At 60.7% G+C, this 51,105-nt stretch carries 52 protein-coding genes and 3 pseudogenes; 36 read left to right on the forward strand and 19 right to left on the reverse strand.

Annotation, left to right across the window (positions count from 1 at the left end):
* On the reverse strand, nt 1-757 hold a 757-nt coding region (locus ACMKFF_RS05350), incomplete at its 3' end, for a YceD family protein (RefSeq protein ID WP_419496285.1).
* A 42-nt stretch (nt 758-799) separates the two neighbouring features.
* Here ACMKFF_RS05350 and ACMKFF_RS05355 point away from each other — a divergent pair.
* Nucleotides 800-1,780 carry an RluA family pseudouridine synthase gene (locus ACMKFF_RS05355; RefSeq protein ID WP_419496286.1) on the forward strand — a complete coding sequence of 327 codons (981 nt, stop codon included), beginning with the start codon at nt 800-802 and terminating at the stop codon, nt 1,778-1,780.
* A gap of 82 nt (nt 1,781-1,862) precedes the next feature.
* On the opposite strand, the gene nifJ is transcribed toward ACMKFF_RS05355, so the two are convergent.
* Nucleotides 1,863-5,411 (reverse strand): pyruvate:ferredoxin (flavodoxin) oxidoreductase, encoded by a 3,549-nt coding sequence (nifJ, locus tag ACMKFF_RS05360; RefSeq protein WP_367927039.1) that lies wholly within the window; start codon nt 5,409-5,411, stop codon nt 1,863-1,865.
* Between the two features lie 364 nt (nt 5,412-5,775).
* Here nifJ and ACMKFF_RS05365 point away from each other — a divergent pair, with 364 nt between their 5' ends.
* The 9 genes from ACMKFF_RS05365 to ACMKFF_RS05405 all read left to right on the forward strand — a co-directional run bounded on the left by ACMKFF_RS05365 (nt 5,776) and on the right by ACMKFF_RS05405 (nt 16,864).
* On the forward strand, nt 5,776-7,293 hold the full coding sequence (locus ACMKFF_RS05365) for a YifB family Mg chelatase-like AAA ATPase (RefSeq protein ID WP_419496287.1): 1,518 nt from the start codon (nt 5,776-5,778) through the stop codon (nt 7,291-7,293).
* Between the two features lie 18 nt (nt 7,294-7,311).
* The gene (gene thiI / locus ACMKFF_RS05370) at nt 7,312-8,490 is read left to right on the forward strand and encodes a tRNA uracil 4-sulfurtransferase ThiI (protein WP_418464413.1); all 1,179 of its coding nucleotides are present in this window, start codon (nt 7,312-7,314) and stop codon (nt 8,488-8,490) included.
* Nucleotides 8,483-8,950 (forward strand): CinA family protein, encoded by a 468-nt coding sequence (locus tag ACMKFF_RS05375; protein WP_349135135.1) that lies wholly within the window; start codon nt 8,483-8,485, stop codon nt 8,948-8,950. The genes thiI and ACMKFF_RS05375 overlap by 8 nt, the downstream gene beginning before the upstream one ends.
* Entirely contained in the window at nt 8,947-10,104 is a 1,158-nt protein-coding gene (locus ACMKFF_RS05380; RefSeq protein WP_419496288.1) for a DUF362 domain-containing protein, read from the forward strand. The genes ACMKFF_RS05375 and ACMKFF_RS05380 overlap by 4 nt, the downstream gene beginning before the upstream one ends.
* Before the next feature lie 589 nt (nt 10,105-10,693).
* A complete protein-coding gene (locus ACMKFF_RS05385) occupies nt 10,694-12,064 on the forward strand; it encodes a leucyl aminopeptidase family protein (RefSeq protein WP_419496289.1) in 1,371 nt (456 codons plus the stop codon).
* Nucleotides 12,061-12,831, forward strand: a complete 771-nt coding sequence (locus ACMKFF_RS05390; RefSeq protein ID WP_419496290.1) for a copper homeostasis protein CutC — start codon at nt 12,061-12,063, stop codon at nt 12,829-12,831. The genes ACMKFF_RS05385 and ACMKFF_RS05390 overlap by 4 nt, the downstream gene beginning before the upstream one ends.
* Nucleotides 12,828-15,266, forward strand: coding sequence for a transglutaminase domain-containing protein (locus ACMKFF_RS05395; RefSeq protein WP_419496291.1), 2,439 nt, complete (start codon nt 12,828-12,830; stop codon nt 15,264-15,266). The genes ACMKFF_RS05390 and ACMKFF_RS05395 overlap by 4 nt, the downstream gene beginning before the upstream one ends.
* Entirely contained in the window at nt 15,263-15,823 is a 561-nt protein-coding gene (locus tag ACMKFF_RS05400) for a M48 family metallopeptidase (RefSeq protein WP_417326120.1), read from the forward strand. Before ACMKFF_RS05395 ends, ACMKFF_RS05400 begins: the two co-directional genes overlap by 4 nt.
* 96 nt (nt 15,824-15,919) lie before the next feature.
* Complete coding sequence (locus ACMKFF_RS05405) at nt 15,920-16,864, forward strand: ketopantoate reductase family protein (RefSeq protein ID WP_349135127.1); 945 nt, start codon at nt 15,920-15,922, stop codon at nt 16,862-16,864.
* Between the two features lie 55 nt (nt 16,865-16,919).
* Here the strand turns inward: ACMKFF_RS05405 and ACMKFF_RS05410 are convergent, their stop codons facing one another.
* Nucleotides 16,920-17,807: a LysR family transcriptional regulator gene (locus ACMKFF_RS05410; RefSeq protein ID WP_419496292.1), complete on the reverse strand. Its 888-nt coding sequence runs from the start codon at nt 17,805-17,807 to the stop codon at nt 16,920-16,922.
* Nucleotides 17,808-17,917: 110 nt separating this feature from the next.
* Between ACMKFF_RS05410 and ACMKFF_RS05415 the strand changes: the two genes are divergently transcribed.
* Complete coding sequence (locus tag ACMKFF_RS05415) at nt 17,918-19,330, forward strand: MATE family efflux transporter (protein WP_419496293.1); 1,413 nt, start codon at nt 17,918-17,920, stop codon at nt 19,328-19,330.
* A gap of 424 nt (nt 19,331-19,754) precedes the next feature.
* Here ACMKFF_RS05415 and ACMKFF_RS05420 read toward each other — a convergent pair whose 3' ends face one another.
* Complete coding sequence (locus ACMKFF_RS05420; protein WP_349135124.1) at nt 19,755-19,997, reverse strand: helix-turn-helix domain-containing protein; 243 nt, start codon at nt 19,995-19,997, stop codon at nt 19,755-19,757.
* Between the two features lie 186 nt (nt 19,998-20,183).
* Here ACMKFF_RS05420 and ACMKFF_RS05425 point away from each other — a divergent pair, with 186 nt between their 5' ends.
* The 6 genes from ACMKFF_RS05425 (at nt 20,184) to ACMKFF_RS05450 (ending at nt 26,695) form a co-directional block, all read left to right on the forward strand.
* Nucleotides 20,184-20,855, forward strand: coding sequence for a response regulator transcription factor (locus ACMKFF_RS05425; protein ID WP_419496294.1), 672 nt, complete (start codon nt 20,184-20,186; stop codon nt 20,853-20,855).
* A gap of 3 nt (nt 20,856-20,858) precedes the next feature.
* Nucleotides 20,859-21,845, forward strand: coding sequence for a sensor histidine kinase (locus tag ACMKFF_RS05430; protein WP_349135122.1), 987 nt, complete (start codon nt 20,859-20,861; stop codon nt 21,843-21,845).
* Nucleotides 21,842-22,189, forward strand: coding sequence for a hypothetical protein (locus tag ACMKFF_RS05435; RefSeq protein WP_419496295.1), 348 nt, complete (start codon nt 21,842-21,844; stop codon nt 22,187-22,189). Before ACMKFF_RS05430 ends, ACMKFF_RS05435 begins: the two co-directional genes overlap by 4 nt.
* 46 nt (nt 22,190-22,235) lie before the next feature.
* Complete coding sequence (locus ACMKFF_RS05440) at nt 22,236-23,255, forward strand: hypothetical protein (protein ID WP_419496296.1); 1,020 nt, start codon at nt 22,236-22,238, stop codon at nt 23,253-23,255.
* 81 nt (nt 23,256-23,336) lie between these two features.
* A complete protein-coding gene (locus tag ACMKFF_RS05445) occupies nt 23,337-24,020 on the forward strand; it encodes an ABC transporter ATP-binding protein (protein ID WP_419496297.1) in 684 nt (227 codons plus the stop codon).
* Nucleotides 24,017-26,695 (forward strand): ABC transporter permease, encoded by a 2,679-nt coding sequence (locus ACMKFF_RS05450; protein ID WP_419496298.1) that lies wholly within the window; start codon nt 24,017-24,019, stop codon nt 26,693-26,695. The genes ACMKFF_RS05445 and ACMKFF_RS05450 overlap by 4 nt, the downstream gene beginning before the upstream one ends.
* Nucleotides 26,696-26,752: 57 nt before the next feature.
* Here the strand turns inward: ACMKFF_RS05450 and ACMKFF_RS05455 are convergent, their stop codons facing one another.
* From ACMKFF_RS05455 to murI, 6 genes are all read right to left on the reverse strand, one after another.
* The gene (locus ACMKFF_RS05455) at nt 26,753-27,901 is read right to left on the reverse strand and encodes a radical SAM/SPASM domain-containing protein (protein WP_419496299.1); all 1,149 of its coding nucleotides are present in this window, start codon (nt 27,899-27,901) and stop codon (nt 26,753-26,755) included.
* Nucleotides 27,888-28,742 carry a hypothetical protein gene (locus ACMKFF_RS05460; RefSeq protein WP_349135116.1) on the reverse strand — a complete coding sequence of 285 codons (855 nt, stop codon included), beginning with the start codon at nt 28,740-28,742 and terminating at the stop codon, nt 27,888-27,890. The genes ACMKFF_RS05455 and ACMKFF_RS05460 overlap by 14 nt, the downstream gene beginning before the upstream one ends.
* 7 nt (nt 28,743-28,749) lie before the next feature.
* On the reverse strand, nt 28,750-28,992 hold the full coding sequence (locus tag ACMKFF_RS05465; RefSeq protein WP_419496300.1) for a hypothetical protein: 243 nt from the start codon (nt 28,990-28,992) through the stop codon (nt 28,750-28,752).
* Nucleotides 28,993-29,199: 207 nt separating this feature from the next.
* Nucleotides 29,200-29,655: a transcriptional regulator NrdR gene (gene nrdR / locus ACMKFF_RS05470; protein ID WP_349135113.1), complete on the reverse strand. Its 456-nt coding sequence runs from the start codon at nt 29,653-29,655 to the stop codon at nt 29,200-29,202.
* A gap of 73 nt (nt 29,656-29,728) precedes the next feature.
* Nucleotides 29,729-29,992 (reverse strand): DUF6514 family protein, encoded by a 264-nt coding sequence (locus ACMKFF_RS05475; protein WP_419496301.1) that lies wholly within the window; start codon nt 29,990-29,992, stop codon nt 29,729-29,731.
* A gap of 168 nt (nt 29,993-30,160) precedes the next feature.
* Complete coding sequence (murI, locus tag ACMKFF_RS05480) at nt 30,161-30,952, reverse strand: glutamate racemase (RefSeq protein WP_349135111.1); 792 nt, start codon at nt 30,950-30,952, stop codon at nt 30,161-30,163.
* Nucleotides 30,953-31,129: 177 nt separating this feature from the next.
* Between murI and ACMKFF_RS05485 the strand changes: the two genes are divergently transcribed.
* The 8 genes from ACMKFF_RS05485 to ACMKFF_RS05520 all read left to right on the forward strand — a co-directional run bounded on the left by ACMKFF_RS05485 (nt 31,130) and on the right by ACMKFF_RS05520 (nt 35,243).
* The gene (locus ACMKFF_RS05485; protein ID WP_419496302.1) at nt 31,130-31,762 is read left to right on the forward strand and encodes a TetR/AcrR family transcriptional regulator; all 633 of its coding nucleotides are present in this window, start codon (nt 31,130-31,132) and stop codon (nt 31,760-31,762) included.
* Between the two features lie 58 nt (nt 31,763-31,820).
* Nucleotides 31,821-32,480, forward strand: a complete 660-nt coding sequence (locus ACMKFF_RS05490) for a TetR/AcrR family transcriptional regulator (protein ID WP_419496303.1) — start codon at nt 31,821-31,823, stop codon at nt 32,478-32,480.
* On the forward strand, nt 32,464-32,655 hold the full coding sequence (locus ACMKFF_RS05495; protein WP_419496304.1) for a cysteine-rich KTR domain-containing protein: 192 nt from the start codon (nt 32,464-32,466) through the stop codon (nt 32,653-32,655). The genes ACMKFF_RS05490 and ACMKFF_RS05495 overlap by 17 nt, the downstream gene beginning before the upstream one ends.
* Nucleotides 32,656-32,722: 67 nt before the next feature.
* A complete protein-coding gene (locus ACMKFF_RS05500; RefSeq protein ID WP_419496305.1) occupies nt 32,723-33,379 on the forward strand; it encodes a DUF998 domain-containing protein in 657 nt (218 codons plus the stop codon).
* Between the two features lie 5 nt (nt 33,380-33,384).
* Complete coding sequence (locus ACMKFF_RS05505; RefSeq protein WP_419496306.1) at nt 33,385-34,005, forward strand: GNAT family N-acetyltransferase; 621 nt, start codon at nt 33,385-33,387, stop codon at nt 34,003-34,005.
* Between the two features lie 14 nt (nt 34,006-34,019).
* Nucleotides 34,020-34,658: a CatB-related O-acetyltransferase gene (locus tag ACMKFF_RS05510; protein ID WP_419496307.1), complete on the forward strand. Its 639-nt coding sequence runs from the start codon at nt 34,020-34,022 to the stop codon at nt 34,656-34,658.
* A gap of 145 nt (nt 34,659-34,803) precedes the next feature.
* Entirely contained in the window at nt 34,804-35,058 is a 255-nt protein-coding gene (locus ACMKFF_RS05515) for a hypothetical protein (protein ID WP_419496308.1), read from the forward strand.
* Complete coding sequence (locus ACMKFF_RS05520) at nt 35,013-35,243, forward strand: DUF6061 family protein (RefSeq protein ID WP_419496320.1); 231 nt, start codon at nt 35,013-35,015, stop codon at nt 35,241-35,243. Before ACMKFF_RS05515 ends, ACMKFF_RS05520 begins: the two co-directional genes overlap by 46 nt.
* 79 nt (nt 35,244-35,322) lie before the next feature.
* Here the strand turns inward: ACMKFF_RS05520 and msrB are convergent, their stop codons facing one another.
* The 5 genes from msrB to ACMKFF_RS05545 form a co-directional block, all read right to left on the reverse strand.
* A complete protein-coding gene (msrB, locus tag ACMKFF_RS05525; RefSeq protein ID WP_419496309.1) occupies nt 35,323-36,441 on the reverse strand; it encodes a peptide-methionine (R)-S-oxide reductase MsrB in 1,119 nt (372 codons plus the stop codon).
* A 126-nt stretch (nt 36,442-36,567) separates the two neighbouring features.
* Nucleotides 36,568-36,705 carry a hypothetical protein gene (locus ACMKFF_RS05530; protein ID WP_419496310.1) on the reverse strand — a complete coding sequence of 46 codons (138 nt, stop codon included), beginning with the start codon at nt 36,703-36,705 and terminating at the stop codon, nt 36,568-36,570.
* Nucleotides 36,706-36,732: 27 nt separating this feature from the next.
* The gene (locus ACMKFF_RS05535) at nt 36,733-37,710 is read right to left on the reverse strand and encodes a TlpA family protein disulfide reductase (protein ID WP_419496321.1); all 978 of its coding nucleotides are present in this window, start codon (nt 37,708-37,710) and stop codon (nt 36,733-36,735) included.
* A 2-nt stretch (nt 37,711-37,712) separates the two neighbouring features.
* Nucleotides 37,713-38,654, reverse strand: a complete 942-nt coding sequence (locus ACMKFF_RS05540) for a 4Fe-4S binding protein (RefSeq protein WP_418486914.1) — start codon at nt 38,652-38,654, stop codon at nt 37,713-37,715.
* Nucleotides 38,647-38,793 carry a CD1871A family CXXC motif-containing protein gene (locus ACMKFF_RS05545; protein ID WP_349135101.1) on the reverse strand — a complete coding sequence of 49 codons (147 nt, stop codon included), beginning with the start codon at nt 38,791-38,793 and terminating at the stop codon, nt 38,647-38,649. Before ACMKFF_RS05545 ends, ACMKFF_RS05540 begins: the two co-directional genes overlap by 8 nt.
* Nucleotides 38,794-39,104: 311 nt before the next feature.
* On the opposite strand from ACMKFF_RS05545, the gene ACMKFF_RS05550 reads away from it, so the two are divergent.
* Complete coding sequence (locus tag ACMKFF_RS05550) at nt 39,105-39,782, forward strand: response regulator transcription factor (protein ID WP_349135100.1); 678 nt, start codon at nt 39,105-39,107, stop codon at nt 39,780-39,782.
* A complete protein-coding gene (locus ACMKFF_RS05555; protein ID WP_419496311.1) occupies nt 39,779-40,930 on the forward strand; it encodes a sensor histidine kinase in 1,152 nt (383 codons plus the stop codon). The genes ACMKFF_RS05550 and ACMKFF_RS05555 overlap by 4 nt, the downstream gene beginning before the upstream one ends.
* On the opposite strand, the pseudogene ACMKFF_RS05560 reads toward ACMKFF_RS05555, so the two are convergent.
* Nucleotides 40,927-41,204: pseudogene (locus ACMKFF_RS05560) on the reverse strand (hypothetical protein). The gene ACMKFF_RS05555 and the pseudogene ACMKFF_RS05560 overlap by 4 nt on opposite strands.
* A 46-nt stretch (nt 41,205-41,250) precedes the next feature.
* Nucleotides 41,251-41,982 carry an ISL3 family transposase gene (locus ACMKFF_RS05565; protein ID WP_419496312.1) on the reverse strand — a complete coding sequence of 244 codons (732 nt, stop codon included), beginning with the start codon at nt 41,980-41,982 and terminating at the stop codon, nt 41,251-41,253.
* 216 nt (nt 41,983-42,198) lie between these two features.
* Between ACMKFF_RS05565 and ACMKFF_RS05570 the strand changes: the two genes are divergently transcribed.
* The 8 genes and pseudogenes from ACMKFF_RS05570 to ACMKFF_RS05605 all read left to right on the forward strand — a co-directional run.
* Nucleotides 42,199-43,140, forward strand: a complete 942-nt coding sequence (locus ACMKFF_RS05570; protein ID WP_419496313.1) for an ATP-binding cassette domain-containing protein — start codon at nt 42,199-42,201, stop codon at nt 43,138-43,140.
* A 5-nt stretch (nt 43,141-43,145) separates the two neighbouring features.
* Complete coding sequence (locus ACMKFF_RS05575) at nt 43,146-43,820, forward strand: ABC transporter ATP-binding protein (RefSeq protein ID WP_418487802.1); 675 nt, start codon at nt 43,146-43,148, stop codon at nt 43,818-43,820.
* Entirely contained in the window at nt 43,817-45,505 is a 1,689-nt protein-coding gene (locus ACMKFF_RS05580; protein ID WP_419496314.1) for an ABC transporter substrate-binding protein, read from the forward strand. The genes ACMKFF_RS05575 and ACMKFF_RS05580 overlap by 4 nt, the downstream gene beginning before the upstream one ends.
* Before the next feature lie 24 nt (nt 45,506-45,529).
* Nucleotides 45,530-46,510, forward strand: a complete 981-nt coding sequence (locus ACMKFF_RS05585; protein WP_419496315.1) for an ABC transporter permease — start codon at nt 45,530-45,532, stop codon at nt 46,508-46,510.
* Nucleotides 46,507-47,316, forward strand: coding sequence for an ABC transporter permease (locus ACMKFF_RS05590; RefSeq protein WP_419496316.1), 810 nt, complete (start codon nt 46,507-46,509; stop codon nt 47,314-47,316). Before ACMKFF_RS05585 ends, ACMKFF_RS05590 begins: the two co-directional genes overlap by 4 nt.
* Nucleotides 47,317-47,327: 11 nt before the next feature.
* Nucleotides 47,328-47,861 (forward strand): FmdE family protein, encoded by a 534-nt coding sequence (locus tag ACMKFF_RS05595; protein ID WP_419496317.1) that lies wholly within the window; start codon nt 47,328-47,330, stop codon nt 47,859-47,861.
* Nucleotides 47,861-48,622, forward strand: a complete 762-nt coding sequence (locus ACMKFF_RS05600) for a tetratricopeptide repeat protein (RefSeq protein WP_419496318.1) — start codon at nt 47,861-47,863, stop codon at nt 48,620-48,622. Before ACMKFF_RS05595 ends, ACMKFF_RS05600 begins: the two co-directional genes overlap by 1 nt.
* Before the next feature lie 165 nt (nt 48,623-48,787).
* Nucleotides 48,788-48,934 (forward strand): annotated as a pseudogene (locus tag ACMKFF_RS05605) (transcriptional regulator); the annotation flags it as partial.
* A 271-nt stretch (nt 48,935-49,205) separates the two neighbouring features.
* Here ACMKFF_RS05605 and ACMKFF_RS05610 read toward each other — a convergent pair.
* Nucleotides 49,206-49,385: pseudogene (locus tag ACMKFF_RS05610) on the reverse strand (winged helix-turn-helix transcriptional regulator); the annotation flags it as partial.
* 37 nt (nt 49,386-49,422) lie between these two features.
* On the opposite strand from ACMKFF_RS05610, the gene ACMKFF_RS05615 reads away from it, so the two are divergent.
* Entirely contained in the window at nt 49,423-49,689 is a 267-nt protein-coding gene (locus tag ACMKFF_RS05615; protein ID WP_419496322.1) for a pyridoxal-dependent decarboxylase, read from the forward strand.
* Nucleotides 49,690-50,064: 375 nt separating this feature from the next.
* On the opposite strand, the gene ACMKFF_RS05620 is transcribed toward ACMKFF_RS05615, so the two are convergent.
* Nucleotides 50,065-50,991 (reverse strand): DDE-type integrase/transposase/recombinase, encoded by a 927-nt coding sequence (locus tag ACMKFF_RS05620; RefSeq protein ID WP_419496319.1) that lies wholly within the window; start codon nt 50,989-50,991, stop codon nt 50,065-50,067.
* Nucleotides 50,992-51,105: the final 114 nt, after the last annotated feature.

The raw sequence follows: 51,105 nt of genomic DNA on the forward strand, positions 1-51,105 counted from the left end.
GCCCAAGGACAGCCAAACGGGGATCGATCTCAGGGCGGCACGAGCATGCGCCCTCATTCAGATTCTTGCCGCAGCGGGGGCAGATGCCCTTGCAGTCCGGCCTGCAAAGCAGCTTCGAATCCATGTTCAGCACGAACGCAGTCGTCAGGATCTCGTCCAGATCGGCCATATCCCCCTCCTGCAGGAGAAAAGTCCACTCATCTGCCTCATCCTCCCGCTCGAGCGAACGGGTGAGCACAGCATGCACCGGCCAGGAGACGCGGCGTTCAAACGGCGCGGCGCAGCGGTCGCAGACAGCGTGCAGATTTGTGGAGATCACGGCCTCTAAAACGAGGACACCGGCGGTGTTGCGCACCGTCCCCTCGGCGGAGACGGGCTCCTGCACGGGAAAACTCCCGCCGAATTGCAGATCGTGCAGATCCAGCGCGGTATGGAAGGGCAGAACACTGTCCGGCTTTTGCATGATTTTTGATAATCCAAGCAGCATAATGATCCCCTGTTCCATAGTCGTGCAGGAGATATTATAACGGTTTTTCGTGATTTTGTCAAATCCTTTTTCGATTTTTTCATAAAAAACCTTGACAATCCGAACGATCTGCGGCATAGTAAAGGCAGCAGCGCCCCATTGCCGCTTCGGCCTTCGCCGAATCTTTTTCGCCGATCCATCGGTTCGAAAAGTTTGAAGTACACAAAGTACGCCTGCACTTTCCGAATCTCGGCTCGACAAAAAATCTCTCGCCGAATGCTTTCGCTTCATGGTGCGCTGCTGCCCAATTTCAGCGAAGGAGACCACGCTCCCATGAAAGAACTGACCATCGGCCGCAATGACGCCGGGCAGCGGCTCGACCGCTTTCTGGCCAAGGCCGTTCCGCTGCTGCCCGCCTCGCTGGCGCAGAAGTATATCCGCCTCAAGCGTATCAAGTGCAACAACGCCCGCGCGCAGCGCGACACGCGCCTGCAGGAGGGCGATGTGCTGCAGCTTTATATCAACGACGAGTTTTTCGACAAGCCCTCCGAGGCCAACGCCTATCTGACGGTGACGGCACCGAAGCTCAACATCGTCTATGAGGACGAAAACATCCTGCTCGTGGACAAAAAGCCCGGCGTGGCCGTGCATCCGCACGACGGCGCGGAGTATGGGCGCACGCTCATCGACCATATTCAGGCCTATCTCTATGCAAAAGGAGAGTGGCGGCCGCGCGAGGAGCAGGCCTTCACCCCAGCCCTGTGCAACCGCATCGACCGCAACACCGGCGGCATCGTCATCGCGGCCAAAACGGCCGAGGCTCTGCGCATCCTGAACCAGAAAATTCGCGACCGCGAGCTGGACAAGCGCTATCTTGCCGTGGTGGAGGGCACGCCCCGCCCGGAGACTGGCGTGCTGAAGGGCTATCTCTTCAAGGATGCGGTCAAAAACCGCGTTTTCGTCACGGATACGCCGCAGAAGGGCGCAAAGACCTGCGAAACGCGCTATCGAACGCTTACAAAGCGCGGCGGCCTGTCGCTGGTGGAGTGCGAGCTGATCACGGGCCGCACGCACCAGATCCGCGCGCAGTTTGCGCATGCCGGGCATCCGCTTTTGGGCGACGGCAAGTACGGCAAGCTCGATCCGCACGCTGACCGGCGCTATCAGGCGCTGTATTCCTATCGCCTGACGTTCTGCTTCACCACGGACGCAGGCGTACTTGCGCCCCTGAACGGCCGCAGCTTTCAGGTGGCGGACGTCGAATTTGTGAAGACGTATTTCCCGGACTTTCACCTGCCGGGAATTGCAGAATAAGCAAACCGATCAAAATCGCCCCCCATCGGCCAAAGCCGATGGGGGGCGATTTTATAGGTATCAGGTCAGATGCAACAAGGGCTTAGTCCTTGTACATCTCGACCAGCTTGAGCAGGTGCTCATAGCGGGCCTTTGCGGATTCCTCGTTGCGCTCAAACAGCTCGTTTGCACGCTCCGGGAACTCGCGGGTCAGGCGGCTGTAGCGCGCCTCGTTCATCAGGAACTCCTGATAGCCGCCCTTCGGCTGCTTGGAGTCGAGGGTGAACTTGCCGGTCTCCTTGGACGGGTCGAAGCGGAACATGTTCCAGTAGCCGCAGTCGACAGCCTTCTTCATCTCTTCCTGGCAGTGCATCATGCCGCCCTTGATGGAGTGCATTTCGCACGGAGCATAGCCGATGATGAGGGACGGGCCATGATAGGCCTCGGCCTCGGCAATGGCCTTGAGGGTCTGAGCCTGGTTGGCGCCCATTGCGACCTGCGCGACGTAGATGTAGCCATAGGACATGGCGATCTCGGCAAGGCTCTTCTTCTTGGTCTCCTTACCGGCAGCCGCGAACTGAGCGACCTGACCGATGTTGGAAGCCTTGGAGGCCTGTCCGCCGGTGTTGGAGTACACCTCGGTATCGAAGACGAAGATGTTGACATCCTCGTTCTGGGCAAGGACATGGTCTACGCCGCCGAAGCCGATATCGTAGGCCCAGCCATCGCCGCCGAAGATCCAGACGGACTTCTTGCTGAGGTAATCCTTCTGGCTCAGGATCTCAGAGGCCAGCTTGCAGGCGTCGCAGTCGCAGCCGTCGCAGATGCTCTCTTCGAGGGCGGCGATGTAAGCCTTGGCAGCTTCCTTGTTGGCAGCGCCGTCTTCCATGGTGTCGAGCCACTTCTGAGCGGCTTCCTTCAGCTCTGCAGCCGTCCAGTCGATGGCGAGCAGGGCGTGAGTCTTCTCGGCGAGGTTCTCGCGGATGACCTTCTGCGCGGTGTACATGCCGTAGCCATGCTCTGCGTTGTCCTCGAACAGGGAGTTGGACCATGCGGGGCCGTGGCCGTTCTTATCGGTGCAGTACGGGGACGTCGCGCCCGGGCCGCCCCAGATGGAGGAGCAACCGGTGGCGTTGGAGATATACATGCGGTCGCCGAACAGCTGGGTGATGAGGCGTGCATAGGACGTCTCGGCGCAGCCTGCGCAGGAGCCGGAGAACTCGAGCATGGGCTGCTTGAACTGGCTGCCCTTGACGCTCAGATCCTGAAGCTCTTCCTTCGGCGCGACCTTGGCGACCATGTAGTTGAAGACCGGCTGCTGATCGAGCTGGCTCTCCTGAGCGACCATGGTGATGGCCTTCGTCGGGCAGACGCCGACGCAGACGCCGCAGCCCATGCAGTCGAGCGGGGAGACAGCCATGGTGTACTGATACTTGCCCTTGCCCTTGCCGGCCTTGACCGGACGGATCTTCGCAGCGGCGGGAGCGGCAGCGGCCTCTTCCTCGGTCAGTGCGAACGGACGGATCGTGGCATGCGGGCAGACAAATGCGCAGCTGTTGCACTGGATGCACTTGTCGGCGTCCCACTCGGGGACGGTCACGGCGACGCCGCGCTTCTCGTAAGCGGAAGCGCCCAGCTCGAACTGGCCGTCGACATGATCCATGAACGTAGAGACGGGCAGGGAATCGCCGTCCATCTTGTCGATGGGCAGGAGGATGTTCTTGACCATCTTCACGAGCTCCGGCTTGCCCTCGAGCACGGTGGTGTCGGGCTGATCCTCAGCCTCGGCCCATGCGGCGGGGACATCGACCTTGACGTAGGCGGTAGCGCCGGCGTCGATGGCGTTCCAGTTCTTCTCAACAACGTCCATGCCCTTCTTGGCGTAGGAATGCTCGGCGGCGTCCTTCATGTACTTGATAGCGTCGGCCTCGGGCATGACCTTGGCGAGGGAGAAGAAGGCGGACTGCAGGATGGTGTTCGTGCGCTTGCCCATGCCGACCTTGATGGCCAGATCGATGGCGTTGATCGTGTAGAGCTGGATGTTGTTCTTCGCGATGTAGCGCTTCGCCTCGGCGTTCAGGTGGTGCTCCAGCTCGGCCAGATCCCACTGGCAGTTGATGAGGAACACGCCGCCCGGCTTGACGTCGTTGACGATCTTGAAGCCCTTGGTGATGTAGGACGGGTTATGGCAGGCGACGAAGTCGGCCTTGTTGATGTAGTACGGGCTCTTGATGGGCTTGTCGCCGAAGCGAAGGTGCGAGATGGTCACGCCGCCGGTCTTCTTGGAGTCGTACTGGAAGTAGGCCTGCACATACTTGTCGGTATGGTCGCCGATGATCTTGATGGAGTTCTTGTTTGCGCCGACGGTGCCGTCGCCGCCGAGGCCCCAGAACTTGCACTCGATGGTGCCTTCCGCAGCGGTGTTCGGTGCGGCATGCTCCTCGAGGGACAGGTGGGTGACATCGTCGTTGATGCCGATGGTGAAGTGGCGCTTCGGCTCTTCCTTCGCCAGCTCTTCATAGACGGCGAAGACGGATGCGGGAGGCGTATCCTTGGAACCAAGGCCGTAGCGGCCGCCGATGACCGGGATCATCCGGCCGGCGTTGGCCAGAGCGGTCACGACGTCGAGGTAGAGCGGCTCGCCCAGGGCGCCCGGCTCCTTCGTGCGGTCGAGAACGGCGATCTTCTTGCAGGTGGCCGGAATGGCCTCGAGCAGACGGTCGGCGCGGAACGGACGGTACAGGCGGACCTTCACGAGGCCGACCTTCTCACCGTGAGCGTTCATGTAGTCGATGACTTCCTCTGCGACGTCGCAGATGGAGCCCATGGCGATGATGACGCGCTCAGCGTCCGGTGCGCCATAGTAGTTGAACAGCTTGTAGTCGGTGCCGAGCTTGGCATTGACCTTGCCCATGTACTCCTCGACGATCTCAGGCAGAGCGTCGTAGTAGCCGTTGCAGGCCTCGCGGTGCTGGAAGAACGTGTCGCCGTTCTCGTGAGAGCCGCGCATGGCGGGGCGCTCGGGGTTCAGGCAGTGGTTGCGGAAGGCAGCCACTGCGTCCATGTCACACATTTCCTTCAGGTCGTCGTAGTCCCAGATGGCGATCTTCTGGATCTCATGGGACGTGCGGAAGCCGTCGAAGAAGTTGATGAACGGGACGCGGCCCTTGATGGCGGACAGGTGCGCGACAGGGGCGAGGTCCATGACTTCCTGCGGGTTGGTCTCGCAGAGCATGGCGAAGCCGGTCTGACGGCAGGCGTAAACGTCGGAATGATCGCCGAAGATGTTCAGCGCATGGGTCGCGACGGTACGCGCGGAGACATGGAAGACGGCGGGCAGCAGTTCACCGGCGATCTTATACATGTTCGGGATCATCAGCAGAAGACCCTGCGAAGCAGTATAGGTCGTCGTCAGAGCGCCGGCGGCCAGAGAGCCGTGAACGGTGCCGGAAGCGCCTGCCTCGGACTGCATCTCGACGACCTTGACGCGGTTGCCGAAGATGTTCTTACGGCCCTGCGCAGACCACTGGTCGACATAGTCGGCCATCGGGCTGGAGGGGGTGATGGGGTAGATGCCGGCTACTTCCGTAAAGGCGTAGCTGACATGGGCGGCGGCGGTGTTGCCGTCCATCGTCTTGAATTTACGTGCCAAAATAAATACCTCCTGAAAGTATTTCTTTCAAAACATCTCCATTCTAACACTAAAGTCCGGATTTGTAAATCAGAAAAACGAAAAGAACCGCGAAAATCTTGAAACTGTGCCACGTAGCGTGCGGCAAATTTCTGCCCATTGCTGCGGAGACCGGAAAAAGCGGGGAAGCCGCCGCCGCGGCGCTCCCGCATCAAAAGCAGAAAAAAGTTCGTGTTTATTTGCGCGAGTTTTTTGCAAAATTTTACGCAAATCGATATGAATGCAGATTCGGCCGGAATCTGAAGCTGCTTTTGCACGGCGGCGCTTGTATTTTTGCGGTCTGTGTTGTATGATAAAGAATAAAGGAAAAAAGGAGGGGGAACGTATGACTTCACGCGTGGATTCCGTGGGCCTGTCCGGCATCAGCGGATATCCCGTCATGGTCGAGTGCAGCATCTCCAGCGGCCTGCCGGGCTTTGAGCTCGTCGGCCTGCCGGATGCCGCCGTGCGCGAGTCGCGCGAGCGTGTGCGCGCCGCCATCAAAAACAGCGGCTTCCGCTTTCCGGTCAGCCGCATCACGCTGAACCTTGCCCCGGCCGGGACGAAAAAGACCGGCACGCTCTATGACCTGCCGATCCTGCTCGGCATTCTTGCGGCGCAGGAGCTTGTCCGTCTGCCGCGCGAGCCGTCCGCCTTCCTCGGCGAGCTGAGCCTCGAAGGCAAGCTGCGCCCCGTCAACGGCGTGCTGCCCATGGCCATCGCCGCCCGGAAGGCCGGCATCCGCACGCTGTATGTCCCGGCGGAAAATGCGCGCGAGGCCACGCTGGCGGGCGACCTGACCGTCATCCCCGTGAAGGAGGTGCGGCAGCTGGCCGCCCATCTGCGCGGTGAATTCTCCATCGAGCCGGAGCCTGCCTGGCAGCCTGAGGAGACGGAGGAGCGCCTGCCGGACTTCAGCGACGTCATGGGGCAGGAGCATGTCAAGCGCGCGCTGGAGGTCGCAGCCGCAGGTGCGCACAATGTGCTGCTCGTCGGCCCGCCGGGCTCCGGCAAGAGCATGCTGGCCCGCCGCCTGCCGTCCATCCTGCCGGATATGACGCGCGAGGAAGCGTTGGAGGTCACGCAGATCCACTCCGTCATGGGCCTGCTCACGCCGGAGTCCCCGCTGGTGCGCCGCCGCCCCTTCCGCAGCCCGCACCACACGATCTCGGCTCCCGGCCTGACGGGCGGCGGCTCCACGCCGCGCCCGGGTGAGATCTCACTGGCCCACCGCGGCGTGCTGTTCCTCGATGAGCTGCCGGAATTCCGGCGCGAGACGCTCGAGGTCATGCGCCAGCCGCTTGAGGACGGCATGGTAACGATCTCCCGCGCAAACGGCTCAGCAAGTTACCCGAGCCGCTTTCAGCTCGTGTGCGCCATGAATCCGTGCCGCTGCGGCTGGTACGGCGACCCCTCGGGGCGGTGCACCTGCTCGCAGGGCGCGGTGCAGGCCTATCTTTCGCGCATCTCCGGCCCACTGCTCGACCGCATCGACATCATCACGGAGGTGCCGTCGCTCCACTTTGACGAGCTGCGCAGCACGACCGTGCCGGAGTCTTCTGCCGTTGTCAAGCAGCGTGTTGAAACGGCCCGCGCCATCCAGCGCGAGCGCTTCAAGGGCACGTCCTGCCGCTGCAACGCCAATATGCAGACACCGGAGCTGCGCCGCTTCTGCGAGCTGGACGAAACGGGCGCTCTGCTGATGCAGCAGGCGTTCGAGAGCCTCGGCCTCACGGCCCGCAGCTATGACCGCATCCGCCGCGTGGCCCGCACGATCGCGGACCTTGCCGGGAGCGAAAGCATCCTGCCGGAGCACCTGTCCGAGGCTATCCAGTACCGCACGCACCAACTGATCCAGAACTGAGGAATTGAGGAATTTACCATGAATGAAATGTTTTTGCTGAAGCTGGGCGAGATCGTCCTGAAGGGCGGCAACCGCTTCCAGTTTGAGAACCGTCTCAAGACGAATGTTGCCCGGCGTATGCGCCCGTTCGGCGATTTCCGCGTCTCCATCGTCCAGTCCACGGTCTATGTGGAGCCGGAGAACGCCGACTGCGACCTCGACGGCGCGTGGGAGGCCTGCCATGCCATCTTCGGCGTGGTGAGCCTGTGCCGCTGCCGCCCGTGCGCCAAGGATCTCGACGCCATTTTTGATACGGCCATGGCCTACCTCGGCGACGATTTGAGCATGGCGAAGTCGTTCAAGGTCGAGTCGCGCCGCTCGGACAAGCGCTTTCCGCTGACGTCCATCGGCCTGTCGCAGGAGATCGGCGGCCGTCTGGCTGAGGCCTTTCCGGACGTGACGGTCGATGTGCATCACCCGGATTACACGGTCTATGTCGAGGTGCGCGACCGCGCGGCCTATGTGCACGGCCCGGCGGAGCCCGGAGCGGGCGGCCTGCCCACGGGCGTGGGAGGCAGAGCCATGCTGCTGCTGTCCGGCGGCATCGATTCACCGGTCGCGGGCTATATGATCGCCAAGCGCGGCGTGGAGCTGGAGTGCGTGCACTTCTTCTCCTATCCCTACACGAGCGAGCTGGCGAAGGACAAGGTGCTGGAGCTTGCGCGCCTGATGACGCGCTACTGCGGCCGAATGACCGTGAATATTGTCGGCTTTACCGAAATTCAGGAAGCGATCCGTGACAACTGCCCGGAGGAATTCTTTACGCTGGTCATGCGCCGGTTCATGATGAAGATCGCCGAGCGCATCGCGCGCGACCACGGCTGCGGCTGCCTTGTCACCGGCGAGAACCTTGGCCAGGTCGCCTCGCAGACCATGGAGGCCATGGCCGTGACGGGCGCCTGTGTGGACCTGCCCATCTTCCAGCCGCTCATCGGCATGGATAAGGAGGAGATCGTCACGCGCGCCCGCCAGATCGGCACGATGGAGACGTCCATCCTGCCCTATGAGGACTGCTGCACGGTCTTTACGCCGCGCCATCCCAAGACAAAGCCGACGCTGGCCCAGGTGGACGCCGCCTGTGCCCCGCTCGACATGGAGGGCCTGATCGCCCGCGCGTTGGAGAACACCGAGCTGGTGAAGGTACGCTGGCATGGATGAGGCGGTGCAGGTCATTGCCCGGCTCACGGCTGCGGAGAGAACGCTCGTCACGGCGGAAAGCTGCACCGGCGGTCTGCTCGGCAAGCTGCTGACGGATGTACCCGGTGCTTCCGCCGTCTATCTCGGCGGCATTATCTCCTACGCCTACGCCGTGAAGGAGCGCCTGCTCGGCGTTCCGCATGCCCTGCTCGAGGCGCAGGGGGCCGTGTGCGAGCCGGTCGCCCGCCGTATGGCGGAGGGCGCGCGGAGCCTGCTCGGCGCGGACTATGCCCTGTCCGTCACCGGCAATGCCGGGCCGGGCACGGATGAGAAAAATCCCCGCGTCGGGGAGATCTTTGTGGCGTGCGCCGACGCGGCCGGGACGCGGTGCGTGCGGCTGGAATGCGGCGGTACGCGCGGGGAGAACCGGGAGGCGGCCTGCCGCGCAGCCCTGCGGCTGCTGCTGGAGCGCGCGGTATGAGCGGCGTGCCCGATGCGGCCATTGCCGCGTGCCCCGATTATGAGCCGGAGACCTGCCGCACAGCCCTGCAGCAGGTGCTTGCGCCGTTCGGCGGCCTTGCGTGGGTAAAGCCCGGCATGCGCATCGCCGTCAAGGCGAACCTCGTCTCGGCCATGAAGCCGGAGCGGGCCGCAACGACCCATCCGATGCTGCTGCGGGTCCTGACGGAGGAGCTCGTCCGGCGCGGCGCGTCCGTCGTCGTGGGCGACAGCCCCGGCGGTACCTACGCAGCGGGGCATCTGAACGCCGTCTACCGCGCCTGCGGCCTTGCGGCCGTCGAGGAGGCAGGCGGCACGCTCAACCGGAGCTTTGCCCAGCGGGAGGCCGACCTGCCGGACGCGCGCGTGGCAAAGCACATTACCTACACGGCCTACCTGGACGATGCCGACGCTATCATCAGCTTCTGCAAGCTCAAGAGCCACGGCATGCTCGCCCTGTCTGCCGCGACGAAGAATCTTTTCGGCGCGATCCCCGGCACGATCAAGCCGGAGTATCACTATCGCTATCCCGATCCCATGAACTTTGCCGGGATGCTCATCGACCTGAACGAGTATTTCCGCCCGAGGCTCTATCTTGTGGACGCCGTCGTCGCCATGGAGGGAAACGGCCCGACGGCCGGAACGCCGCGCCCGTTCGGCGCGCTGCTGGCCGGAACGAACCCACACCGCATCGACCTGCTGTGCGCCTCACTCATCGGGCTGAAGCCGGAGAATGTGCCGACGCTGCGCGCAGCGGCCGAGCGCGGCCTGACGCCGCTCGACCCGGCGCAGCTCTGCGTTGCGGGGGATGCCGCGGCCTTTGCCTGCCCGGATTTCCGGATCGTCCAGCATGGGACGGGGACGGATTTTGGCGCGCGGGGCGGCGCATTCGGCCGCCTGCTCGGGAAGACGGCGGCGCTTGCGCTGCGGACGCGGCCGGGCCTGAAGCGGGCGCTGTGCGTCGGCTGCGGCGTGTGCCGCGATGTCTGTCCGGCCCATGCCATTACGATCGAAAACGGCCGGGCGCACATCGACCGTGGGCGCTGCATCCACTGCTTCTGCTGTCAGGAATTCTGCCCGAGGGGCGCGATGCAGGTGCACCGCACCGTGATCGCCCGCATTGCCGGACACTTGTAACCGCTGGGGAATCTCTTGAACGAATTCGGAACTTTCTGCTCGGGATCCCCACGCCGCTTCGTTTTTCGGAATGACAAAGCGGAGGGCTTTTTGCACACGGGACCCGGAGCGTTTTCTCCGGGTCAGCCTGTCAAAGAAGTCCCTTCGGGCCTTTTTGCCAAGCTGCTTTCCAAATTGCAAAATCAAATTTTGCAGCATGATTTTGCAATTCTGCCGCTGCGGCGGGTTATTTGACGCGAAAGGACACCCTGACGGTTTCCTTTCACTCTTTTCTTCCCTCCGGACCTATCGGCTGGGCAGGTTTTTTGACAGTCTGACCCGGAGCGTTTTCTCCGGGTCAGCTTGTCAAAGAAGTCCCTTCAGGCCTTTTTGCCAAGCTGCTTTCAGAATTGCAAAATCAAATTATGCAGCATGATTTTGCAATTCTGCCGCTGCGGCGGGTTATTTGACGCGAAAGGACACCCTGACGGTTTCCTTTCACACTTTTCTTCCCTCCGGAACTTTCGGCCGGGCAGGTTTTTTGACAGTCTGACCCGGAGCATTTTCTCCGGGTTTTCTGATATTTTATATTACTAAAGGAGAATGATCCATGATCCAGCGCTATCACAACGAGCCGGTCGGCCTGCGCGTGACGCCGGAGCCCGGCGACTATCTGAAGCTGCACGACCGCATCCTGCCGGACGGCAGCGAGCAGATCACCGTGGGCCGCGGCGGGAGCTGGTCGGTCCTGGCCTGCAAGGAGGTCTATGGCAAGGCGTCCAAGGCCGTGCAGGCCAGCGGTGCAAAGAGCGCCGTGTTCGACCTGAGCGCGGCGGCCGAGCTGGGCCGTGACGGCCTTCTGGCTGCGGCCGAGGGCATCTGCGGCGGCGCTTATCAGATGAAATATACGCTCTCCGATCAGTGGGAGCCGGAATTTGCCTGCTATGCCTCCGGCGAGGGCTGGCAGGAGCAGGACCTGCAGCTCGGCTGGACGCTGGCGGAGTCCATCCTCCGCACGCGCAGTCTTGTGAACCGCCCTGCCAATCTGCTCACGCCGGAGCGGCTTGCCGCCGCGCTGACGGAGCAGTGCGCGGGTCTGCCGGTCGAGACGCAGTGCTATGACCGCAGCACCCTGCACGAGCTGGGGCTGGAGGCCTTCCTCGCCGTGGGCGACAGCAGCGGCCACTCGCCGGTGCTGGCCGTGCTGCGCTATACGGGCGCGCCGGATTCGGCCGAGCGCCTCGGCCTTGTCGGCAAGGGCGTGACGGTGGATTCCGGCGGCTATAATCTGAAATCCAGCGGCTCCATGGCGGGCATCAAGGGCGATATGGCGGGCGGCGCTGCCGTGGCCGCTGCCGTGCGCGCCATTGCGGCGGCCGGGATTCCGGTGAATGTTACGGCCGTCGTGCCGTGCTGCGAGAACCGCATCTCCACGACGAGTCTGCTGCCGGGGGACCTGATCGGCTCGTTGTCCGGCAAGACCATCGAGGTATTCAATGCAGACGCCGAGGGCCGCCTCATTCTGGCCGACGGCCTGACGTGGGCCATCCGGAAGGAGGGCTGCACGCGCCTTGTGGACGCCGCCACGCTGACGGGCGCGATCTGCGCCATGCTTGGCTATGTGGCCACGGGCGTTATGGCGAGCGACGACGGCTGGTATGCCGCGCTCGAGCGGGCCGCCGCCCACTCCGGCGAGCGCTTCTGGCGTATGCCGGACTTCCCGGAATATGAAAAGCTCATCCGCGGCGACCTCGGCGACGTGCGCAACACGAGCCGCGACGGCTGCGGCGCGATCACGGCCGGGCTGTTCCTGCGGCACTTTACCGAGGGTCTGCCTTGGTTGCATCTGGACATCGCAGGCACGGCGGACAACAAGGGCTATGTCTGGGAGCATCAGGTCCCCGGCGCGACCGGAACGGCTGTGAGCACCCTGTTCCATCTGGCCTGCGGGCTGGCGGAAAAAAAGGAGGAAGCAAAATGAAACGACCCCTGATCGAGGCATGTGTGGATTCCTATGCCTCTGCCATGGCGGCAAGCCGCGCCGGTGCGGACCGGCTGGAGCTGTGCGCCCATCTGGTCATCGGCGGCACAACGCCGACGCATGCCCTGTTCCGGCAGGTGCAGCGCGGCAGCGGCGTGCCCGTCAACGTCCTTATCCGCCCGCGCTTCGGCGATTTTCTCTATACCGAGCCGGAGCTGGAGGAGATGTGCGAGGAGATCGCGGCCTTCCGCGACCTCGGCGCGAACGGCGTCGTCATCGGCGCGCTCACGCCGGACGGCGAGCTGGACCTTGCGCAGATGCGCCGCATGATGGCCTGCGCAGGGCAGATGGAGGTCACGCTCCACCGCGCGTTCGACATGACGCGCGACCCGTTCCGGGCGCTGGAGGACGCCGTTTCCCTTGGCTGCCGGACGATCCTGTCCTCGGGGCAGGCGGCCAACGCCGCCCTCGGCGCGCCGCTTCTGGCAAAGCTGAACGGGCAGGCGGCGGGGCGTATCGATCTGATGGCCGGCTGCGGCGTGAAGCGCACGAACATCGCCGGGATCGCCGCCCAGACCGGTATTACGACCTTCCACACCACGGGCCGTAAGGGCAGCGTGGACAGCGGCATGCGCTACCGCAAGGAGGGCGTGTCCATGGGCCTGCCGTCCCTTTCGGAGTATGAGCTTTGGCTGACGGACGAGGCGGAGTTCCGCGCATGCGCCGAGGCGGTGCACGCCCTCGGAACGCCGGGAGCGCAGGCATGAGAGGCCGGAAAGCGGAATTTGAGCGGAAGCTCGCCCAGACGGGCCTTTGGCAGCTTCTGGACCTATTGCAGACCCTGCCGGACGAGACGGCGCGGCTGGCCCGCCTTTGCTATGCGGCAAGCCCCGCCAGCGATTGGCTCGATACGCCGCCGGAGGTGTTTTTCTCCTGCGCGGCGCATGCGCGATACCTGCGGGAGAACGTTTCGTGGACGCGCGCCCTGCCAGAGCCGCTGTTTCTTGCCTATGTGCTGCATCCGCGCGTCAATAATGAGGCGCTGTGTGACTGCCGCCCTGTGTTCTATGCCGCGCTTGCCGAGCGGCTGCGCGGTCTTCCGGAGGAGGCCGCCATTCTGGAGATCAACCGCTGGTGCGCTGAGCATGTGGCCTATCAGCCGACGGACGAGCGCACGCGCAGCGCGCTGGCCGTGCTCCGCGCGGGCTTCGGCCGCTGCGGTGAGGAGTCCATGTTTGCGGTGAATGTCCTGCGCGCCTGCGGCTTTGCGGCGCGGCAGGTCTATGTGCCGCGCTGGGCGCACTGTGACGACAACCATGCGTGGGTCGAGGTCCGGTGCGGCGGCGCGTGGCACTTTCTCGGTGCCTGTGAGCCGGAGGCCGTGCTGGACCGCGGCTGGTTCAACAGCGCGGCGGGACGCGCCGTTCTGGTGCACAGCCGCTGCTTCGGCGAGCCGGAGCCGGGTGCAGATCTCATCGGCCGCGAGGGCGATGTGGTCTATTGCAACGAAACGGCCCGTTATGCTGATGTGCGCCGCCTGACCGTCCGCGTGACGGACGGGAACGGCGTGCCTGCGGCGGGGGCAAATGTCGATTTTTGTGTTCTGAATAATTGCGAGTGGTATCCCGCGGCAACGGTGCAGACCGATGCGTCCGGCATGGCGGCCCTCACATGCGGCCTTGGCAGTCTGCGGCTGCTGGCACGGCGGGACGGCCTGTGCTGTGAGGCCTTCGTCTCCCCGGAGGAGACGGGGCCGGTCGTGCTGACTCTCGGGAAGCGCGCTCCCGCGCCGGATCGCTGGGAGCCGATCGAGCTGACGGCACCCCGCGGAGGAGCCGTGCGCGGAGCGGTTCCGACGGAGGCGCAGCGGGACCTGCAGGAGCGGTGGCTTCGGCAGGCGCACGAGGCGTGGACGCAGCGCCGCGAGGCCCGGCTGGACGAGGCGGACGCGCAGGGCCTGCCGCCGGAGGAGACGGCGCTGCTGCGCGCGGGCGCGGGCCATGCGGCACAGCTGGCGGCCTTTCTGTGGGAGGAGCCGGAGGCAATGCCCCTTTTGCGCACACTTTTACCGAAGGACCTGCTCGATATCGCGCCGGACGTCCTGCGCGATACATGGGCGCACACGCCCCGGCCGGACGGCGTGCCGGAAGGCATCTGGGCGGCCTTTGTGCTCTGTCCGCGCGTCGGATATGAGCAGCTTCTGCCGCAGCGGCGGGAGTTGACTACATATTTTTCGGAGGAACGGAGCGCTGTGTTTCGCAGGGACCCGGCGGCACTCTGGGCATGGCTCACGGAGGCGATCGCGCCGTCCGTGCTCAGCCCGTCTCCGCTGGCGGCGCTGACGCTGCGGCAGGCCTCACCGGAGGCAAAGCGCGTCCTGTTTGCGGCGCTCTGCCGCGCGCTCGGCGTCCCGGCCCGGCTTGCGCCGGAGGACGGTGCGGCCGAATATTGGCACAACGGCGTCTGGAAGCGCACGGAGGGCCGCGACACGCGCGGAACGGTCGTTCTGATCTGCCCCGCGGGCGAAAAATGGGTCTGCGGCGTGGACTTTTCCCTTTCTGCCCTGACGCCGGACGGTGCACGCCTGCTCTGGCCTTCGGCGGACGGCCTGACATTCTCCGCTGCGCCGGGAGAATATTGCCTGCTCACGACGAACCGTCTGCCGAACGGCGACCAGCGCGTGCTGCGGCTGCATTTTTCCCTTGCGGCGGGCGAACGGCGCACGATCCGTCTGGAGCGCGCCCATGCAGCCCTTTCTGAGATGCTGGGCAGCCATGCGATGGAGGACTTCTTTTCTGCGCGGACGATGGCGGGCGAGCCGGTCTCCGGTGCGGCGTTCACGGCCCGCGGCGGCCTGCTGGCGTGGCTCGCGCCCGGGCAGGAGCCGACAGAGCACCTGCTGCGCGAGCTTCTGGACGAGGACCTGCAGGGTGTGCCCCTGACGCTGCTCGTGCCGGATGCCGGTTCCCTGCGCAACGAGACGATGCGTCGCTTCTGCGAAAAGAACCCGGACGTCCCTGTCTTGCTGGACGGCGATGCGCGCACGGCGGAGACTGCCGCGCGGCAGACGTTTGCCGAGGCGGGCAAGCTGCCGCTGCTCGTTGTGCTGCGCGGCCCGCTCACGGCGGCCTATGCCGTCAGCGGCTATCATGTCGGCAGTGCGGCGCTGGCCCTGCGCGTCTGGCAGGCGATGCGGCCGTGACGGAGCTGCGGATCGTCCGCAGCCGCCGGAAGACGCTGGCGCTGCAGGTCCTGCCGACGGGCGAGATCGTTGCCCGCGCGCCCCTGCGCCTGCCGGAGCGGGATATCCATGCCTTTGCCGAGCAGCATGCGGCATGGCTCGAGACAGCCGTGGCCCGCGCCAGAGCGGGGAGCCGGGCCGCACAGCGGGCGGGCATCCTGAGCGAAGCGGAGCTGCAGCGGCTCCGCACCGCGGCGCAGGCCGACCTGACGGAGCGCGTGACGCGCCTTGCGGCCCGGATGGGCGTCGACTTTGCCGGGATCACGATCCGCGCGCAGCGCACCCGCTGGGGCAGCTGCTCCGCCCGCGGGAGCCTGAGCTTCAACTGCCTTCTGATGCTGGCCCCGCCGGAGGTACGCGAGTATGTCGCCGTGCATGAGCTGTGCCACCGAAAGCAGATGAACCACAGCGCCGCGTTCTGGCGCGAGGTCGCATCATGTTTGCCGGACTATGCCGCGCAGCGCGCATGGCTGCGGGAGCATGGGCCTGCGCTGCTCGGCCGTCTGCCGGAAACATAAAAAATCCTGTGGAAATATGTGCCAATTTGTGGTAAAATATCCAAGATATCGGCTGCGCGATGAGGTCTGCGCAGCTACTGCAAAGGAGACACTGCCATGAAGGAGATCAAAACAGTCGCGCTGGTCGGCCTCGGAGCCATCGGCGCATATTTTGCGGACAGGCTGCAGCCGGTGCTCGGCGACGATCTGCGTGTCATCGCAGGCGGTGCGCGTGCGGAGCGGATCCGCCGCGAGGGCCTTGTCATTAACGGCAAGCAGGAATACTACCACGTTGTGGAGCCGGGCGAGGGCGAGCCTGCCGATCTGGTGATCTTTGCCACGAAGATGTCTGGCTTGCAGCAGGCCATCGAGGACGTGCGGGCGCAGATCGGCCCGGAGACGCTCATCCTTTCGCCGCTCAACGGCGTGGAGAGCGAGGAGGTTGTGGCGAAGACCTACGGCTGGGAGAATATTGTCTATTCCCTGATGCGCATCAGCAGCGTCAAGGTCGGAAACACCGTTTCGTTCGACCCGAACGCCGCGTTCTATGTGGAGTATGGCGAGAAGAAGAACGATCCCGCGAACCTGTCCGAGCGCGTGCTGCGCCTCAAGGCACTGTTTGACGGCGCGGGCATCCGCTATCAGATCCGCCCGGATATGCTGCTGGCCATCTGGGAGAAATTTGCCTGCAACGTCAGCGAAAATCAGGTCGCTGCCGTGCTCGACCTGCCGTATGGCGCGTGGGGCAGCTGCGAGGACGCCGAGGCGCTGCGCATCATGGTCGCGGCCGAGGTCATCGAGATCGCACAGAAGAAAGGCATCCCCATCGAGACGAACTATGCGCGCGACCATCTGGATGTCATCAAGGCCGTTCCGCCGCGCAACAAGCCCTCTACGCTGCAGGATATTCTGGCCGGGCGCAAAACGGAGGTCGATATCTTTGCCGGTGCGGTCATCCGCCTTGGCAAGGAATATGGCGTCCCCACGCCGTATAACGAGTTCCTGTATCACGCCATCCGCGTGCTCGAGGCGAAGAACGCCGGTACGGTCGAGGGAGTATAATATCAAATAACAGATCCTGACGATCCACAGGCCCATGTGGATCGTCAGGATCATTTTACTTGTTCTGCAGCGAAAGAAGCATCGTTTCGAGTGCGGCGGCAGCGACGCTGCGTGGCCGGTCCGTGCGGCGGATGAGGCAGACGGCCCGCTCCGGCAGGCCCTCGCGCAGGTGCAGGCGCTCGATGCCGGGGGCGGGGAGCAGAACATCCGGCACAAAGGCGATGCCGAGGCCGTTTTTCACAAGCGGCAGGAGCTGCGTGGAGGTCGCCGCCTCAATATCCGGCGCATAGCTCAGCCCATGGCGGCGGAACAGGGCCTCATAGAGGTCAAACGTGCTCGTGCCGCGCCGCAGGGCGATGAGCGGCAGGGCCGCGATCTCCCGGAGCGTAAAGGTACGGCCGCTGTCCAGCGGGAAGGCCGTGCTGCACACGGCGACCTCACGGAACGAGGCCAGCACCGTCGCCTCCAGCGGTGCGGACAGGGGAGCGGGCGGCATTGTGACGACGGCAAGCTCGGCAAGGCCGCTGCGCAGGGCGTCGATGGCCTCCGGCGCGGACTGGTTCGAAACGCGCAGGCGGATGGCGGGATTTTCGCGGTGAAAGCGGCTGAGTACCTGCAGCAGCACGGCGTGCAGGGCCGTCTCGCTGCAGGCGATGGAGACCATGCCGCTGCGCAGCTCGCGCTGGCGCTGCAGCTCGGCCTCGCCTGCGCGCAGCTGCTCCATGGCGGCCGTGACGTGGGCATAGAGGGCCTCGCCCTCCGGCGTCAGCTCCACGCCGCGGCTGGAGCGCAGGAACAGGCGGCAGCCGAGCTCCGCCTCGAGATTGTGCACGGCGCGCGTCAGGTTCGGCTGGCTGTTGACCAGCGCCTCCGCCGCGCGGGTAAAGCTGCGGTGCCGCGCTACGGCTTCAAAGATGCGGTAATAATCCAGCGCAATGTCCATGTGTTCCTCCCATATAAAATTGATATGGAGACCATATCAACAATAGATTATCCGTATAAGAACAGAGCCATTATAATACACCTTTGGAATGGAATCAAGGAGGAATCATTGTGAATCAGGACTTAACGACCGGCAAACCCAGCCGGGTGCTCTGGAAATTCTGTCTGCCGCTGTTCGGCAGCATCATTTTCCAGCAGCTTTATAATATCGCAGACAGCTTTGTCGCCGGTAAATTCATCGGCGAGAATGCGCTGGCCGCCGTCGGCAACAGCTATGAGATCACGCTGATCTTCATCGCCTTTGCCTTTGGCTGCAACATCGGCTGCTCCGTCGTGGCGGCGCAGTTCTTCGGCGCGAAGGACCTGCGCAGCATGAAGACGACGATCTATACCACGCTCATCGCCAGCGCGGGCCTGTGCGCTGTTCTGATGCTGGTCGGCCTGCTGCTGTCGCGTCAGCTCCTCGGCCTCATCAACACGCCGGATGAGATCATGAAGGACTCTCAGCTGTATCTGAATATCTACATCTGCGGCCTGCCGTTTGTGTTTTTCTATAATGTGGCGACCGGTATTTTCTCCGCGCTCGGCGATTCCAAAACGCCGTTCTTCTTCCTCATGGCTTCGTCTCTCTCGAACATCGCGGTGGATATCCTGTTCGTCACGGCGTTCGGCATGGGCGTGGACGGCGTTGCGTGGGCGACGTTCCTGTGCCAGGGCGTGAGCTGCGTGCTGGCGCTGGCGTTCGTGTTCCGCCGTCTGGCGAAGATCCACCTGCCGGAGGGCCAGAGGGCTCCGGTCTTCTCCGGCAGACTGCTCGGCCGCGTGGCGCGCGTTGCCATCCCGAGCATCCTGCAGCAGAGCTTTGTCTCCGTCGGCAATATCGTGCTGCAGAGTATCATCAATTCGTTCGGCACGGCCGTTATGGCGGGCTATTCCGCGTCGGTCAAGCTGAATAATCTGGTCATCACGTCGCTCGTGACGCTGGGCAACGGCATTTCGAACTTTACGGCGCAGAACCTCGGCGCCCAGAAGCCGGACCGCATCCGCAGCGGCTTCCGCGCGGGTCTGTACCTTGTGTGGGCGCTGTGCGTCCCGCTGACGGTGCTGTATTTCTTTGCGGGCGCACCGCTTGTGAAGATCTTCGTCGATAACCCGACGCAGAAGGCGCTGGCGACCGGCGTGCAGTTCCTACACATCGTCGCGCCTTTCTATGTGATCGTCGCCTCGAAGATCGTGGCCGACGGCGTCCTGCGCGGCGCGGGAAAGATGGGCCCGTTCATGGTCTCCACGTTCACGGACCTGCTGCTGCGTGTCGCACTGGCCTTTGTCCTGTCCCGCACCTTTGAGGAGACCGGCATCTGGCTGTCGTGGCCGATCGGCTGGACCGTTGCAACGGTCTTGTCTCTGCTGTTCTACCGCTTCGCGCGACTGAAGCCGGAGACCCCGGCTGAGGCCATCGCACTTGAGACAGAGGCTGCCGTCGAGGCGGAGGACGCCGCCGAGGGCGAGTACGCCGAGTTATAACTGAGAACAAAAGTTCGGACCGTGCTGCGGAATACAGCACGGTCCGTCCGACTGTCAAAAAACCTGTCCAGCCGAAAATTACGGAGGGAAGGAGCGTGTGAAAGGAAACCGTCATGGTTTTCTTTCGCGTTCCATCACCCGCCGCGGCGACAGAATTGCAAAATCATGATACAAAAATTGATTTTGCGATTCTGAAAGCATCTTGTCAAAAAATCCCCGGAGGGACTGTTTGACAAGATGACGGGAGAAACCGCAGCATACCTGCGATTTCTCCCGTTTTTCATTTTTTGTGACGGTCATCACAGAGAAAACAAGAAGTCTGTGATGAAACGGCGCAAAAAAAACAAAAGGCAATACCGCGTGGTCCGGGAAAGCATTTTCCGGAGGACGAATGCAACGGTGCGATATTGCCGGAGGAATCCTTTCAGCAGTCTTCCAGCAGGTCGTCGCAGCTCACGCCGAGCGCCTTGGCCAGCTCGGCGACCTCATAATCCGGCACGAACCGAACGCCCTTTTCAATGCGCAGAATGGTCACTTCGTTCATTTCCATTCCGGCAAGCTGCATGCGCGCGGCCAGCTGACGCTGGGTCAGGTGCTGACTGATACGCAGGTCGTGCAGACGGTGCCCGATCAGGTTCTTGGAATTACGATACCAATAGATTTTCACGATCCTTCACCCCGGTTCTGACAGCATATAATCTCTTAAAGTTTAATCGATTTTTTGCGCGCAGATACTTCTAAAGATGAAACTGTCGGATAAAAATCTGATTATATCGAATGGCTGTGAGGCCTTGCAAATTTTATGCCGTTGGGGTATGATAAGAGGCAAGATAACGGGATGGGAGGCGTGGATATGGAACGGATTCTGCTGGTGGAGGATGACAGCGCGATCTATCAGCCGCTGACGTCGTTTTTGCGCGGTGAGGGCTTTGCCGTGCGGCAGGCCTCCGGTCAGCGCGAGGCGCTTGCTCTGCTGGAGGCGGAGGAATTTGACCTTGTGCTGCTCGATGTCGGCCTGCGCGACGGGAACGGCTTTTCCGTCTGCTCGGCTGTGAAGCAGCGCGGCGGGACGGCCGTGATCTTCCTGAGTGCCTCCGGGGACGAGTACAGTGTTGTGACGGGGCTGGACCTCGGCGCGGACGACTATATCGCCAAGCCCTTTCGCCCGCGGGAGCTTGTTTCGCGCATCCGCAGCGTGCTGCGCCGGACGGGGCGGGTACAGTCCGTTCTGGACGTCGGCCCGCTTCGTGTCGACACCGAGCGCGCCTGCGTGAGCAAAAACGGACAGGAGCTGAGCCTTTCCGCGCTGGAATACCGGCTGCTGCTCGTATTCCTGAATCACAGGGGCGCGACGCTCAGCCGCGCGCAGCTGCTCGAGGAGATCTGGGATGTGGCGGGTGATTTCGTGAACGACAATACGCTGACGGTCTACATCAAGCGCCTGCGTGACAAGCTCGAGGACGATCCGCAGGACCCAGCGCTCATCCGCACGGTGCGCGGCGTCGGATACCGGATGGAGGGCTGAGCGATGTTGCGGAACCCGGAACTGCGCCGCGCGCTGCTCGTGGGCGGCCTTCTGACGTTTCTTGCCTCGGCAGCGGCGATGAGCCTGTCCGGCTGGCAGGCCGCCTGCGTGGCGCTGGCGCTCGGCACCGTGCTGCTGGTGCTTTACGGCGTGGAGCTCTGCTGCCGCTACCGGGCCATGGCCCGCCTGGCGGCCGACATCGACGCCGTGCTGCACGGCAGCGGCGATATCCATCTGGCCGATTACGGCGAGGGCGAGGTCAGCCTGCTGCGCAGCGAGGTGCGCAAAATGACGCTCCGCCTGCGGGAGCAGTCCGCGCAGCTCGAAAAGGAAAAGCTGCAGCTCGCCGACGCCATGGCGGATATCTCACACCAGATGCGCACGCCGCTCACGGCGGTGAACCTGCTGCTGACGAGTCTGGCCGGGCATGTGGACGAAGAAAGCCGCGGCGACGTGCGCGCGCTGCGGCGGCAGGTGGCGCGGATGGACTGGCTCGTAGAATCGCTGCTGAAGCTGGCAAAGCTCGATGCCGGGACGGCGCGCTTCTGCCCGGAAACCATTCCGCTTTCGGCCCTGCTGGCGCGGGCGGCGGAGCCGTTTGCCATCGGCATGGAGCTGCGCGGCCAGCAGCTGCAGGTCGAGGCGTCCGGGAACGTCCGCTGCGATCCCGCGTGGACGGCGGAGGCCCTCGGCAACATTCTGAAAAACTGCTCGGAGCATATGCAGGAGGGCACGATCACGGTGCGGGCGGAGGAAAACGCCGTTGCGTCGGTCGTTGTCATCCGCGATACCGGCGGCGGCATCGCACCGCAGGACCTGCCGCATCTGTTCGAGCGCTATTATAAGGGCGAAAACGCACCGGAGCAGAGCGTTGGCATCGGTCTTGCACTTTCACGCTCCATCGCGGCGGCGCAGAACGGCACGCTCACGGCGGCTAATGTGCCCGGCGGCGCGGAATTTACGATGAAGCTCTATAAGGGGATCGTATGAGCGAACGTATCACACTGGCGCAGCTTGCGGCCATCTCCATGCTGACGGAGCGCACGCTGCGCAGCTATCTCAAGCGGGGCCTGCTCGCCGTGGCAGAGGACTTCATCCAGCGGCGCATGGACACGACGGGGCAGCTGTGCGCCGTGCTCGACCTGCCGGTCGCGGCAGCGGAGCTTTGCCGGACTGTGGCCGCCCTTGCGGCGGAGCATGGCGTGACCATGGCTTTCAGCGGAGATGCGGCGCTCTCGCGCGTGACGCTGCGCGGCCCGGCGCAGGATGTGCTGGCGGCGCTGCAGGCGCTGTCCGTCTATTTCCCCGGAAAATCCTGCCGGATTTCAGGTTGAAGTTCCGGCGGGATTTTATTATGCTGTGGGAAAGGAGGTGCAGACGATGGATCTGAAAAACTGGTACGATCGGGTACGGGAGCAGCTGGACAGGCTGGACTTCCCGGCCCTGTGGGCGGGCTTTGCACCCTGCCCGTTTGCCCTGTACACGCACGACACGGCCGTTCTGAACGGCGAGGTGATGCCCCGCCCGGCGGAATTCTACGGCAACACCAGCGTGTGCCGGCAGGGGGAGTATCTTGCCATCTGGAATATGGAGGCAGACCCGCCTGCGGATGTTGCGGGGCTTGCGGCCTCGCTCGTGCACGAGATGTTCCACAGCTTCCAGTTCCGCTGCGGCGAGCAGGGCTGGCCGGACGATCTGGTGCTGGCGGCTACGGAGCCGCAGCCCGCGTTTCTGGCCCTGCGCGCACAGGAGCACCGCGCCCTGGCAGGCGGCGCGCCGCTTTCCGAGGTACTGGCTCTGCGGCAGAGCCGCGCGGCGCTCCAGCCGGAGCTTCTCCTGGAGGAGGCGCGCATGGAGACCATCGAAGGGACGGCGGAATATATCGGCCGCCTTGCGCTGGCGCACCTGTCGCCCGCGGCCTGCGAAGGTGCCTATGCCCGCAGTGCGCAGCGGCTGCTGCAGTGGCCGGACCTGCGCCGCGGCGCCTATGACAGCGGTCCGTGGCTGCTGCGGCGGGCGGCAGAGGAGGGCCTGCCGGTGCCGGTGCACCCCGGCGGGGAACCGATCGCGGATCAGCTCGCACGGCAGCTCAGCCTGCCGGAGGTGCGGCTGCAGCTGGAGCTTCTGGCCGAGGCGGAGCGGCGGCTCGAACGGGAGCGGTCGGCGCGGCGTGTGACGCTGCAGACCCTGCTCGAAACGGCGGAGCGCACGGAGGGAAGCTTTGCCGTCTGCGGCTATGACCCCATGCAGCTTCGGGCGCAGGACGGCCTGCTCTGGAGCGGGAGCTTTCTCGCCCTGCGGCAGGCGGACGGCACGGTGCGCCGTCTGTCCGGCCCGTGCGCTGTGCAGCTTGCGGACGATCCCCACCGGGCGACGGCGCTGTTTGTGCCGCGAATGTGACAAAATTGTCACCTGCGAGTCACTGGCCCGTCACCGGGGCATGGTAAAATGAAGGCATCAAACGAAAGGAAGAAAATATCTATGGATCTTCTGACGGTCGAACATCTGACCAAAACCTACGGCACGGGGGAGAACGCTGTCCATGCGCTGGATGACGTGAGCTTTTCCGTCCCGCGCGGGCAGTTTCTTGCCATCATCGGCCCGTCCGGCTCCGGCAAATCGACGCTGCTGCATATTCTCGGCGGTGTAGACCGCCCGACGAGCGGCCACGTTTATATGAATGGGGAGGACGTCTACTCCCGCTCCGACACGGCGCTGGCGATCTTCCGCCGCCGCGAGGTCGGCCTCATCTATCAGTTCTATAACCTGATCCCGGTCCTGAACGTGGTGGAGAACATCACGCTGCCCGTCCTGATGGATGGACGGAAGGTGAATGACGCGCGCCTCCAGGAGCTTCTGGACACGCTCGGCCTGTGCGGCCGCGAAAAGCACCTACCGAATCAGCTTTCCGGCGGTCAGCAGCAGCGCGTCTCCATCGGCCGCGCGCTCATCAACGCGCCGTCCGTCGTGCTGGCGGACGAGCCGACCGGCAACCTTGACCGCAAGAACTCGCAGGAGATCGTGGAGCTGCTGAAATACTCCAACCGCCAGTACGGGCAGACGCTCATCGTCATCACGCATGACGAGTCCATCGCCCTGCAGGCCGACCGCGTGCTTGCCATCGAGGACGGCCACATCGTCCGGGACGAGGTGATCCGCAAATGAATGTGTTTCACCGCGTTGCGCAGCGCTCCATGCGCGCAAACCGCATGCGGACGATCGTCACGATCATCGGCGTGATCCTTTCGGCGGCCATGTTCACCGCCGTGACGACGTTCGCGACCACGCTGATGACGCATCTGCAGCGGGCCACGGCCTATTTGGACGGCGCTTACTATCTCGGCGTGCACAATGTAGACGCCGACACACTGGCCTCCATGCGGGCCGACAGTGATATCGAGGCTTTTTCGACCGCCGAGGTGCTCGGCTATGCAGAGGTCACGGTCAACAACAGCAATAAGCCCTATCTGTATGTCGAGGCCATCGACGCCGGGTTTTCGGACCGGATGCCGGTCCATCTTGTCGAGGGCCGTATGCCGGAAAACAGCACGGAGCTGCTCATCCCGGACCACCTGCAGGCCTATTCCGACGCGGGGACCTATCTCGTCGGCGACACGCTGACGCTCGAGCTGGGCGACCGCTATTCCGGTGGCTGGCGGCTGTGGCAGAACAACGGCTTCCAGCCGGAGGGCGATGAGTCTGCGGACCCCGGCCTGACGGACGAGCCGGAGCAGCCGGAGCAGCTGCTGGCGCGCGAGACGCGCACCTATACGATCGTCGGCGTCTATCAGCGCCCAAATTTTGAAGACTACTCCGCGCCGGGCTTCTCTGCCCTGACGGTGCAGGAGAATGAGCCGCAGACCGGCCTGTATGATGTCTATTTGCTGCTGCGTGATGCAAAGCAGGAGACGCTTGACCGGGTCATGGCGCGCTACTCCGATGCGGCCGAGGGCGGTATCAGCATGAACTGGGATTACCTGCGCACACAGGGCAATTTCCGCTATGACAACTATTCGAGATTCTTGCTGATGTTTGTGGTCATCTTTGTCCTGCTCATCATGCTCGGCTCCGTCAGCCTGATTTACAGTGCGTTTTCCATTTCCGTCAGCGAGCGGACGCGGCAGTTCGGCCTGCTGGCGTCCATCGGCGCGACGCGGGCGCAGCTCCGCCGGACGGTCTATGCCGAGGCTGGGACGGTCGCGCTCATCGGCATTCCGCTCGGCCTGCTTGCGGGCTGCGGCGGTATGTGGGTGACGATCCGCCTGCTGAGCCCACGCATTTCCGGCCTGATCGGCACACGCGAGGTCGCGATGCGGTTTGCCGCCTCGCCGCTGACCCTGTTGGCGGCGGCCCTGATCGCGCTGGCGACGGTTTTCCTCTCGGCGCAGATCCCGGCGCGGCGTGCCATGCGCATTTCGCCCATTGAGGCCATCCGCCAGAGCCGCGACGTGCGCGCGGCGGCAAAACACGGCGGCTCCGGCCGCCTGAGCTACCGCCTGTTCGGCCTGCCGGGCCTGCTTTCCAGCCGCTATTTCCACCGCAGCCGTAAAAAGTACCGTGCTACGATCTTCTCCCTTGCCATGAGTGTGCTGCTGTTCGTCTCGGCGAGTACCTATGGCATGTACCTGACGGAGAGCGTGACCGAGAGCGTCAACCTGCCGCCCTATGACCTGTCCTATTCCACGGGCGAAGGGGAGAAGGATGTTGCCATGCTGCCCGCCCTGCGGGCGGCGGATGGCGTCGAGAAGGTGTGGTTTGCCTCCTGTGACAACGGCGACTATGTGCTGGACAGGAATGAATTTGCCAGCGGTTACCGGAATATTCTGGAGAAATCCGGCGCCGGAACCGAGAAAGCGCGGAGCTATTCCGCCTGCTACCTCGATGACGAGACGTTCAACGCCATCCTCGCCTCTATCGGCATGACGCGCGCGGAGTATGATGCCGCGCCCGGCGCGATCGTCTGCGACCACGCAAGCGTGACCTATTATGACGAGAACAACCTCCTGAGCTATACCGGCCGCGTACTGAACGACGGCGTCACGGCGCTGCGCACGTTCAGCGCGGACAGCCTCGAGGACGGCTCGAAATACGTCTATACCGCTTACGAAGACGGCGGCTATGTCAGCTACTATTACAACGAGACGAAGCAGACCTATCAGCCGCGCCCGGCGTCGTTCGGCGATGGGATTGCAATTGTTGGCCGGACGGAGACGCAGCTGACGAACAGCGGCTCTGACAGCCTCGTGCTGTACTATCCGTTCTCCATGGCCAAGGGCATTGCCCGGAACACCGGCTCGCTGATGCTGGTGACGGATGACGCGAAGCAGGCCCAGAAGAGCCTGGAGGAGGTCGTGAACGCCTCCGGCGAGACCTATACGGAGGGCAACCTCTATGACGCACGGGAGGAGTACCGCGACGCGGAGAATGCCCTTATCGTGGTGCGCGTGTTCGCCTATGGCTTTATCACGCTGATGTCACTCATCTGCGTGGCGAACGTCTTCAACACCACGACGACGAACGTGCTGCTCCGCCGCCGGGACTTTGCGATGCTGCGCTCGGCCGGTATGACGCGCGGCGGCCTGAACCGCATGATCTGCTATGAGTGCCTGCTCTACGGCACGCGGGCCCTGCTCATCGGCCTGCCGCTGTCGGTTGCGCTGGCCTTCCTGATGTATCGCTCCGCCTCTTTCATCGGCGCGTCGTACTTCCGGCTGGACTGGACGGCTGTGCTCATCGCGTCGGTCATGGTGTTCCTCGTTGTGTTTCTCTCAATGATGTATGCCATGCGCAAGATCAAGCGCGACAATCCCGTTGATGCCCTGAAGAACGAAACGACCTGATCCGCGCCCATACGACAAAATTCGCCCCCGGCAGGATTTCCTGCCGGGGGCGAAAGGCTATGTTGTTGGTTTTTGTCGCTCGGCCAGCAGCCGCGCGGCCTCCGTGCGCATGGCCCAGACCATTTCGCACAGATATTTCGGAATGCCGGAGACGCTTCCCGTCTCGGCCATGGCCATGGCGGCGCAGGAGTGGCAGATGTGCCGGTTCTGGCAGCCGGTGCAGGTGCCGGAGAGACGTTGGGCCGAGCTGACGCGCGTCAGCTCGCTCCAGGCCTCGCGGAAAGGCTTGCCCTTCAGCTCGATGCGCGGCTTCGGCATCATGCCGCAGGGTGTCAGCCAGCCGTCCCACGTCACCCAGAACGAGGCGTTGCCCGCGCGGCAGGAGATCGTGCCGTCTACGGGGTCGACGCAGTCCTCGTCCAGACCGGGGGGCGGGGCGATGCCGCGCAGGATGTTCTGCAGGAAGCGGGTGAAGTCCTCCTCGCCGCGCTGCAGGCGGTAGCGCTCCATGTGATAGTGTGCCGTTTCCGCCGGGCTGAAGCGGTCGTTCCGCCCGACCATGGCCGGGTCGCGGCGCAGCGGGGGGAACATATAGGTGTTGACCTCAAGGATGAGGTCCCGTTCGGCGGCGTAGCCTACGATGCGCTCCAGATCGCCCGCGTTGTGCGGCGTGAGGGAGCAGTTGAGCTTGACGAGGATGCCTGCCTGCCGCAGCAGGGTGATGGCGCGGTCCACGCGGTCAAACATACCGCTGCGGCCGCACAGGGCTTCGTAGGTCTCATTGCCCGCGCCATAGAGCGTGATGTTGATGCGTGTGGGCGGATGCTCGGCCAGCCGGGCCACGCGGGCCTCATCCAGCAGGGTGCCGTTGGAGTTGATGGAGATGAGGAAGCCCATCGTGCTCAGCCGCTCGTAAAGCGGCCAGAAGTCCTGCCACAGGAACGGCTCGCCGCCGGTCAGCAGCAGATAGAGCATACCTGCGTCACGCGCCTGCTCGGCGATGGACAGCCACTGGATCAGCCCGACGGGCGGGCGCGGCGAGGCGGCAACCTCGGCGGGCGTCTTACGCACATAGCACATCTTGCAGGCGAGGTTGCACACCGGCGAAAGCTCAAAGGTACCGCTCAGCGGCGTGAGTGTGCGGCTGGCGCGGTCAAAAAGATACTGTGTCAGGCGTGGTTCAACATAGCGTTCAGGCTGTTTCATGTTCCAACTCCGCTTTCAGGCAGTCGACCGCGGCGCGGTCGGGCGTACAGGTCAGGGCGTAAACGGGAACGTCCAGCGCCGCCAGCAGGTCGCAGACCCGCGCGACATAGCGGTCGTCCCATAGGTTGACGGTCATTCCCGCATACAGGCCGCGGAACGCGGCGGCGGGGGAGAGGCGGCGCAGCGAGCACGCGCTGCCCTGCGACAGCAGGACGATGGCGCGCACGGGGCGGCTCTCGTTTACAAAGCAGTTCGAGGACCCGGCGTATGGCGAGCCGAAGGCCGTCCACACGCCGTCCATGCGGCGCAGCACGGTGCGGTCGCCGTTAAGGAGCTCCGCGCCCTCATAGCGCTGCCAGAGGTCCGCCTGCGTGGACTTGCCGATGCCGGATACGCCGGAGAACAGCAGCCCGCCGTAGCGCGTGGAGACGAACGAGGCGTGCAGGATCATGGCGTCCCGCTGCAGCAGCAGGGCCTCGAGGGCAATGTGGGAGAAGCAGTTGGCCGTCTCGGAGAAAAAGCCCCGGTCGGCCTCCAGATATTCGATGGTCTCGCGCCCGTCCTGCTCCAGGTGGCCGACGGCGTAGGGCCGGTCGCCCTCGCGCCGGTCGTGGAAGACGCGAAAAAAGCCGTCCTCCGTTCGGAAGACGGCAAAGGCATAATTTCGCAGAAGCTCGCGGCCGCGGACCTCGGGCAGAGCCTGCACGGGCAGCAGCGAGACAGTCAGGGGTGCTTCGCCGGGCGCACAGAGGAAGGGCTGGAAGCCGCGCGTGACCTCCGGCCGGAACGGCATCAGCAGGCGGATCTCACAGCCTGCGATGGAGAAAGAGATCGATTCCACGGATTGATCAGGAATTAAAGAGCATCGAGGAGAGCGTGCTGTTGGTATAACAATAAAAATTCATTTTCACTTCGCAGTTGTTGTTCGCCTCTGTAAAAGCACCCGTGATAATTCCATCGTCTACTTCGCGACCATCAGTAACAGTGCAAACAGCAATGTCATTGTATCCGAGCTTATTGGCGCACAACGCAATATGCTCGGCCAGCACAAAATTTTCGTAAAATACCTCGGGCTTCTGATACTGCTTCATCTGGAATTCCCCCTTCAGAATGCGAACGGCGGCGCGGATGCGCAGGAGAGGCGCGTCAAAGGACAAACCGCCGGATTTTCTTTAATTACCGTAATCATAGCGCAGAGAACGCGTTTTGTCAACGTTTTTTTGCAGAAAATGCAACTTTTCCCGCGGCTTCGTCCGGAATTTCCATATGTTTCCAGATAAGGAAGCAAGTTCTGCGCCTCACTTTTCCTCGAGAATTTTGTTCAGCTCGCGCATGAAGCTGTTGATATCCTTGAACTGGCGGTAAACCGAGGCAAAGCGGACATAGGCGACCTCGTCGAGCGGCTTGAGCCGCTCCATGACCAGCTCGCCGATCTGGCCGGTGCTGACCTCGCGCTCGAGGGAGTTCTGCAGGATCTGCTCGATGTCCAGCGCGGCCGTCTCCAGCGCGGCCAGACTGACCGGGCGCTTTTCGCACGCGCGGAGCATGCCGTTGAGGATCTTGTTACGGTCAAAGGACTGGCGGCTGCCGTCCTTCTTCACCACCACGATGGGCAGACTCTCGACGGTCTCATAGGTCGTGAAGCGCCGCTGGCACTGCAGGCATTCACGGCGGCGGCGGATGCTCAGGCCGTCGTCCGAGTGGCGCGAATCGACGACCTTGCTCTCGGGATAGCTGCAATAGGGACATTTCATGGCAATTTTCCCCTTTTGTTTCGTTTCTTTTAGTTTATCAAATCCTGTCAAATTTGTCCATTGCTTTTTTGCGTCAGCGGGACAGAAGCTCCTCCAGCACGTCCCGCACGGCGCAGGGCGTGACCGTCCAGCGGTGCAGTGTGCGGCCGAGCTGCAGCGCCTCGCGCGGCGTGGGCGAGAGCTCCGGCAGGCAGGCGCGGCAGCGCTCCTGCCCGCGGCGCATGCGGACCTCCAGCCCGAAGCGCCCGCCCGAGCGCAGCAGATAATAGTCCAGCCGGGCGCGGCGTCCGTCCGCGCAGCGCACCCCGGCGCGGCCGATCAGCGTTCTGTGTTTCATGGGACCACCTCCGGTTCCTATTGAACCACAGAACCGACCTGCGCGCTACGGTGAAATTTCTGCATATTCCGACAACGAAAGGAAGAAATCAGTCGAAAACTTCGCTTTTCCTTTCATTATTCGACAACGGGCAGAAAAACACCGGACGAAAAGTTGGAGAACAAGTCGCTATTTGTCGAAACTTTCCCGCCCGGGGAAGATCGGCGCGTGCAGCAGCTGCCGCGACAGCGCCAGAATGGCGGGGGAATCCAGGCTGTTTTCGATCGTCACGCTGCCCTCGCCCTGCTGCACCAGCAGCCCCGCGTCCAGCAGGCGGCGCTTTGTCTCGCGCGCCGTGCCCGCGCTGCCGTCCAGCAGCTCGACGTCCGGCCCCACCACACGGCGGATGGCTCCGGCGGCGAAGGGAAAGTGGGTGCAGCCCAGCACAAGGGCGTCCGGCCCGGCGGCAAGCACCGGGGCAAGCCGTGCAGCAAGGCAGCGCTCCAGTGCGGGACCGGTCAGCTCACCGCGCTCGACGAACTCCACCAGCTCCGGACAGGGGCATTTCAAAATATGGCAGTTCTCGGCGCAGCGCTGCAGCAGGGCGGCAAATTTCTCCTCGCGGAGCGTGGCCTCCGTGGCCAGCACGCCGATGCAGCCGCCGGGATGGCGCGAAACGGCCAGCTTGAGCGCAGGCTCAATGCCGATGATGACCCGATCCGGCCAGCGGGCACGCAGCGCACCGATGGCGGCGGATGTCGCCGTGTTGCAGGCCACGACAAGGGCCTTTGCGCCCCGGTCAAACAGGCGCTCGGCATGGGCGAGCGTCAGAGAACGAATTTCTGCGGTCGGGCGCGTGCCATAGGGCGCGTTGGCCGAGTCGCCGAAGTAGAGAAAATGCTCGCTCGGCATCTGCGCGACCAGCTCCCGCAGGACGCTCAGTCCGCCGACACCGGAATCAAATACGGCAATGGGGCCCATACGACCGCCTCCTTTCCAACGGTTGGTTTCTTATTATACACCTTTTCAGCCCAAAAAGCAAATTCCGGCAGGGAAAATGCAGCCGCGCGGCAAGCCTTCGCAAAATTGTGCTTGACAAGTGACCGATTGGTTACTATAATAAAAATGTGACCGAACGGTTATGAAAGGGGAGCGTACATGGCAGGCAATACCAAAGAGCGCATTCTGGAGGTCTCACTGGAGCTGTTCGCGCAGAGTGGATATCTGGGGACCTCTATGAGCGACATCGCAAAGCAGCTCGGCATCACAAAGGGCGCTTTGTATAAGCACTATCGCAGCAAGCAGGAAATTCTGGACCGGATCGTGGAGCGAATGAACGAAATGGACTATGCCCGCGCAGCGGAATATGAGATGCCGGAGACAGAGCCGGACGGCTTTGCGGAGGCCTATCTCCATACGCCGGTCGGCAAGATCCGCGCCTACAGCGAGGCGCAGTTCGACCACTGGACGAAGGAGCCGTTTGCCGCGAATTTCCGCCGGATGCTGACGCTGGAGCAATACCGCGAGCCGAAGCTCGCGCAGCTGTATCAGGACTATCTGGCGGGCGGGCCGCTGCAGTATATGGCGGCGATCTTCCGCAGGCTGGCGGATTCGGACGAGGCAGCGATGCAGCTGGCACTGGAGTTTTACGGGCCGATGTTTCTGCTCTACAGCGTCTATGACGGAGCGGCGCAGAAGGAGACCGTCACGGACCTGCTGCGGCAGCACATCGACCGGTTTATCGCACGCATCGAGGCGGAAAAAAGCCTGACGGCCGAAAAAACCTCTTGAAAAGGGCAAAAAGCGGATTATAATATAGCTAACGAACGTTAGTTAGTGAGGCGGACCCATGAAGCAGGAGGATACCCGGCAGAAAATTCTGGACAAGGCGCTGGAGCTGTTTGCGGCGAAGGGCTATGATTCCGTCAGCGTGGGCGAGATCGCGCAGGCGGTCGGCATCAAGGCCCCTTCGCTCTACAATCACTTTCCGGGCAAGCAGGCCATTTTCGACGCGATCGTCGAGGCGACGGCGGCGCAGTATGAGGCGGATACCGACCGGATCGACATCCATGTGCAGGATGTGGGGCAGGACATTCCTGTTTTTACGGAGATCACGGAGGACGCCCTGTTCGAGAAGGTACGGCAGATCTTCTCTTACTCCCTGCACAACGAGACCATCAGCCGCTTCCGCCGCATGATGACCATCGAGCAGTTCCGCTCGCCGGAGTTGGCGGCGCTGTACTCCCGGCGCTATGTCGGGCGCGTGCTGGACTATCATGCCGGAATTTTTCGCGCCCTGATCGCGGCCGGAGAAATTTGTCCGGAGGACCCGGACACGCTGGCGATGCTGTATGTCGCGCCGGTCGTGACGCTCCTCGGCGTCTGTGACCGCCAGCCGGAGCGCGAGGCGGAGTGTCTGGAGCGGCTCCGGAAGCATGTGGGACTCTTTTTTCGCATGGTTCATGGCAAAACGCCGGAAAGTGGGGGAGACGATGGAACAGCCCGGTGAACGGTGGGTCCTGTGCCCGATGTGCGGGGCGAAGACGCGCCTGCGCCTGCTGCAGCGGACGGTGCTGCGGGATTTCCCGCTGTTCTGCCCGAAATGCAGGCAGGAGCGCCTGATCAACGCGCAGAATTTTCAAATTGAATGGATCGATCAGCCAGACGCAAAGACGCAGTGCTGACCACGGTTATTGCTGTGGTCTGCACTGCGTTTATTTCTGCGATGCGGCAGGAAAGCAGGAGGAAAATATGAAGAAGAAAACCATGCTGCAGAAGCTGGGCCTTCTGGGCCTTGTCAGCTTCCTTTCGTACACGGCGGCCGTTGTGTTCGCGCCGCTGGCCTATCCGGACTACAACTGGATGGCGCAGGCGGTCAGCGACCTGAGCGCGGCGGACGCCCCGTCGCTGGCGCTGTGGAACCGGCTCAGCGCGCTATACAGTGTGTGCGAGGTCGTCTGCGTGACTGCCGTCTGCCTCGGCATGCAGGGGCGGAAAAGCGGGCTGCTGCGCACCGGCATCACGCTGTTTGCTGCAATGGAGTGGGTCTCGGCAGTCGGCTACCGGATGTTCCCGCTGTCCACCGGCGGCTATGCGGGAGAATTTCAGGACGTCATGCACATGGTCGTCACGACCGCCGTGGTGCTGCTGTCGATCGTCTCGCTGACCCTCGTCCTTCTTGCGGGCGTCCGGCACAGGGACTGCCGGTCCTACGGCATCTGTGCGGGGATCGCGCTTGCCATGATGCTTGTCGGGGCGCTTGGCATGAAGCTCGTTCCCGCGGCATATTTCGGCATTGTGGAGCGCTTCAGCGTCTTTGCCGCAACGGGCTTCAACGCGGCGCTGGGGCTGCACCTGTTTTTTGCGAAGCCCGAAAAAGAACAACAGAATGATATGATCAAGGAGTGATTCTCATGTCAAAGCTCATCATTCGTCCGGAAACAGAGGACGACTATCGAAACACCGAAACCCTGACCCGCGAGGCCTTTTGGAACGTCTATCGCCCCGGCTGCATGGAGCACTATGTGCTGCACTGCTACCGGAACGACCCGGCCTTCGTGCCGGAGCTGGACCTTGTCATGGTGCTGGACGGCGAGATGATCGGGCAGGTCATCTACGTCCGCTCGGAGATCGTCTGCGACGACGGACGGCGCGTGCCGATCATGACGTTCGGCCCCATCGGCATCGCCCCGGCCTACAAGCGGCAGGGCTATGGCAAGCACCTGCTGGACTACTCCATGGAAAAAGCAATGGAGCTGGGCGCGGGTGCGCTGGCCATCAGCGGAAATATCCTGTTTTACGGAAAATCCGGCTTTGTTCCGGCGAAGACGAAGGGCGTGCGCTATGCCGATGACCCGGAGGCGGACTATCTCCTCATCCGGGAGCTGGAGCCGGGCTTCCTGAACGGCATTTCCGGCACCTATCGGGACCCTGCGGGCTACTTTGTCTGCGAGACGGACCCGGAGGGCTTCGCGCAGTATGAGGCCACCTTCCCGCCGAAGGAAAAGCTGCATCTGCCCGGCCAGCTGTTCTGAACGGAGGTGCGGCGATGATTCCGAACTGGAAGATCTATCCCCGCAGTCAGGGGCACAGCACCGTTTACCTGCAGAACGTCGTCACCGACCCGTTCATCACCGTCGGGGACCACACGACCTATGACGACTTTGTCCGGGACCCGCGCGACTTTCAGCGCAATCAGGTGCTTTATCACTATCCGGAGTGCAACCGCGACCGGTTGATCATCGGGAAATACTGCTCCATTGCCTGCGGTGCAGCATTCCTGTTCAACGCAGCAAACCATGCGCTCGGGAGCCTGTCGACCTATCCGTTCCCCATCTTCTTTGAGGAGTGGGGCACGGATGCCGGAGCCGTTGCCAATGCCTGGGACAACCGGGGCGACATCGTCGTCGGAAACGACGTCTGGATCGGTTATGAGGCTGTGATCCTGTCCGGCGTGACGATCGGCGACGGCGCGATCATCGGCACGCGCGCCGTGGTGACAAAGGACGTGCCGCCCTATACCATCGTGGGCGGTGTTCCGGCAAAGCCCATCCGGAGGCGCTTTGACGATGCGGTCATCGCGCGGCTCGAGGCGCTGCGCTGGTGGGATTGGGATGAGGAGCGCATCCGGCGCAGCATCCCGGCCATTCAGGCGGGTGATGTGGACGCTCTGGAGGGCATGGCTTGATTTGCATAGGAGAAACAATATGAACTGAATAGCGATCATTGCGGGCACGGCGCTGGTTCTGGCGCTGGCCCTGACGGCCTGCGGCAAGGATGCCGCGACGAAGGAGACGGAGTCGGCAGCCGCTACCGAGGCTGCGGAGCGGACCGTGACCGGAACGCTGCTGCGGGACAGCAAGGAAGAAACGGCCTATCTGGAGGTCAGCGATACGGAGATCGAGCTCTGGGACAGCGCTGCGGGCGGCGCGATCATCGGCACGGCAAAGTATCCCCAGGCGCTGCCCGGCGCGGAGGCTGCGCTGCAGAGCTGCGACTGGACGGATCTGGACGAGGACGGAAACAGCGAGCTGACGGCGGAATTTTCCTTCTCCGACGGCACCTTATATCCTGTCAATTCAACATAGACACAGCCTGCGTAGAATTGGTTTTTGATGATGGAAGCCGGATCTCCATTGACTGCACAGCCGTTGAAAACGAAGTTGCCGACAACCGCTTCCAGCGGTCAGAGCGGAACGATCTGATCTACAAGAACCCGCTTGCCTATGCCGATCTGATTCTGAACAGCAAGCTGAATGTCCTGTTTGAATAAACCGACATGAGCATAAACGACAGCGTCCCGGATCATAATGATTGGGACGCTGTTTCTTATATCATTGTATTTTGCGAATTCATTCCTCAAACAGGTACAGGAGATATCCGTAGCCCTCGGCCTCCATCTTCGCATAGGGGACGAAGCGGAGAGACGCGCTGTTGATGCAGTAGCGCACGCCGTTGGGGGATTCCGGATCGCCGGTGAACACATGCCCGAGGTGGGAGTCTCCGGCACGGCTGCGCACTTCTGTGCGGCGCATGCCGAAGCTGTTGTCCTCAAGCTCCACCACGGCAGGCTCTTCAATGGGCTTTGTGAAAGCCGGCCAGCCGCAGCCGCTCTCAAACTTATCCGTGGAGGAAAAGAGCGGTTCGCCGGTGACGATATCCACATAGATGCCCTTCTCGAACTGATCCCAGAACGCATTGCTGAATGGACGTTCCGTGCCGTTCTCCTGGGTGACGTGGTACTGCTCCACCGTCAGTTTGTCCCGAATGGACTCTGCTGCGGGCTTTTGGTAGTCGCCCGGATCGATGCGAAGCTTGGAGAACAGTTCCATCTCCGCCCGCGGGATGTGGCAATAGCCGTTCGGATTCTTTTCCAGATAATCCTGATGGTATTCCTCGGCGGGGTAGTAGTTTTTCAGCGGCCCGATCTCCACGAAGAATTTCTTGCTGCGCCCCCGCTCAATCTCCGCGATGCGCTCTACGGTCTCCCTTGCCCTGTCGTTGGTATAGTAGACGCCGGTCTGGTACTGGCTTCCGATGTCATTCCCCTGCCGGTTCTCCACCGTGGGGTCGATGACGTAGAAATACGCCAGCAGCAGCGCGTCAAGGCTCACCTGTTCGGGGTCGTACTCCACCCGCACGGTTTCACGGAATCCCGTGCCGCCCTTGCAGACGGTCCGATAGTCCGCGTCCGCCTCGCAGGTGCCGTTGGCATAGCCGCTCTGGGCGTCGATGACGCCGGGAATAGACTGCATCAGCTGTTCCATGCCCCAGAAGCAGCCGCCCGCCAGATATATGACATGTTCCGTGGTATCCATATACATGCTCTCCTCACCGGACGTATCTGAGGACTGTCCGGCTGTTTCCATATCCTGTGCTTCCTTTCCCTGCGGCATAGGCTTTTGATTGGCTGTGCAGCCGCTCAGCAGCAACGCCGCAGCAAACAGAAGCGGCAATCCTCTCCGAATCATGGTGTTTCCTCCTTTCGAGAGAAATCGGTTTGCTCCGCGCCTTCAGCGGTCCTGCATCTCTCCGCCGTACGGCCGCAGGAGCATCCCGAGCAGCAGCCCGAAGGCGACACCGAAGCCGATGGCGAGCTACGGGTTGGACGTAATGGCGCAGGCGCCCGTAGCGCAGCCTACATAGCGGTAGTACAGCCAGCCGCCGACGCCGCCGGCCAGCGTCAGTGCGGCGGGAAACAGAACGACTGCCGGCTTACACGACGTCTCGTCCATTGAGACCTCCTGTTCGAGATCCCGCTCTCAGCCCATATCGGCGGCAAGTGCCTGATCGATGAGCTTTTGCAGCGCTTCCGCCTGGTTCTTTTCTGTGATGGCGCCCACGATGGGCTCGCCCACGATATTGCCGTTGCGGTCAACCACATAGGTGGTGGGGTAAGCGAAGATGTTCGTTGTGAACTTGCCGGCCTCACCATCGGAAGCGAAATACACATTCTGATAGGTCGCGCCCTTCTTGGCCAATACGTCTTTTGCTTCGGAAATTGCCGCCTCGTCGCCATCCAATGTGAAGGTGTTGACACCGATGAGTGCGCCGCCCTTCTCCGCAAGCTCCTTGTTCAGTGCGTCCAGTTCGGCAAGCTCACCCACACAGGGATTGCAGGTGGTGAACCAGAAATTCACTACGGTGACGGCATTGCCGGAGAACAGCGTATCGCTCTTGACCTCGTTCCCGTCCAGATCCTTTCCCTCAAAGGCGGGGAACTTCTGCTGGCTGCCGTCATTGGGAGGCGTCATCATGTTGTCGCCCGCAGGCACGCTCATGCCGTCGCCGGAGGGCGTCTGACCGCAGCCAGGGAACTTCTCCTCCAGAGCGGCGACCTTGACTTCAATGCTGCGGATCGTTTCGCCGTCCTTCTGCAGCAGCTTCAGCTCGTCCTCGGTGAACTCATCCTTTGCGCTTTCGATCGTTTTGAGCAGGAAGTCGCCGTAGTTGCTGCCGTCCTCGATCATCGTAGAGCCCTTGTCAGCGGAAAGGAAAACCTTTTCCCAAAGCGCACTGTTCTCGTTCAGGATCGCAGTTTCGGCATCCATCAGCTGGGTGTGCAGTGCCGTCGCTTCCTCAGCGGTGGCCGCCTCTTTTGCCAGAAGGTCATCGATCGCGTTAGCCGCGTTGTCTTCAGTTGCCATGTTGCCTCCGTTCGTTTGCGGCTTGCTGCAGGCAGCAAAACTGAGCACCAGCGCAACGAGGAGCAGTGCGGTCAGAATTTTGGTCATTTTCATGTTCATGATTTTTTCTCCTTTACAATATCATTCATTTGCTTATTTGTTTTCTCCGGGAGAACGGTACCCTGCTTTCCCGTGCCAAAGCCGCAGCGGAAGCGCACGGCATTGGTCGGACAGGCTCGGACACACATCCCGCAGCGGATGCACTCGGTATGGTTCGGGGATTTCGTTACGTCCACGTCCATTTTGCAGGCTTTTGCGCATTTCCCGCAGGAAATACACTTGCTCTGATCCACCTTCATCTGAACCAGGGAGACCTTATTCAGCAGCGCATAGAACGCGCCCAGCGGGCAGATCCACTTGCAGAAGGGCCGATAAAACAGCACGCTGAGCACGATCACCACCAGTAAAATGCCGAACTTCCACGTAAACAGGCTGCCCAGCGCCGCACGGATGCCGGAATTGGCAAGAGACAGCGGAATTGCCCCCTCCAGCACGCCCTGCGGGCAGAGATACTTGCAGAAGAAGGGATCCCCCATGCCCACATCGTTTACAAGGAACGCCGGGAGCAGGAATACCATCACCAGCAAAATAGCATATTTCAGGTATCGCAGGGGCTTGAGCTTCCTTGTAGACAGCTTTCTTGACGGAATCTTGTGCAGCAGCTCCTGAAACCAGCCAAAGGGACACAAAAAGCCGCAGATAAAGCGCCCCAGCAAAACGCCCAGCAGAATCAGAATTCCTGTGATATAATAGGAAAAGCTGAATTTCGACGAGCCTACCACCGCCTGAAAGGCCCCGATGGGACAGGCGCCGGAGGCTGCCGGACAGGAATAGCAGTTGAGTCCCGGCACACAGACGGTCTTCCCCGCGCCCTGGTACAGCCTGCCCTTAAGAAAATTCGGCAGATGCAGATTGGTCAATAAGGCCGCACCTGCCTGGATCCAGCCCCGGAAGCGCGCCAGAAACTGTGATACGCCCGTAAACTTCTTTTTACCCAATGCCAACACACTCCAGACACAGCTTAATGGCCTTGCTTAGCACCGTCGCCGCCTCGCCACGCCAGGCGCCGAAGCATAGCATGGCAATTGCGGCAGCCAACAGGGTAACCTGTACCGTCGTCTTTTTCGCATGGCTCATTTTTCATCACCCTTTCCGGTTTTCTGTCGCTATCATAGCGCAGGAGAGTTAAATTCTCTGTTAAGAACGAAAATTTAACGCAAACCTTATCTGTTTTTGCTATAATTAAGGAACCTCTGAATAAATCGGCTGCGGCGCTCAGCGGGTCTTTCGCCCCAACTTATCGGTTTGAAAATCTTGAAATACACAAAGTATTCCTGCAATTTCCAAACCTCAATTTGGAACAAACTCCCTCGCTGACCGCTCTTGCATTTTAATCAGAGGTTCCTTAAGAACAACGTGAAAATGAAATAATAAAAAGGAGGGCTCTTATGCACCTTTTGGTCATTGAAGATGAACGCGCCCTGTGCGAGACCATCGTCCGCAGCCTGCGGCGGCTGGCCTACAGCGTGGACTACTGTTACGATGGGGAGAAGGCCCTGGAGCTGCTGGGCGTGGAGCGCTATGATCTGGTGCTTCTCGACCTGAACCTGCCGAGGAAGGACGGTATGACGGTGCTGCGGAGCCTGCGGCAGACCGACCGTGAGACGCGGGTGCTGATCCTCTCCGCCCGCAGCGAGGTGGAGGACAAGGTGGCGGGGCTGGATGCGGGAGCCAACGACTATCTGGCAAAGCCCTTCCACTTAGCTGAATTGGAGGCCCGCATCCGCAGTCTGACCCTGCGGCAGTTTACCCAGCAGGATGTGCTGCTGGTCTGCGGAGATTTGACCTTTGATACCCGCTCCCGCACCGCCGCCGTCAAGGGGCAAACCATGACACTGACCCGCAAGGAGACGGGGATTCTGGAATACTTGATGGTACATCAGGGCCGGCCGGTGAGTCAGGAGGAGCTGATGGATCATGTTTGGGACAACAGCGTGGACAGCTTCAGCAACTCCATCCGGGTCCACATCTCCGCACTGCGCAAAAAACTTCGCGCTGCACTGGGCTATGATCCCATCCGCAACCGCATCGGTGAAGGCTATCTGATGGGAGGCACGGAAGCATGAAGCGGATCTCTTTACAATGGCGCATCACGCTGATGACCGTTCTGCTCATCGGCGCCACCTGCGTGGCCATGAATCTGCTGCTCTGCTTCTCCGGTGTGTACTATATGGACACCATTGTAGACGGTTTACAGGGCGGCGGCACGGTAATCCTGAATGAGGAAGGCACAGCAAGCTTTGACCCGCAGCTCGTAGCGCCCGACGATGAGCTGACCATCGTCGTCGATGGGGCGCAGGGGCGCTTTCGCGCGACCAACTGGTATATCACGGCTGCGGTAACGCTGCTCAGCGGCATTCTTGCCTACTTTGTCAGTGGACGTGCCCTCAAGCCCCTGCGCAGCTTTGCTTCTCAGGTGGAAATGGTGCAGATGAACAATCTGGCGGATATGAAGATCGATGAAGATGTGCTTCCGGAGTTTAAGCAGCTCAGCCACTCCTTCAACCAGATGCTGGAGCGGCTGAACACCGCCTTTGCCGCCCAGCGGCAGTTCACCGGCAACGCTGCCCATGAGCTGCGCACACCGCTGGCACTGATGCAGGCGCAGCTGGAGCTGTTTTCCGCAGAGCATCCCGCCGTGCTGCCGCAGACGGCAGAGTTTCTCACCCTTCTGCGGGAGCAAACGGAGAGGCTGACGCAGATGACCAGAACGCTGCTGGAGATGAGCAATTTGCAGCAGGTGGCACGGAACGAGCGCATCCAGCTTGCCCCCATGATCGAGGAGATCTTCACAGATCTCGCGCCGCTCTCAGATAAGCGCGGCGTCACACTGACGGCGGAGGGCGACGGCATTATGACCGGCAGCGACGCACTGATCTACCGGCTGATCTTCAATCTGACGGAGAATGCTGTCAAGTACAACCGGCCGGGCGGCTCGGTACGGGTTTCTGTCACACAGGAGCCGGAAAAGCTCCTGCTTCGCGTGTCGGATACTGGCTGCGGCATCCCGGAGGAGTATCAGCGCAGTATCTTCCAGCCCTTCTTCCGGGTGGACAAGTCCCGCAGCCGCGAGTACGGTGGCGCAGGGCTGGGGCTCGCGCTGGTGTGGGAGATCGCCGAACTTCACGGCGGCTCCGTTTGGGTGGAGGAGAGTTCGGAGAAGGGCACCACCATTGCGGTGGGGTTGCCAACGCAACAATCAACGAAGCCCTAAAATCCTTTTATTCGTTTTTTCGTTGCTTCGCTTGCCGCCCAGCGGCGTTCCTCTCTGTATGGGGCGGTCAGCCGGAAAGAGAAGCGTCCCTTTTCAATCTCAAATTCCTTGCAGCCCGTGTCCGGGGCTGACGGCACTCGCCGGGGTGAGCTGCGGCATAGGCGGTCAGCCTGTTCTTGAGGTCGGTGTTGTGGGTGCGGATGAAGATGGTGGGGTCTTTCTCGTCAAAATAGATTTCGGTGGGTTTTTCCTGCTTGATAGGCCCTGTTCTCATAGGCTTATCCTTTCTGCGGCTCTGTCACGCAATAGGTCTGGGCGGACTATATGACACCGTACTCGGCAGCCGGGATCTCTATTTTCGGGTGTCCGGGGCAAATTTTGATTGGCTGCCGCTGATCCGGGCGTTTGCCGAGGCCCATGCCGCCGAAGCCGACACCGTCACCGTGTTGTGGGATCAGGAGAGCACCGGACACAATGAATATCCGGCGGACGAGGCCGGGCATCAGCCAGACCTCCTTTGATTTTTCTATAATCATTATAGCGAGGCTGACAGCGGTAATCGAATGTACGGATATAAGAAAATCACCGAGAAAAGTCCGTAGTGGACTGATCTCGGTGATTTCCGGCTCTATGTCAATAGTTGGGGTAGAGGCAAAGAACACAATAACGTTCACGGCCGCGAGCCAGTCGAGCAGCCGCTGCTTCCCGACGGTCGAGGACTCCGAATGCATGACGGCAAGGAACTCGTTCTTCAGCCGGTAGGCGTCGGCGAGCCTCGGGGCGATCTCAACCATCAGCGCCAGACGCTCCTGCTCCTCGCTGCTCAGAGCTTCCATCGGCTTCCGGAGAAGGTGCTTTGACCGTTTGAAGTACCTGCGCAGCCCTCTGGAGAGCTTATTCTGCTCGTTCTTCCGGACCTGCTCCATCGCCCAGGACGCATGACGGATCACGTGGAACCGGTCCGCAACGATAATGGCATTGGGAAAGCAGATTTTTCCGACCGTGCGAAAATGCGTATCACTTTGACTTTTTTGCGATACTTTTCGGCCCAATCAGCATAAGGCTTTGACAGAATATACGAAGAAAAAAGTGCGAACACAGATTCTATTTTGGTGAATGGAAAAAACATCCCCCGGGGAGGCTTCCGCCCGGGAATCTCATCTGTTATAGTATGCTCATCGGTTCATACACGCATTCCTGCCAAAACCCAAAGCAAAGGCGCAGCGTTTCTTGGGGAAGAAAGCGCTGCGTCTTTGCGCAGGGCAGGAATGCAAAGCAACACCGGTTCGGAGGAACACTTGGAAACACCTATTTTACAGTATGCCGGCGGCGTGATCGCCGCAAAACTGGACCGCACGGAAAAAGAACTGGTCCACGGGGTTTCTTTCCATATTTCTCGCGGGGAGAGCCTGGCTCTCATTGGCGAGACTGGGTCCGGCAAGACGCTGATTGCCCAATCCGTGATGGGGGTGCTGCCCGGCAATGTGCGGCTGGTTTCCGGTGAAGTATTATTTTGCGGGAAGGCTTTGCCGAAGGGCAAAAAGCTGCGGTCCATGCTGGGCCGGGAGATCGTATATATCCCGCAGAACGGGCATGAGTTTCTTGACCCGTCCAGAAGCATCCGCCGCCAGATGTTTGACAGCATTGCAAAGCTGGGCATTGCGGCACCTCAGAGAGAGGCGTTTGCCCGTGAAAAGCTGACGCAGGTGGGGTTTACCAAGCCGGAGGCCATTCTGGACCGGTATGCCTTCCAGCTGTCCGGCGGCATGGCCCAGCGGGTAACCATTGCACTGGCCCTTTGCTCTCAGGCAAAGCTGTTGATCGCCGACGAACCTACCAACGGTCTGGATCAGGACAGCAAGCAGCAGACGCTGTCCCTTTTGAATGACCTGTTCCCGGATGCGGCAAAGCTCGTTATCACGCATGACATTTCCGTGGCAGCGACCTGCGGCCGGATCCTTGGCCTGTGCGGCGGGAAAATGCTGGAGACTGGCAGCTCCGCACTGGTGCTGGCTGCCCCGCGCCATCCCTACACCCAAGCCCTGCTGGGTGCCTTGGTGGAAAACGGGATGCAGGAAACGCCGGCTTTGCGGACGGAGACGGGCACTTGTCCCTTCTATCGCCGCTGTCCCGCAGCCTTCGGACGATGCCGTGCCGAAATGCCCCGGAGGACGCAGGGAGACAGAGAATGGTGGTGCTGCAAGGAATGATCTCCATGGAACAGATCGATAAGGCTTTTGACGGAAAACAGGTTTTGCAAAATGTCACGCTGGATATTCCAGACGGTCAGATCTGCGGCATATTCGGAAAAAGCGGGATCGGAAAATCCACGCTGGCCAAGGTCCTTTGCGGCATCTGCCCGCCGGACGGAGGGCGGATTCTGCTGGACGGTCAATGTCTTGTTTCACAGAATACGCCCTATGACAGGAAGCTGGGTCTTTCCATTCAGATGGTTTATCAGCAGCCCTATGCGACGCTGGATCCACGCCAGAAAATCGGCAGCGGCTTCAAAGAACTGATCCGCTATCACGGCTTTGCTCCCAAGGGGAAGGAGCGTGCGCTGACGGAAGACGTGCTTGTGAAAGTCGGATTGGAGCCGCAGATCCTGGCCCATCTGCCGCATCAGATCTCCGGTGGGGAAGCCCAGCGGGTGGCCATCGCCCGGTGTCTTCTGTTCCGGCCAAAGCTGCTGATTCTGGACGAGGCAACCTCCATGCTGGATGTTTCTACCCAGGCCAATGTGCTGGGAATGGTACGCCGTCAGATGCAGGAACACCACGGAAGCATCCTGCTCATCAGCCACGATGAAGCACTGGTGAATTTACTTTGTGATCAAATCTATGTATTTGAGAAGAAACACACAAATCAGAAGGAGAAAAACACGAAATGAAAAAAGTAGGATCTCTTTTGCTGGCGGTGCTGATGGTGCTGTCGCTGGCAGCCTGCGGCAAGACCCCGGCAGAACCCACCCAGACACCCTCCACCCAACCAAGCACCGAGACTCCGACCACGGAGGCCACGGAACCGGCACCTGCCTACGCCATTGATACGCTGACCGTCGGCACGACGGCTGCCATCGAAACTGCCGTGTTCGGCGAGTATAACTTCGATATGCTTGCCAGCGGTGTATCCGAATTGCCTCTGGTTTATCAGGACACCAAGGGCGAATATCATCCACTTCTGGCAACTTATGCTACCGAGGATGCCGCTACCTGGACCTACACCATCCAGGACGGCATGACCTGGTCCGACGGAGCGCCTGTAACGGCGGAAGACATTCTTTTCACACTCCAATACGATCAGGCCAACGGAAGCGCCAATTTTGAGGCCCAGACCGGGGAAGACGGAAAGGTCACGGAGGCCAAGTACACCGGCTACAGCCTTTCCGATGACAAAATGAGCATTTCCCTGACGCTGGCCTCTCCCAATGTCCGGGAACTGAGCAATATGACCTCCTTCCGGGTCATGCCCAAGCACATTTATGAGGGCAAGGATACTGTTTCGGAGGCCGAAGGCCGCATCACCTGCGGCCCCTATGTGCTGGAATCCTTCAACAAGGAAGCCGGGACCATTACCTTTGCAGTCAATGAATACTATCCCCAGAAGCCCAATGTGGAGAAAATCGTCTATCAGCTTTTCGGCAACGAGGATACCATGTACCTGGCGCTCCAGCAGGGCGACATCGACATGGTCTGGGCCTACTCCACCGGTGTAGCAGGAACCTATCAGGATGTACTCTCCACCGATACCAATGTCTCGCTTGTCAATGTGGCTGCGGCCAATGCGCCTGCGGTCCTGGCCTTTAACAATGCAAAGGGCCTGTTCTCTGACGAAAACCTGCGTCAGGCAGTTTCCTATGCACTGAACTACGAGGAATTCAAGACCTATTTCGGCAGCGCCTATGCTGAGATCCCCAACCGGGGCTTTGTACCCTCCACCACGGTGGGCTATACGGACACGGAGAAACTGACCACCGATACTGCAAAAGCGGACGAGTATATGAAGGCTGCGGGTTACACCGAAAAGAATGCCGACGGCTTCTACGTGAACGCCGACGGTGCGGCTGCTGCCTTTACGCTGACGGTCAACGCCGCAAAGGAGACCCATGTGGGCTACGCCGAAATGATCAAGACCCAGCTGGAGGCCTTTGGAATTCAGGTGAATCTGGACGCCGTGGACAAGGATGCCTACAATGCCAAAACCAGCAACAAGTTCTCCGAGAACAATATCACCATGGAAGCGGCAATCTATGGCTATACCGCCGCCGGCATGGGCATGGGCAACGGCCTTGGCTCCATCTATGTGGACGGCAATCACGCCGTGCAGGGCGGCTGCCAGGTGTTCGACGAAGCCTTTTCCTCCATTCTGGACGAACTGAAGGCCGCCAAGACCATTGAGGAATATTACACCGGCGCAGCAAAGCTCCAGGACTACTACGCGGCCCATATGCCGCTGATTGCCCTGTATTGGGACAATATGATGCTGGCCTATTCTTCCAAGCTGGACAATGTGACCGTGGATGCTGTATTCGGTCTGAACAACGTCAACAACTGGTTCAGCATCACCAAGAAATAATTTTTGCACGCAGGAGGCACACCGGTGAAAAAGTATCGTAAAAACCTGATTCTGGCACTGGTGTGCTTCCTGATCGTGATCGTTCTGAACTTCTTTCTGCCCCGGCTTCTGCCGGGGAACCCCATTGCTTATCTGACCGGCTTTTCCGAGGAGGATATGACCCCTGCTCAGGTAGCTTATTACCGGCAGGCCCTCCATCTGGATAAGCCGGTATTCGTGCAGTTCGGGTACTATCTGCGCTCCCTTGCAGACGGTACACTGGGCTATTCCTTCAAAAAGGAAGCCACGGTTTCAGCCCTGATTGGGCAGCGGCTGGGCTACACCTTACAGATCACCTTGCCTGCCGTGCTGCTCAGCACGGTCATCGGTCTTTTGTGGGGGCTCCGCTGCGGCTACAAAAAAGGCAGCAGCTTTGAGAAGATTTCGACTACATTCCAGATCATCGTCAATACGATGCCCACATTCCTGATCGCCCTGGTGCTGTTGATCCTGTTCTGCTTCCGGCAGCGGTGGTTTCCCTATACAGGACTCAACAGTACCGGGGCTGTTCCCGGAACGGCCGGGTATTTCTGGGACCGGATCCATCACCTGATTCTCCCGGTGCTGACACTGACCGTCGCCGCCGCACCCTCCCGATACCTGTTGATGCGGAACACCGTCCGACAGGTGACGGAGGAAAAATATGTGCTCTATGCCAAGGAACGAGGCTTGTCCGACAGTAAGATTCAATTTGGTTATATTCTGAAGAATATTGCCCAGCCCTTTATCACCATGGTAGGCATGAGCGTCAGCACCTGTATCGGCGGTTCTCTGGTTGTGGAGAAGCTGTTTTCCATCGGCGGTATGGGAAGTCTGCTCTCCGATGCCGTCTATACGTTGGATTACCCACTGATGCAGGGCATCCTGTTTGTCACAACGGCGATCATGACGATCTCCATTGTCGTGACGGACCTGATCTGCATTCTTATTGACCCCAAGGTACGCTTTGGAGGTGATCCGGCTTGAGAAAACAGCATATTCCACTTCTCCTGGGCATCGTGATTTTGAGCCTTTTTCTGACCGCTGCATTGTTTCCAACTGCGTTTACAGCTTACGGGCAGAAAGAAATGTTTGGCCCATGGCTCATACCGTCTGCGGAACACCTACTTGGCACCAATGCGTTGGGCTATGACATCTTTACGGAGTTGGTCTACGGGACCCGGCAGACGCTGCTGGTGGGTGTATCCAGCAGTATTCTGACATTGCTTTTGGGGAGCGTGATCGGTACGCTGGCTGCCGGGAAGGGCTTTTTGGGCGGCCTGTCCAATGGCATTATCAATGTTTTCGTGCTGCTTCCGAAGCTGGTGACCATGATCGTGCTGGCGACCTTCCTGGGAAGCTCCAGTCGAAATCTGATCCTCCTGATCGCTGCATTCAGCTGGGTGGGGACGGCCCGGAATGTCCGGGCAAAGGTCATTCACCTGAATGCCCAGCCTTTTATTGAAAATTGCATGATCCAGGGATACAGTCGGAAGCATATCATTCTCCGCCATATTCTTCCGAATCTGTACGATGTATTGCTCTCCCGGTTTCTTCTGGGGGTCAATAGCTGCATTATGATGGAGTCCACCCTGAGTTTTTTGGGCTTTGGGGATCTTTATCATCCCACTTGGGGCACCATGATCAACTTTGCCTATAAGCGGGGTGCCTTTCTTCGCCAGGCCTATGGGTATCTCCTCTCGCCGGGCGTGTGCATTATGATGCTATCACTGTCATTCTATCTCATCAGCCTGTATTTTGAGCACCGACAGGCTGCCATTCAGGAAAAATAGGAGGTCATACGATGCAAAAGGAACTGGAATCTTTGTGGCAGCAATGTGTAGCATTCCATGGCCACGGCTGCGGAGGCCTTGCGGTCGGCTTTCGGGCAGTGCTGTATGCGTGGGAGCTGTTCGGATGTGATAGCCCATCCGAGGACGAGAAGATCGTGTGCATTGCCGAGACCGACGCCTGCGGCGTGGATGCCATTCAGGCGCTGCTGTCCTGTACCGTGGGAAAAGGGAACTTGATTTTCAATCTACAGGGGAAAAACGCCTTCTCCTTTTATCGCCGTCCGGACGGAAAGTCCTTCCGCCTTGTTCTGCGCCCGACACCGGAGAAAACCAAGGACGAACGGCTGGCGTGGCTTATGGATGGGGATTATCACGAGATGTTTGATGTGAAGGAAGCCCCGGAGCCGGTGCCGGAGGAGGCCCGGATCTTCAAGACCGTTACCTGCTCTGTGTGCGGAGAACGATTTGCCGAGAGTTTTGCCCACCTTCAAAACGGAGAAATCGTCTGCTCCGCCTGTTACCGTCCGTATACAAGGGGGCTGTGATGGAATACCCGTTTGATGCCCTGCACGCCGGGATAGAAAGCCAGATTCTCAATCTTCCCGCCGGAATTCCCGACTCCCAGGCAATCAGGCAGGCAAAGTCCTTGCCGGACTCCGTTGAAAAATTCTGTGCATTGGGGAAAGCTCTTTCCAGGCAGCTTCGTTACCGGGAGGCCATTGATGCCTATACGGAGGGGGTGAAGCTGGAGCCGGAAAATCTGCCCCTGCTCCGTCTTCGGGCGGGACGGTACCTGACGACGCTGCAAAGTGATCCTGCCATCGCTGACTTCGAAAAATGCCTGACTTTGGGTGCGGAAAAGCTGGACTGCCTCTATCGGATCGGCCTTGCCCAGTATTACGCCGGGCGGTACGAGCAGGCAATGGAAGTTTTTGAGGGCTGTATGCCTTTATGCGATGATGAAATGGGGATTGCGGTTCTTTACTGGCACACGCTGAGCGCTGCCCGGACAGAGAAAGCGCCGATGCTTCTGAAGTACTATCGCCCGGATATGGCGGTGGGGCATCATACTGCTTACGAAAAGGCCATGCGGGTCTGGAGCGGTACAATGCCGCTTTCAGCGGCGCTGGAAATGCTGGAGAGGGAAGAAGACGATCTGGAATATGGCATTACCTTGTACGGCCTGCTTTGGCATCCGGACTGCGCCGAAAAAGCGCGCCTTTCCAAAGTGCTTCTCCGCCGGGACGGTTTCTGGCCCAGCTTTGCGTACCTCGCTGCGTGGAAGGATTGGGCAGGAGCCCAGTAAGCGTCTATCTTGATATTGGGATCAACCGAAATGAATATAAAAAACGGGGCTGTCTCAAAATGAAGCATTTCCAGAGGTTAGAGAAATAATCTTTATAAAAATTGCTCAAGCTGCCGAGAGGGTTTACTGTCTGTGAATTGCAGGCGACAAGCCGAAAGGCATCGCAACGGCGAAATCAACCGGGAGGACTACGACAAGTGGCGTTATAACTACCCGAAATACGATGAAACCTCCGGCTATGTGAAAGTCCCGTCCCAGCAGCTTAGCGATGCAATGGTGGAGGCGTTCAAGGACCGGCTGAAGGCCGATTAAAAAGCAACAGAAAAAAAGCGCTATCTGACTTGGCTTCAAATCAGATAGCGCTTTTTGTTATCGCAATCATTCAAATAATGTTGCCATTCTGTTGTCACAGCGGGCACTCATGGCGAAAAAGCCTTGGTATGACTGGACTTTTTCCGGGATGCAATCATTCCCATTCGCTCCCCGAAACCGTGACCTAAACGATTTTGTATAGACCGTTTAGCTCCGAGTATCGGGATTGCTTAGATTATCCAAGAATTATGGTGTATCATAATTCCTGTTGTCATTGTGTTGTCGGGCAGAGGGATGATCTGGTCGTGAAACTGCTTTTATACTCTTCGCCCCAGGCCCACATGGAATCCAGAATGGGCTTCAGGCTCTTGCCCAGTTCCGTCAGAGAATACTCTACTCTCGGCGGCACTTTGGCATAGACCTCACGGTGAACAAGCCCATTTGCCTCCATCCGCCAGCTGCTGGAGGATGTCGGACGGGCGGACAGCCTGGTATGGGATGCCCACAAATGGCTGTTCCAAACGTACGCCTGCAGTATGGTCCTGTTTCGTGACAGGAAACACCTGGCAGTCTTTTACAGTTCTGACCCGGAATATCTCCGGGATGCCGCCGCAGAGAATGGAGAGATCAACTATTGGGAATGGGGCATTGAACTGACCCGCCCTGCGCGCAGCCTGAAATTATGGCTCACCCTGCAGACGTTGGGGACGGATCAGATCAGTGATATGGTGACCCACGGCATCGACCTAGCCTAACAGACGGAGTCCATGCTTCGGAGCCAGCCGGAATGGGAGGTTGTAACGCCTGCGCAGCTGGCCATTGTGAATTTTTGCTATGCGCCTCAGGGGCTCACACCCCAGCAGCAGGACGAACTATTTCTCAGCGCATGATGGAGGAAGGCTTTGCCTGCGTGCTGACCACCCAGCTGAAAGGCCGGACCGTTCTGCGGATCTGCCCGATCCACCCGGAGACAACGGAGGACGATATCCGCCATACGATACAGCGTATGTACCAATATGCCCGTGCGCTGAAAAAGGAATGTGTGTCGAACTTTTCTTGAATCATATGCCATAAAGTAACACAAAAACAACAGATAGCCGCCACAATTCCGTAATGATTGTGTAGGTTTGTCAAACATATTGTACAGCGAACTCGATAGGAGAAAGCCAGTGTAGGGGTCTCATGGGCAAGTTGTTGGCACGGCGGTTATGAGTGGCAAGCTGTTTTTCAAAGTCTTCAAGCGAATAGAACGAATGGCAGGAATAGAACCGTTTCTGATCCTCACGGTGGCTGCGCTCGACCTTGCCGTTGTGTCGCGGTGTATAGGGACGAATCAACTTGTGGCGAATGCCCAGCTCGGCGGCGGTTTTCTCAAACAGCGTGGGCAGATCGCGCTTGCTGTTAGAAAAACGGTTGGTAAACTCGAACCCGTTGTCCGTCTGGACACACTCCACTTGTATGCCTCTGCGGGCGTACCACGCCCGCAGCCTGCGCAGGAAGTCCGCCGAGGAATAGGTGGATTGCTCCGGATACGCCGCCAGAAAGCGCAGCCGTGTGAACTCGTCGATAGCGGTGTACTGGAACAGGCGAAGCTCCGGGTCTGCGATGCAGCGGCGGGGAACGACCTTGACATCCACCTGAACGCGCTCGCCGGGGTGCGTCATCTGCTCATAAGGCTTTGGTTTATACTTCTTTTTCGGCTTTTCCGCCGGAAACAGTCCCAGTTTGCGCATGACGCGGAACAGACTTTCCGGACAACGGCTATAGCCGCGCTGCCTCAGCCGATGCCACAGCTCGAGCATTCCGAGCTTCGGATTGCGGCGGCGCATATCTCGGATGAGCTTCAGTTCGTCTTCCGTGTGCTGATTTGGATGGCTGTGCGGACGTCTGGACGCGCAGGCCAGGGACGCCACACTTCCGTCCCAGCGCTTTTTCCAGAAGTAGATGTATGAACGACTTTTGTTGTACTTCCGACTGGCGCGGCTGACACCATATTTTTTGGCGTACTGCATTAGGGATTGCCGAAAGGCCATGTCTTGTGTTATACTGTTTGACATGAGGAATATGGTCTCCTTTCTGGTGTGTTTGGTGTGGTAGCTTAACTATATCACAGGAGACCCTATTTCTCATACTTTTTTATTCGCTTGTCCAAGATGTATTATAGTCCTACA

Source organism: Faecousia sp. (genome assembly GCF_048519415.1).
GTDB lineage: Bacteria > Bacillota > Clostridia > Oscillospirales > Oscillospiraceae > JAZOXB01.

Excerpts from the sequence above, each read along its gene's own strand:
- ACMKFF_RS05355 (WP_419496286.1), top strand. The coding sequence starts at position 800 with ATGAAAGAACTGACCATCGGCCGCAATGACGCCGGGCAGCGGCTCGAC.
- ACMKFF_RS05365 (WP_419496287.1), top strand. The coding sequence starts at position 5,776 with ATGACTTCACGCGTGGATTCCGTGGGCCTGTCCGGCATCAGCGGATAT.
- thiI (WP_418464413.1), top strand. The coding sequence starts at position 7,312 with ATGAATGAAATGTTTTTGCTGAAGCTGGGCGAGATCGTCCTGAAGGGC.
- ACMKFF_RS05375 (WP_349135135.1), top strand. The coding sequence starts at position 8,483 with ATGGATGAGGCGGTGCAGGTCATTGCCCGGCTCACGGCTGCGGAGAGA.
- ACMKFF_RS05380 (WP_419496288.1), top strand. The coding sequence starts at position 8,947 with ATGAGCGGCGTGCCCGATGCGGCCATTGCCGCGTGCCCCGATTATGAG.
- ACMKFF_RS05385 (WP_419496289.1), top strand. The coding sequence starts at position 10,694 with ATGATCCAGCGCTATCACAACGAGCCGGTCGGCCTGCGCGTGACGCCG.
- ACMKFF_RS05390 (WP_419496290.1), top strand. The coding sequence starts at position 12,061 with ATGAAACGACCCCTGATCGAGGCATGTGTGGATTCCTATGCCTCTGCC.
- ACMKFF_RS05395 (WP_419496291.1), top strand. The coding sequence starts at position 12,828 with ATGAGAGGCCGGAAAGCGGAATTTGAGCGGAAGCTCGCCCAGACGGGC.
- ACMKFF_RS05405 (WP_349135127.1), top strand. The coding sequence starts at position 15,920 with ATGAAGGAGATCAAAACAGTCGCGCTGGTCGGCCTCGGAGCCATCGGC.
- ACMKFF_RS05410 (WP_419496292.1), bottom strand. The coding sequence starts at position 17,807 with ATGGACATTGCGCTGGATTATTACCGCATCTTTGAAGCCGTAGCGCGG.
- ACMKFF_RS05425 (WP_419496294.1), top strand. The coding sequence starts at position 20,184 with ATGGAACGGATTCTGCTGGTGGAGGATGACAGCGCGATCTATCAGCCG.
- ACMKFF_RS05430 (WP_349135122.1), top strand. The coding sequence starts at position 20,859 with ATGTTGCGGAACCCGGAACTGCGCCGCGCGCTGCTCGTGGGCGGCCTT.
- ACMKFF_RS05435 (WP_419496295.1), top strand. The coding sequence starts at position 21,842 with ATGAGCGAACGTATCACACTGGCGCAGCTTGCGGCCATCTCCATGCTG.
- ACMKFF_RS05440 (WP_419496296.1), top strand. The coding sequence starts at position 22,236 with ATGGATCTGAAAAACTGGTACGATCGGGTACGGGAGCAGCTGGACAGG.
- ACMKFF_RS05445 (WP_419496297.1), top strand. The coding sequence starts at position 23,337 with ATGGATCTTCTGACGGTCGAACATCTGACCAAAACCTACGGCACGGGG.
- ACMKFF_RS05450 (WP_419496298.1), top strand. The coding sequence starts at position 24,017 with ATGAATGTGTTTCACCGCGTTGCGCAGCGCTCCATGCGCGCAAACCGC.
- ACMKFF_RS05455 (WP_419496299.1), bottom strand. The coding sequence starts at position 27,901 with ATGAAACAGCCTGAACGCTATGTTGAACCACGCCTGACACAGTATCTT.
- ACMKFF_RS05465 (WP_419496300.1), bottom strand. The coding sequence starts at position 28,992 with ATGAAGCAGTATCAGAAGCCCGAGGTATTTTACGAAAATTTTGTGCTG.
- nrdR (WP_349135113.1), bottom strand. The coding sequence starts at position 29,655 with ATGAAATGTCCCTATTGCAGCTATCCCGAGAGCAAGGTCGTCGATTCG.
- ACMKFF_RS05475 (WP_419496301.1), bottom strand. The coding sequence starts at position 29,992 with ATGAAACACAGAACGCTGATCGGCCGCGCCGGGGTGCGCTGCGCGGAC.
- murI (WP_349135111.1), bottom strand. The coding sequence starts at position 30,952 with ATGGGCCCCATTGCCGTATTTGATTCCGGTGTCGGCGGACTGAGCGTC.
- ACMKFF_RS05485 (WP_419496302.1), top strand. The coding sequence starts at position 31,130 with ATGGCAGGCAATACCAAAGAGCGCATTCTGGAGGTCTCACTGGAGCTG.
- ACMKFF_RS05490 (WP_419496303.1), top strand. The coding sequence starts at position 31,821 with ATGAAGCAGGAGGATACCCGGCAGAAAATTCTGGACAAGGCGCTGGAG.
- ACMKFF_RS05495 (WP_419496304.1), top strand. The coding sequence starts at position 32,464 with ATGGAACAGCCCGGTGAACGGTGGGTCCTGTGCCCGATGTGCGGGGCG.
- ACMKFF_RS05500 (WP_419496305.1), top strand. The coding sequence starts at position 32,723 with ATGAAGAAGAAAACCATGCTGCAGAAGCTGGGCCTTCTGGGCCTTGTC.
- ACMKFF_RS05505 (WP_419496306.1), top strand. The coding sequence starts at position 33,385 with ATGTCAAAGCTCATCATTCGTCCGGAAACAGAGGACGACTATCGAAAC.
- ACMKFF_RS05510 (WP_419496307.1), top strand. The coding sequence starts at position 34,020 with ATGATTCCGAACTGGAAGATCTATCCCCGCAGTCAGGGGCACAGCACC.
- msrB (WP_419496309.1), bottom strand. The coding sequence starts at position 36,441 with ATGATTCGGAGAGGATTGCCGCTTCTGTTTGCTGCGGCGTTGCTGCTG.
- ACMKFF_RS05530 (WP_419496310.1), bottom strand. The coding sequence starts at position 36,705 with ATGGACGAGACGTCGTGTAAGCCGGCAGTCGTTCTGTTTCCCGCCGCA.
- ACMKFF_RS05535 (WP_419496321.1), bottom strand. The coding sequence starts at position 37,710 with ATGAAAATGACCAAAATTCTGACCGCACTGCTCCTCGTTGCGCTGGTG.
- ACMKFF_RS05545 (WP_349135101.1), bottom strand. The coding sequence starts at position 38,793 with ATGAGCCATGCGAAAAAGACGACGGTACAGGTTACCCTGTTGGCTGCC.
- ACMKFF_RS05550 (WP_349135100.1), top strand. The coding sequence starts at position 39,105 with ATGCACCTTTTGGTCATTGAAGATGAACGCGCCCTGTGCGAGACCATC.
- ACMKFF_RS05555 (WP_419496311.1), top strand. The coding sequence starts at position 39,779 with ATGAAGCGGATCTCTTTACAATGGCGCATCACGCTGATGACCGTTCTG.
- ACMKFF_RS05570 (WP_419496313.1), top strand. The coding sequence starts at position 42,199 with ATGCAAAGCAACACCGGTTCGGAGGAACACTTGGAAACACCTATTTTA.
- ACMKFF_RS05575 (WP_418487802.1), top strand. The coding sequence starts at position 43,146 with ATGGAACAGATCGATAAGGCTTTTGACGGAAAACAGGTTTTGCAAAAT.
- ACMKFF_RS05580 (WP_419496314.1), top strand. The coding sequence starts at position 43,817 with ATGAAAAAAGTAGGATCTCTTTTGCTGGCGGTGCTGATGGTGCTGTCG.
- ACMKFF_RS05595 (WP_419496317.1), top strand. The coding sequence starts at position 47,328 with ATGCAAAAGGAACTGGAATCTTTGTGGCAGCAATGTGTAGCATTCCAT.
- ACMKFF_RS05600 (WP_419496318.1), top strand. The coding sequence starts at position 47,861 with ATGGAATACCCGTTTGATGCCCTGCACGCCGGGATAGAAAGCCAGATT.
- ACMKFF_RS05620 (WP_419496319.1), bottom strand. The coding sequence starts at position 50,991 with ATGTCAAACAGTATAACACAAGACATGGCCTTTCGGCAATCCCTAATG.